The organism is Streptomyces sp. NPDC041122, from assembly GCF_055592445.1.
This window is the reverse complement of sequence record NZ_JBVIYQ010000005.1, coordinates 278,479-335,642: the sequence shown is the minus strand read 5'-3', so window position 1 is coordinate 335,642 and position 57,164 is coordinate 278,479. Positions and strand designations below refer to the sequence as shown.

Below are 57,164 nucleotides of genomic sequence, written 5' to 3'. Positions count from 1 at the left end.
GCGAGGTGGTTATGGTAGGGGCTCCACTGGACACCACCAGAGCCGACAGGGGAGGTGCGGCTGCGTCCGCGGATCGGGGAGGAGCGCTGCGGCGCTTTCTCGGATTGGCGGGTGAGCCGAAATCCGTGACCGACACCGCTGACCGCATCCGTGCCAACGACTCCGCTCAGACCGCGACCTTTGCCGCTGACGCGGAATCGCAGGCGTGGACTCCGCCCACCTGGGAGGAGATCGTCAGCACGCACAGCGGCCGCGTGTACCGCCTGGCGTACCGCCTGACCGGCAATCAGCACGACGCCGAGGACCTCACGCAAGAGGTCTTCGTCCGTGTCTTCCGGTCCCTCTCGACCTACACCCCCGGCACGTTCGAGGGCTGGCTGCACCGCATCACCACCAACCTCTTCCTGGACATGGTGCGCCGCAAGCAGCGCATCCGCTTCGACGCGCTCGGGGACGACGCCGCGGAGCGGCTGCCGAGCCGCGAGCCCTCGCCCCAGCAGGTGTTCAACGACACGCACTTCGACGCGGACGTCCAGCAGGCGCTCGACACCCTCGCGCCCGAGTTCCGCGCCGCCGTGGTCCTCTGCGACATCGAGGGCCTTTCGTACGAAGAGATCGCCGCAACACTCGGCGTCAAGCTCGGTACGGTCCGCAGCCGTATCCACCGGGGTCGCTCGCAGCTGCGCAAGGCGCTCAAGCACCGGTCTCCCGAGGCCCGCGCGGAGCGCCGCTCGCTGGCGGTGACCGGAGCCATGGCGCTGGGAGGAGGGGGTGCGACCGCGTGAGTGGATCACGGTCGAATCCTGCCGAACGGCACCGAGCCGAGGCCGAGCAGCATCTGGGAGACCGGCTCGCCGCCCTTGTGGACGGCGAGTTGGGCCATGACGCGCGCGAGCGCGTCCTCGCGCATCTGGCGACCTGCCCGATGTGCAAGACCGAGGCGGACGCGCAGCGTCGCCTGAAGAACGTCTTCGCGCAGGCGGCACCGCCGCCGCCCACCGAGAGTTTCCTCGCCCGCCTCCAAGGACTTCCCGGAGGCGGCTCCGACGCGTCGGGAGGACCCGGCGCGCCGGGCGACGGCGAGGGTTTCGCCACCGGGTCCACCGACTCCGCGGGACTGCCGCGGGGCGGGATCTTCGGGGTGCCCCCCGACCCCTTCGTCGAGTACGTGCCCGCGGGCGCCCACGCGGCGGTCCTGCCCAGTGACCGCCGGGGCTTCCGCATCCACGAGATGCCCCGGCCCGACGGCTCCCGGCCCGACGCGGACCGCTCGCTCTGGCGCGGGCGCCGCTTCGCGTTCGCCGCGGCGGGCGCGGTGTCGCTGGCCGCCATCGCCCTCGGCGGTGTCACGGTCGGCGCCCCCGGCGACTCGGGCGACACCCGCGCGGGCGGCTCGGGCAGCAATGTGACCCCGCAGCGCAGCCAGGGCTCCGGGAACGCCGCGACCCCCGACGCCTCGCGGCGCCGGGGCGGCGGCAGTCCGCTGTCGGTGCAGGGCCAGCGCCCGGGCGCGCTTGCGGCGCCCGTCGCGCCGACCGAGGTCACCGGGCCGCTGCTGCCCGGACCTCCCACCCAGCCGTTGCGTCCCCGTGGTTCCGTCTACGAGCTCACCGCCCCGATGGTGGCGGGTGCCGCGACCATCTCGCCCCTGATACGCCCGGTGCCGCCCGGCCGGCATGCCGCGGTGCTGCCCGGCATGGAGCTGCCGCAGACGGACGAGTCCGTCGTGGCGGGAGAGGCGAATCCGGTGCGGACCACCGCGACGGCTCAGGGCGCGGGGCCGCTGAGGGGCACGTCGCGGATGCGCTGAAGCGACGGTGCCCTGCGCTTTTCGTCGGGGACCTGGTTGAATCCTCGGTGGGCCGTGCCCGCCGGGGATTTCTGGTGGGTACGGGGTTGAGCAAGCAAACGGCGTCCGCCGCGGGCCAGTTGTGGGGAGAACATGGACGAGGGGAAGCCCACGAAGGCGAACTGGTGGAGCCGCCCCCGGTCGGAGGCGGAGGCGTCGCACGCCGGCTCGAACGCGTCTGAGGGCGGGACGCCACAGCCGACCTCCCCGCCGCCCGGTTCCGCCGGCCCCGACGCCGAGACCTCAGCGGCCCCTGCCCCGCAGGCCCCGCAGGCCCCGCAGGCCCCGCAGGCCCCGCAGGCCCCGGAGGTGCCGCCGGGGGCTTCGGCCGACCCGGACCCCGCCGCGGGCCACGCCCCGACCGGGCTGGGTCCCGCCTCGCCGACGCCCTCGGAGCCCGTGAGGTCGGGCGCCGACCCGGCACCGGCGTCTCCGGCCCCCGCGCCCATGGCCGACCCCGGCACCGCCGCGGCGCAGCCCTCCGCCCCCGTCGACCCCCGCGGCGACGCGGTGCCCGGGGGGTTCATACCGCCCGCCGGCTCCCCGTACGGGGCGTCGGCCGACGGCGTGGCCGCTCCGATTCCCGCCCAGGGCGCGACGGGTCAGGTCCCGATGGCACCGCAGGTGCCGGAAGCGCCGGCTCAGGGAGGCCCCGTGGACGCCCCGGGAGCCGTACCCACGGCCGCCACGGACCGCCCCCGCCCCCTGCACGACCCCGACCCCTACAGCACCCCGCCCTACGGCGAACCGGGCCCCTGGGCGCCCGCGCCCCCCGTGCAGCACCCCGCGGCGACCCCGGCGCACGGCACCTCCCTGCCGACACCCCCGCAGGGGACCCCGACACCCGGCGCCCCCGCGCCGCACGTTCCGGCCCAGCCACCCGCCCCCTACGACGCCCCTCACCCGGCGCCCCCGCACGGCGGCACCCCGGCGCACGGCACCCCGCCCCACGGCACCCCGGCACCGGGGACCCCGACCACCCCGTACGACACCGCCCCTCAGCCTCAGCAGCCCCACGCCCAGCCTCAGCCCCATGCCCACCCCGGCCCAGGGGCTCGGCAGCCGTACGACCCGTGGAACGCGCCCCTGCAGCAGATCGGGTCGCTGCCCCCGGAGGCGCCGGAGAAACGGCGCAGGCGCGGGCGGCGGATGCTGGTCGTCGGGGCCGTCGTGCTCGCCCTCGTGTCCAGCTTGGTCGGCGGCGCCATCGGTTCGTACCTGGAGCGCAACGGCAGTGACGACGTCCAGCTGCGGCAGCCGGACGCCGAGTCCGCGCAGCGGCCCAAGGGCAGCGTCGCCGGCATCGCCTCCGCCTCCCTGCCCGGCGTCGTGACCCTGCACGTCAGCGGCGACTCCGCGCAGGGCACCGGCACCGGGTTCGTCCTCGACGCCAAGGGCCACATCCTCACCAACAACCACGTCGTCGAGCCCGCGGGCACCGGCGGCCATGTGTCGGTGACCTTCAGCGGCGGCGAGACCGCCGAGGCGGAGGTCGTCGGCCGCGACTCCGGCTACGACCTCGCGGTCGTCAAGGTGTCCCACGTGCACGGGCTGAAGCCGCTGCCCCTCGGCAACTCCGAGAGCGTCCAGGTCGGCGACCCCGTCGTGGCCATCGGCGCCCCCTTCGACCTGGCGAACACCGTCACCTCCGGGATCATCAGCGCCAAGGAGCGGCCCATCACCGCGGGCGGCGAGAAGGGCGACGGCAGCGACATCTCGTACGTCGACGCCCTGCAGACCGACGCGCCGATCAACCCGGGCAACTCCGGTGGGCCCCTCGTCGACTCCAAGGCGCGCGTCATCGGCATCAACAGCGCCATACGCTCCGCGGACGAGGGCTCCGCCCCGACCGGCGGTCAGGCGGGCTCCATCGGCCTCGGCTTCGCCATCCCCATCAACCAGGGCAAGCGCGTCGCCGAAGAGCTGATCAACTTCGGCCGGGCGACGCACCCCGTGATCGGCGTCACCCTCGACACCGAGTTCAACGGGGACGGCGCCCGCATCGCGGACAAGGGCAGGAGCGGCGGCCCTTCGGTCAACAAGAACGGCCCCGGCGACCGGGCAGGCCTGGCGCCGGGCGACGTCATCACCGAGGTCGACGGCCACGCCGTGCACTCCAGCGACGAACTCATCGTCAAGGTCCGCGCGCACCGCCCGAAGGACCGGCTGCGGCTCACCGTCGAGCGGGGCGGCGACGACCGCGGGGTGACCCTGGTGCTCGGCTCGGCCGACGGGAACTGAGCGGTTCGGGTAAAGGACTGGCCAGGTCTGATCCGGGTTGTCGTGCAGCGGCTACCGGACGGACACGGGCGGCGGGTACCGTGGTCCCGGTCCGGACCACGCAAAACCTGCTGGGCACCACTTTCCGGACACGCACGGACGACGACGCCCAGACGACGACGCACGGACGACCTGCTGCGGGCTGAGGACATCGCAAGGAGCTCAAGGTGTTCAATGACATTGGCGCACTCGAGATAGTGGCGCTGGTCGTCCTCGCCGTGCTCATCTTCGGTCCGGACAAACTGCCGAAGGTCATCCAGGACATCTCCCGCACGATCCGCAAGATCCGCGAGTTCTCCGACAGCGCGAAGGCGGACATCCGCGACGAGCTGGGCCCGGAGTTCAAGGACTTCGAGTTCGAGGACCTGAACCCCAAGAAGTTCATCCGCAAGCAGCTCGACAACGAAGAACTCGGGCTCAAGGAGATCCGCAACGGCTTCGACCTCAAGAAGGAGATGAGCGAGGTCGCGGACGCCGTGCACGGCCGCGAGAGCGACTCCTCCGACACCGGTTCCGACGCCTCGGCCGCCTCGTCCGGCGGAGCCCGGATCGACATGCGGAAGAAGACGGCCGAGCCCGGAAAGCCGGCCGCGGGAGACCCCCCGCCCTTCGACGCGGACGCCACCTGAGGCCTCGCCTGAACTGCTCCCGCCAACAGGTGTGGCTATCCTGCCTTGTTGTCCGGGGTGAGGACGCCCGAGGGGGGCGGGCCGCTCCGGACACTCGAGAGCGAGGAGGCGGCCGGGTACATGGAGACGACGAGTGCGGTGGGCGCGAAGGCGTCGACCGGGGACGGCACCGCACAAGCGGTGCCCTCCGCCCGACGCACGGTCGACGGCTACCTGCTGGCGCCCTTCCCCTGGTACGGCCTGGACGAGGCCTTCACGGGGCAGCGCTGGCTGATGCAGGTCGGCGCGACGTCGGACGGAGCCGTGGAGCACGGTTCGATCGGACACGGTGACGAGCCGTCCGTCCGCGCCGAGGGCAGCCTCGGCAACAGCGACAAGGAGCGCTTCGCGGTCGTGGTGACCGTGGCCGCCAACCCCGTACGGCGCAGCGCCGACGGCACGGGCCTGCTGGAGGCCACCTCGGTCTCCTCGGCGGCCTGGCTCGCCGGGGTCGGCCTGCTGTCCTTCACCTGGCCCGGCCAGATGGACCACACCCTGCGCGACGACTGGCTCGACCAGCAGACGGAGACGGCCTGGGTCCTCGCCGACGACCTGGAGGGCTCCGACTGGTCCTCGCTGTCGCTGCCGGTGGACGGGGAGCCGACCCCGTTCCACTACCGCGAGTCCGAGTACGGCTGGGTCCTCGCCGGCTCCACGAAGGAGGGCGTGCACCTGGGCGCGTACGGGCGCGGCATGAGCGCGTACGGTCTGGGCTTCTCGGTCATCCAGGACATCGGCGCGTACGCCTAGGGCGGCGGGCCGGACGGGTGAGGGGGCGCCGTCGGAGTGACGGCGCCCCCTCCCCTTGGTGTTCCCCGCGCCCCTACGGGGCGTCCCCTGGGCGGCCTCAGCCCCGGATCAGAACTTGTTGCGGGGTGTGATGCCCAGTGTCATGCCTGCCAGGCCCCGCTGGCGGCCGCCCAGCTTGCCCGCGATGGCGCGCAGCGCCGCGCCCGCGGGGGAGTCCGGGTCGCTCAGGACGACCGGCTTGCCCTCGTCGCCGCCCTCGCGCAGCCGGACGTCGATCGGGATGGAGCCGAGGACCGGCACCGTCGCGCCCGTCGTCCTGGTGAGCCCCTCGGCGACCTTCTGGCCGCCGCCGGTGCCGAACACGTCGACCATCTCGTCGCAGTGCGGGCAGGGCAGGCCCGACATGTTCTCGACGACGCCGACGATCTTCTGGTGGGTCTGCACCGCGATGGAGCCGGCCCGCTCGGCGACCTCGGCGGCCGCCTGCTGAGGCGTCGTCACGACGAGGATCTCGGCGTTCGGCACCAGCTGGGCGACGGAGATCGCGATGTCGCCGGTGCCCGGCGGCAGGTCGAGCAGGAGCACGTCCAGGTCGCCCCAGAAGACGTCCGCGAGGAACTGCTGGAGCGCGCGGTGCAGCATCGGGCCGCGCCACACCACCGGGGCGTTGCCCGGGGTGAACATGCCGATGGAGATGACCTTCACGCCGTGCGCCGACGGCGGCATGATCATGTTCTCGACCTGGGTGGGCCGGCCGTCGGCCCCCAGCATGCGCGGCACGGAGTGGCCGTAGATGTCGGCGTCGACGACGCCGACCTTGAGACCGTCGGCGGCCATCGCGGCCGCGAGGTTCACCGTCACCGAGGACTTGCCGACGCCGCCCTTGCCGGACGCCACGGCGTAGACGCGGGTGAGCGAGCCGGGTTTGGCGAAGGGCACCTCCCGCTCGGCGGTGCCGCCGCGCAGCGCGGAGGCCAGCTCCTTGCGCTGCTCGTCGCTCATCACGTCGAGGGTGACGTCGACCCGCGTGACGCCCTCGACGGCGGCGACCGCGTCGGTCACGTTCTTGGTGATGGTCTCGCGCATCGGGCAGCCGGAGACCGTCAGGTACACGGTGACCGCTACCGCCCCGTCAGCGGCGATATCCACCGATTTGACCATCCCCAACTCGGTGATGGGTCGCTGGATCTCGGGGTCGTTCACCGTCGCCAGTGCTTCACGCACCGCGTCTTCCGTAGCCATACGACCGATAGTACGGCGCGGTAACCCCGGCACGGAAAGGTCTGTCAGCGGTCGCCTACATCACTCCCGCGCGAGCCCTCCCGCGGGAATACCACGCGCTGCTCCTCCAACTCCTTGACCAGGTCCTGGAGCTCGGAGCGGATCCAGTCGCGGGTCGCCACCTCGCCGAGGCCCATGCGCAGCGAGGCGATCTCGCGGGTGAGGTACTCGGTGTCCGCGATCGACCGCTCGTTCTGCTTGCGGTCCTGTTCCAGGTTGACGCGGTCGCGGTCGTCCTGGCGGTTCTGCGCGAGGAGGATCAGCGGAGCGGCGTACGACGCCTGCAGCGACAGCATCAGGGTGAGGAAGATGAACGGGTACTGGTCGAAGCGCAGGTGGTCGGGTGCCGCGATGTTCCACACCACCCACATGACGATGACGACCGTCATCCAGACGATGAACCGGCCCGTCCCCAGGAACCGCGCGATGCGCTCCGAGAGCCGCCCGAACGCCTCCGGGTCGTACTCGGGCAGCAGCCGGGGGCGCGGGGTCCTCGGCTGGTCGAGGCGGAAGCGCGGGCTGCGGGGCTCGGCGCGGTTGTCGCGCTCACGGTCGGCCATGGCCCGCTCCCTCCTCCTCCAGATGGAACTCCGTCTCGCGCCAGTCGTCGGGCAGCATGTGGTCCAGTACGTCGTCGACGGTGACCGCCCCGAGCAGCGCGCCGCCCTCGTCGACGACGGGCGCCGCCACCATGTCGTACGTCGCGAAGAACCCGGCGACGGCGGGCAGCGTCGCGTCCGGCGCGAGCGGCTGCAGGTCGTCGTCGAGGATCGAGCCGACCAGCGTGTACGGGGGGTCGCGCAGCAGCCGCTGGAAGTGCACGGTGCCCAGGTACTTGCCGGTCGGCGTCTCGTCCGGCGGGCGGCACACGTACACCTGCGCGGCGAGCGCGGGGGAGAGGTCCTCCATGCGCACCCGCGCGAGCGCGTCGGCGACGGTCGCGTCCGGCCGCAGCACGATCGGCTCGGTCGTCATCAGACCGCCGGCCGTGCGCTCCTCGTAGGCCATCAGCCGCCGCACGTCGGCCGCGTCGTCCGGCTTCATCAGGGTGAGCAGGCGTTCCTTGTCCTCCTCGGGCAGCTCGGCGAGGAGGTCGGCGGCGTCGTCGGGGTCCATGGCCTCCAGGACGTCGGCGGCGCGTTCCTCCTTGAGCTTGCCGAGGATCTCGATCTGGTCGTCCTCGGGCAGCTCCTCCAGGACGTCGGCGAGCCGGTCGTCGTCGAGGGCGGCGGCCACCTCGGTGCGCCGCTTGGGGGAGAGGTGGTGCAGGACGTTGGCGAGGTCGGCGGGGCGCAGCTGCTCGAAGGTGGCGAGCAGGCTCTCGGCGCCCTGGCCGTGCTCCTCCAGGGAGAAGCCGTCGACGGCGGACCAGTCGACGGTCAGGGTCTCGCCCTTGCGCCGGAAGGTGCCGCCACGCCCCTTGCGCACGAAGACCCGGTCGATCTCCCAGTCGCGGCGGGCGGGCAGCTGCTGGACCGACACGTCGAGGACGGTGACCTCCTCGCCGGACCCGACCAGGTGCACCCGCCGGTCCAGCATCTCGCCGAGCACGAGGCGCTCGGTGGGCCGCTGCTCGAAGCGCCGTACGTTGAGCACGCCGGTGGTGATGACCTGGCCCGACTCGATGCCGGTGACCCGGGTCATCGGCAGGAAGATCCGGCGTCGGGTGGAGAGCTCGACGACGAGGCCGAGCAGCCGGGGCGGCCGTCTGCCCACCCGGAGCATCGCCACCAGGTCGCGCACCCGGCCCACCTGATCGCCGTTCGGGTCGAAGACGGCGGTGCCGGAGAGGTGCGAGACGAAGACCCTGGGGGCGCCTGCCGCCATGCGTGCGCCTCCTTCGGGTCGGGGGGTTCATCCCGTTTGGTCCGCCAATACGGGTCAATACGGGCTTCAGGCTAGCCCGTCCCGGTCGGATACGCCCCGGCGGAGGGTCCGGACGGACTGCCTCCGATCGGTCCGGCCGATCCGGGTACGCTGCCGTACTGCCGTAGCCGTAGGCCGTCCGCACGAGAGGCAGCGCCACCTGTGACCGCACTTCCCCTGGCCAGCCGCGCCCGCAGGGCGGCGTTCGTGAGCGCGATGTGCGCGGGCCTGGTCGCGGCGGCCACCGGCCTGACGGCGTGCAGCGGTGAGGACCCGGACGCGGGGACGAACGGCGTGGGGAAGCTCTCCCCGGCGAAGATCCAGGCCAAGGCGGACTCGGCGGCGCAGAAGGCGTCGGCCGTGCGGCTCTCCGGCACGGTGGTGAGCAAGAACCACACGTACACCCTCGACATGCGCCTCAAGGGCGAGGGCGGCACGGGTTCGGTCACCTCCAAGGGGCAGACCTTCCAGCTGCTGCGGGTCGGCGAGGAGCTCTACCTCAAGGCCGGGTCGGAGTTCTGGACGCACGACGGCGGCAAGGGTGACGGCATGTCCGCGGACGGGACGGCGGCGGCCAAGCTGGACGACAAGTACGTGAAGGTGCCCCAGGGCGACCCCGCCTACCAGCAGCTGAGCGGCTTCACGGACAAGGGCGAGCTCCTGGCCGGCATGCTCGCGCTGCACGGTGAGCTCGCCAAGGGCGACCGCGGCGAGACGGGCTCCGTACGCTCCATCAAGATCACCGGCGACGAGGGCGCGGGCGGCACCCTGTCCGTCTCCCTGGAGGGCAAGCCCTACCCGCTCCGCCTGGAGCGCGGCGGCCACGCGGGCACGCTGAAGCTCACGGACTGGAACCGGGACTTCCCCCTGCGGGAGCCGGGCAAGGACGAGATGGTCGATTACGGCAAGCAGTTGCCGACGTCCTGACCGGAGCCGAGACCGGATGAGGCGAGCCCCGAAGGGGCAGCCTCAGGGGCGCGGGGAACTGCGCGAGCAACCACGACGCACCCGCAGAAGCGCCCCCCGAAACCTCAGCGCCGCTTCCGCTTGAAAAGCAGCCGAGGAAGCCCCCCGGGCAGCGGCTCCCGCGTCGTCGCCCCCGAGGGCAGCGGCACGGCCGCAAGCGACCCCGACGGCAGCGACGTCACCGCCGCACGCGGAGTGAGCCGCACGACCCGGCACTGCTCGGCCCACCGCACGGTGACCCGCTCCGCGTCCGGCGCGTTCAACCGCTTGCCCTTCAGCTCGGCGACAGCCGCCTCCCACTCCTCGGAGCCCGGCGCCAGCTCGCTCACCCGCGCCGTCCAGGCGACGAGCCGGCCGCCCTTGTCCTTGCTGCGGACGGTCACCTCGGCGGTGCCGCCGTCGACGAGTCCGGGCAGCGGCTGCTCGCCGGGCCCGTCCCCGACGAGGTGCGCGGCGCCCTCGTACCAGACGTGCCACAGCGCCCGCGCGGGCGAGCCCTCACCCTGGACCCAGATGAGCCCGGACTTCTTGGTGGCCTCCTCGACGAGGGCGCGGCCGAGCAGCGGATCGGCGGGCGTGGCGGCAGCCTCAGCAGTCATGGCGGCAGCCTACCGAGTGGCATGCGGCGGCCGACGGGCCGTCACAGCCAGCCGTTGCGCTTCAGGGTCCGGTGGATCGCGAGGCAGACGCCGCCGATGAGGGCGAGCACCATCCCGTAGCCGTACCGCCAGTGCAGTTCGGGCATGTGGTCGAAGTTCATGCCGTAGACGCCGCAGACGGCCGTCGGCACGGCGATGATGGCCGCCCACGAGGTGATCTTGCGCATGTCCTCGTTCTGCGCGACGGCGGCCTGCGCGAGGTTGGCCTGGAGGATCGAGTTGAGCAGTTCGTCGAAGCCGATGACCTGCTCCTGGACGCGCGTGAGGTGGTCGGCGACGTCACGGAAGTACTTCTGGATGTCGGGGTCGACGAGCCGCATCGGCCGCTCGCTGAGCAGCAGCATCGGGCGGAGCAGCGGCGACACGGCCCGCTTGAACTCCAGGACCTCGCGCTTGAGCTGGTAGATCCGCCCGGCGTCGACGCCGCGCGAGGTGCCCTTGCCCTTGCTCGGCGCGGAGAAGACCTCGCTCTCCACGTCGTCGATGTCGTCCTGCATGGCGTCGGCGACCGCGATGTAGCCGTCGACCACGTGGTCGGCGATGGTGTGCAGCACCGCGGAGGGGCCCTTGGCGAGCAGCTCGGGGTCCTCCTGGAGGCGGCGGCGCAGGGCGCGCAGCGAGCCGTGGCCGCCGTGCCGCACGGTGATGAAGAAGTCGGGACCGGTGAAGCACATCACCTCGCCGGTCTCCACGACCTCGCTGGTGGCGGTGAGTTCGGTGTGCTCGACGTAGTGGATGGTCTTGAAGACGGTGAACAGTGTGTCGTCGTAGCGCTCCAGCTTGGGGCGCTGGTGGGCGTGGACGGCGTCCTCGACGGCGAGCGGGTGCAGCCCGAACTCGGCGGCGATACCGGCGAATTCGGCCTCGGTCGGCTCGTGCAGTCCGATCCAGGCGAAGCCGCCGCGGCGGCGCACCTCCAGCATCGCCTCGTGCGGGGAGAGGGCGTCGGCGCACGCCAGTCGGCTGCCGTCGCGGTAGACGGCGCAGTCGACGACGGCGGACGCGGCGTCACGGGTGGCGTCGTAGGTGTCGTACGACGCGGGGGAGGAAGGGTAGGAGGTGCCGTCCTTGCGCAGCGAGGGACGGACGGCGGCACGAAGGTCGCGGATCATCGACATGGGCAGGCTCCTTCGAAGGAGGCCGCCTGCGACGGTTGGAACTGCCCGGAATGGGGACGTCCTACTGCGGAATGTTTGGCACGTCCACAAAGCGGGGAGCACCGCACCGTCGCGGTGGCAGCTTCGCTACTGACACAGATCAGGAAACTCAGACAGATCAGGTGGGAACGAAGTGCTCTTCCGTCGCACACGGCACGAACGGTGCGCGCGGTGCGTGTGTGTACGTGCGCAGCCAGAGGGCTGCGTGCGTCACCGGGCGGAAGAGCGGGTGGTACTGCACGGTCGACTTCGGTCCATTGCAGCCCCACCTCCTCCGGCCGGTCCCCCGTAAGGGAAGTCCCATGCGCCCCTCACGCCAGTGGCGCGAAGTCAGTGTCTGTCTGCAGGGCTTGAAAGCGACGCTTCTGCGTGCTGCCCTGAGCCAGCGGCCAACACTATCAGCCGACAGAAGTGTCAAGCCCCCGCTTTGCCCTCAGCTGACGAGTTCTATGCTCGCGGCATGTCTGATGTTCTTGCGCTGGTCGAGACCCGTCTCCGTACTGGCCTGGGGGAACCCGACGCGCGCGCCGCGGTGACCTTCCTCGGCACCGACCGGGTCGAAGTGCTGCGGTTCACGGGCGGGGACGACGGCGGCCTCGTGCGCTACGCCACGCTCGGCATGTCCGCCCAGCCGATGGCCGACCCGACCGCCGCGCTGGCCGACCCGGTGAAGGGTCCGCGCGCCGAACTGGTGCTCTCGGTCCGCGGGGGACTCGCCGACACCGACAAGGCGCTGCGGCCCCTCGCGGTACTGGCCGCCTCGCCTCAGGTCGAGGGTCTGGTCGTGGTGCCCGGCGCCTCGCTGGACGTGGGCGAACCGCTGTGGCCCGGAGCGCCGTTCACCTCGGTGCTCGTGGCGGAGCCCGGCGGCCTGGTCGAGGACCTCGAACTCGACGCGCCCATGGAGCCCGTACGGTTCCTGCCGCTGCTCCCCATGACGCCGAACGAGGCGGCGTGGAAGCGGGTGCACGGCGCCGCCGCCCTCCAGGAGCGCTGGCTGAACAGCGGAACGGACCTGCGCGATCCGCTGCGCAAGTCCGTGTCCCTGGACTGAAGTCCGGCCGCCGGAGCCTCAGTTGGCGAAGACCGTGACGCCGTCCTCGGTGGCGTGCCGCGGCTCCAGCTCCTCGGCCTCGTGGGTGAGGGCGTTCCTGCGCACCCACACCACGCCCGCGCCGAGCACCGCCGTGATCGCCGCGACCACGAACGGGACGTGGATGTTGCTCCACTCCTCGATCTTCGGCGCGAAGAACGGCGCGGCGGCGGCCGCGAACCAGCGGACGAAGTTGTAGCCGGCGCTGGCCACCGGGCGCGGCGCGTCGGAGACGCCGAGGGCGAGCTCGGTGTACACGGTGTTGTTCACGCCGATGAAGGCGCCGGACAGCACGGTGCAGACGATGGCGGTGGTGTGGTCGCCGTATCCGAGCACCAGCACGTCGACGGCGAGCAGCACGAGCGAGCCGCCGAGCACCTTGAGCGAGCCGAACCGGGCCTGCAGCCGCGGCGCGACGAGCACCGAGAAGACGGCGAGCAGCACACCCCAGGCGAAGAACACCGCGCCCGACTTGTACGGGGACATGTTCAGCACGAACGGCGTGAAGGCCAGCACCGTGAAGAACGTGTAGTTGTAGAAGAACGCGGAGGCCGCCGCGGAGGCGAGCCCGCCGTGGCCGAGCGCCTTGACCGGGTCGAGCAGCGAGGTCTTCCGCGCGGGCTTCGGCTGCTCCTTGAGGAACGCCGTGATGCACAGGAAGCCGATCGCCATCAGCGCGGCGGTGCCGAAGAACGGATAGCGCCAGCTGGCGTCGCCGAGCAGCGCGCCGACCAGCGGGCCGCAGGCCATGCCGAGGCCGAGCGCCGACTCGTACAGCAGGATCGCGGCCGCGCTGCCGCCGGCCGCGGCGCCGACGATGACGGCGAGCGCGGTCGAGACGAAGAGCGCGTTGCCGAGCCCCCAGCCGGCCCGGAACCCGACGAGCTCACCGACCGAGCCCGAGGTGCCGGAGAGGCCCGCGAAGACCACCACGAGCGCGAGGCCGAGCAGCAGGGTCTTCTTGCCGCCGATGCGGCTGGAGACGAAGCCGGTGACCAGCATCGCGACCGCGGTGATCAGGAAGTACGAGGTGAAGAGGAGGGAGACCTGGCTGGCGCTCGCGTCCAGGCCCTTGGCGATGGAGGGCAGGATCGGGTCGACGAGTCCGATGCCCATGAAGGCCACCACGGACGCGCCGGCCGTGGCCCACACGGCCTTCGGCTGCCGCAGGAGGCTGGCCGCCCCGGCGTCGAATGGGTCCCCTTCGGCGGGGCCCCCTGTGCTGCTGTTCATACAGCCGCTCCTTCACTGCTGCCACAGGGATCGTTGAAGATCGTTGATGTATACATATATTAAGTTAGCAAGGCTAAATGATGCAAGCTACACGCAGTTTTGCCTGGTGACAGCGCCACCGGACGGGTGATCGTCCTTGACGGGGCGGCGGCCGGGGAGGACCGTTGGGCGCTATGAGGGGCGAACCCAGTTGCCCGAAGTGTGGTGGCCGGGTCAGGGCTCCCGGTCTCTTTGCCGACTCCTGGCAGTGTGACGTGCACGGCACCGTGCACCCGCTGCAGCCCGTGATCCCGCCCAGCGTCGAGGCCCTCCAGGTCGTGGTGCACCGCGCACAGGTGCCGGTGTGGATGCCGTGGCCCCTGCCGGTCGGCTGGCTGTTCACGGGGGTGGCCTGCGCCGGCGACGACCGCAGCGGTGGCCGCGCGACGGCCGTGGCCTGCTCGGGGCCCGCGCCGCTCGGCGGCGTCGGTGAGCTCGTGCTCGTCGCCGAGGAGCTGGGCGTCGGCCTCGGCGCGCGGTACGCGGGCATCGACGGCCCCGACCCCGGCCCGCACATGAGCGTCGAGAAGCCACCGGAGGCCAAGGTGCTGGCCGCCGGCCGGCCGACCCCGATGTGGCACGTGTCCGGGGCGCCGGACGACCGCGCCGTCTTCGCGGGCGAGGCGCGCGGCCTGTGGCTGTGGGCCATCGCGTGGCCGGAGCAGTCGGGCCTGCTGATGTACGACGAGCTGGTGCTCACGGATCTGCGGGACGCGGGCGCGGAGGTGGACCTGCTGCCGTGCGGGGCGCTGTCGCCGCGGTTGCTCATGTCGTGAGGCGGGTGTGGGTCGGACCCGCGCGGGCGGCGCCCCGTGGTGAGCCGCGCGTGAGCGATGCCTCGTCGCGGGCGGGCGGAGGGGCGCCCCGGTCCCGTTATCCTTGAGCGTCCCCGTATCCGCCCGTCAGAGCACTGGAGCCAGCGTCGTGCGCATCGATCTGCACACCCACTCCACCGCCTCCGACGGCACGGACACCCCGGCCGAGCTGGTCCGCAACGCGGCGGCCGCCGGACTCGACGTCGTCGCGCTGACCGACCACGACACCACCCGCGGGCACGCGGAGGCGAAGCGGGCGCTGGCCGAGCTGCCGACCGGGCTGACCCTGGTGACCGGCGCCGAGCTCTCCTTCAAGCTCGACGGCATGGGCCTGCACATGCTCGCCTACCTCTTCGACCCCGACGAGCCCGAGCTCGCCCGCGAGTGCGAACTGGTCCGCGACGACCGGGTGCCGCGCGCCAAGGCGATGATCGGCAAGCTCCAGGAGCTCGGCGTGGGCGTGACCTGGGAGCAGGTCGCGCGGATCGCGGGCGACGGCTCGGTCGGCCGCCCGCACATCGCGGAGGCCCTCGTCGAACTCGGCGTCGTGCCCACCGTCTCCGACGCCTTCACGCCCGAGTGGCTCGCCGACGGTGGCCGCGCGTTCGCCGACAAGCACGAGCTCGACCCGTTCGAGGCGATCCGTCTGGTCAAGGCGGCCGGCGGCGTCACCGTCTTCGCGCACCCCGGTGCCGAGAAGCGCGGCAAGATCGTCTCCGAGACCGTGATCGCGGAGCTCGCCGCGGCGGGGCTCGACGGCATCGAGGTCGACCACATGGACCACACGCCCGAGACCCGCACCCGGCTGCGCGCCCTCGCGGGCGATCTCGGCCTCCTCGTCACCGGCTCCAGCGACTACCACGGCAGCCGCAAGACGTGTGTCCTCGGCGAGTACACCACCGACCCCGAGATCTACGGCGAGATCACGCGCCGGGCCACGGGAGCGTTCCCGGTGCCCGGGGCGGGCGGACCCTCCGCCGCCTGACGCTCGCGGCTCCACACCTGCGCGCCCTGGCGCCGCGCGAGCCCCTTCCCCCGCCGCACGGCGTGCGCGGAGCGGCTTCCCCGCACGCCGTCACGTGCCGAGCCACCCCGCACGCACGTGCGGAGCCCCACCGCATTCACCGCATCCACCGCGTTCCGTGGCGGCGGCCGCCGCGCCCTGTGCCCGGTGGCGGCCGGCGCGGATCCTTCGTACGACTCTCTGCAAGGCCATCACTGTGTTCGACGTCGCCGTCTTCGGCTCCCTCTTCCTCACCCTGTTCGTGATCATGGATCCCCCCGGGATCACCCCGATCTTCCTCGGCCTGACCGCGGGCCGGCCCGCCAAGGTGCAGCAGCGGATGGCCTTCCAGGCCGTGTGCGTCGCCTTCGGCGTGATCTCGGTCTTCGGCCTCGTGGGCCACCAGATCCTCGACTACCTGCACGTCTCGGTGCCCGCGCTGATGATCGCGGGCGGGCTGCTGCTGCTCCTCATCGCGCTCGACCTGCTCACCGGCAAGACGGACGAGCCGAAGCAGACCAAGGACGTCAACGTCGCCCTGGTGCCGCTCGGCATGCCGCTGCTCGCCGGGCCCGGCGCGATCGTGTCGGTCATCCTGGCCGTGCAGGACGCCGACAGTGTCGGTACGCAGATCTCCGTCTGGGCGGCGATCGTGGCCATGCACGTGGTGCTGTGGCTGGTCATGCGGTACTCGCTGCTGATCATCCGGGTCATCAAGGACGGCGGTGTGGTGCTGGTGACGCGGCTCGCCGGCATGATGCTGTCCGCCATCGCGGTGCAGCAGATCATCAACGGCGTGACGCAGGTGATCCAGGGCGCCTGACCACCCGCGCGTCGATGGGGCGCCCGGTCCCCGGACGCACGAAGGGCCCCCGTGGGGAATCCGACCGGATTCTCCACGGGGGCCCTGCGACGTCTGCGTTATGAGGCCGAGGTGTCGGCCGGGCGGATGTAGATGCGCTGGCCGATCGCTGCGGCCTGCTGCACGATCCGGTTGACGGAGGCGGCGTCCACGACGGTGCTGTCCACGGCCGAGCCGTCGACATCGTCGAGTCGCATGATTTCGAAGCGCAAGGGCTTCTCCCTTCGTCTGGTCATCCTCCTGAAGGAGAACTGCTGGGTGGGAACCGTTGTGTTCCTGATGGGTACAACGAGTTGTCCCGTGCAAACATTCCCTACGCTAAGGAAATTTTTCGAGAACCTAATTACCTACGGGTAGCGAGAGCAGTTGTGTCCGCTGCGTGACCGGCGGGAGACTGGTGTCGATGAACCACGCCGATCTCAGCGCAGTCGACCCCGATGCCGTCGACCCGGGCCCCGCCGCACCCGGCGAGGCCGACATCAGCGCGCAGCTGGAGCGCACCAACGCCCTCCTCGTACGGGTGCTCGCGGAAGTGGCGAAGACACCTTCCACACACGCGATCTTCGTCGACGCCGGATATCTGTACGCGGCGGCGGGCCGGCTCGCCGCCGGTACCGAGGACCGGCGGGCCTTCGACCTCGACGCGGAGGGCCTCATCGACGCGCTCATCGACAAGGCCAGGACGATCTTCGCGGACAGCCGGCTGCTGCGGGTCTACTGGTACGACGGGGCGAGGCGCCGCATCCACACGACCGAGCAGCAGTCGATCGCCGAGCTGCCCGACGTCAAGGTCAGGCTCGGCAACCTCAACGCCAACAACCAGCAGAAGGGCGTCGACTCGCTGATCCGCAGCGACCTGGAGTCACTGGCGCGGTACCGCGCCATCAGCGACGCGGCGCTGATCGGCGGCGACGAGGACCTGGTCTCCGCGGTCGAGGCGGCGCAGGGGTACGGGGCGCGGGTGCACCTGTGGGGCATCGAGGCGCCCGACGGCCGCAACCAGGCGGAGGCGCTGCTGTGGGAGGTCGACAGCCAGCGCACGTTCGACCTCGACTTCTGCAAGCCGTACGTCACACGGCGCGCGATCGTGGCGTACGAGCCGGGCGGGGGCGCCGCCGCGCACCGGCCCACGCGGGAGGAGGTGCGCTTCGTCGGGGCGCAGATCGCCGCTAAGTGGCTGGCGTCGCGGGGCCGCGAGGCGCTGGTGGGCCTGCTGCCGGGCCACCCCTACCTGCCGGGTTCGGTGGACCAGGATCTGCTGGTGGAGGCGGAGGGGCTGCTGCAGTACTCCCTGCGCGGGCAGGCGGATCTGCGCAGGGCGCTGCGGGACGGCTTCTGGGAGCACGTGCAGGCGCAGTGCTGACGGGGTGCCGCGAGCTCAGTGGCGGTCCCAGAAGCCGGTCAGGGCCGCCGCCGTCCGCGTGGGGCGGTCGGTGTTGGGGGAGTGCTCGGCGCCGTGGATGACGGTGCGGTGGGCGTGCAGACGCTCCGCCATGTCGTCGAGGAGCGGCAGGGGCCAGGTGTCGTCGCGCTCGCCCGAGACGACGTGCTTGGGCAGCGGCAGGGCGGCGAGCTCGGCGACGCGGTCGGGTTCGGCGGAGAGCTGTCTGCCGGTGGCGATGAGCTGGGCGGGACTGTGCAGCAGCCAGCGGCGACGCAGGGCGGCTTCGTGCGCGTCGTCCGCCGACGCGCCGGCGGACGCGTCCTGAACGTCTTCGCGTTGCGGCTCCCGCGGCTCCTGCGGGTCCTGTGAGGCCTGGGCTTCCTGCGAGTCCTGTGCGTCCTGTGGGGGCGGCGGCACCATGGCCTGCATGGCCTGCCACACCTCGTCCATCGTCAGGGTGGCGAGGGCGTCCGCGAGCATCTTGGCGCGGGCCCGCTGTTCCGGGACGACGGCGGCGGGCCCCGACGACATGAGTGTGAGGGTGGCGAAGGGGCGCGGGTCGAGGAGTACGGCGGCGCGGGCGATCTGGCCGCCGAGGGAGTGCCCGAGCAGATGGAGCGGCGCCGGGTCGTCGAGCGCGGCGGCCTGCGCCAGCACGTCGAGGGCCAACTCGCCCTGCGCGTAAGGAGATTCATCGTGGCGGGGCCCCGGGGTCTCGTACTGCCCACGCCCGTCCACGGCCACCGCGCGATACCCGGCGCAGGCCAGCGGTTCGAGGAGGGCGATGAAGTCCTCCTTGCTCCCGGTGAACCCGGGAAGAAGGAGAACGGTCCCTCGCCGCGCGACGCCTTCTCCCGGCACCGCGTCGAGGACGGCGAAGTCACCACGGGGCGTGCGGAGGGGGCGCGCGGTGGCGCAGGAGGGCGGAAGAAAGGTCGGGGGCCTGCTCATGAGCTGAGGCTAACGGGTGGCCGGCGAGGGGCACCGCCGGGGCGTCACCGAGGCGGCGGTCGTCCCTTCCGTACGGCTCGCCGGTCAGGGCCTCGGTGCCGGGGCGCTGAGCCACGAGCAGCCCGGAGTCGCGGCGATGCGCCCGGCACGGCGAGGTCCCGATACGCGAAGGCCCGCCCCGGGTGTGGGGCGGGCCTTCGCGCAGGGGGTGGAGGGCTGCGGGTCAGCTCTCCGTCGCTTCTGCCGGTTCCGCCTTCTTGCGGGTGCGGCGGCGCGGTGCCACGACCGGCGCCCCGGCCTCGGCCGCGTCCACCGGAGCGGCGGCGGCCTTGCGGGTGCGGCGGCGGGGCTTGGCCTCGTCCGTCGCCTGGGCCGGGATCTCCGCCTCGACGGCCTCGGCTGCCTCAACCGTCTTGGCCGCGGTCTTGCGGGTGCGGCGCTTGGGCTTTTCGGCTTCGGCGTCGGGCGCGGTGACCTCGGGGGTGGTGGCCTCGGCGACGGTCTCCGCGGTCTTGCGGGTGCGGCGGCGCGGCTTGGTGGCCGGGGCCTCTGCCTCGGCTTCCGGGGCGGGTGCCTCGGCCGTCTTGGCCGTGGTCTTGCGGGTGCGGCGCTTGGGCTTTTCGGCTTCGGCGTCGGGCGCGGTGACCTCGGGGGTGGTGGCCTCGGTGACGGTCTCCGCGGTCTTGCGGGTGCGGCGGCGCGGCTTGGTGGCCGGGGCCTCTGCCTCGGCTTCCGGGGCGGGTGCCTCAACCGTCTTGGCTGCGGTCTTGCGGGTGCGGCGCTTGGGCTTTTCGGCCTCGGCGTCGGGCGCGGTGACCTCGGGGGTGGTGGCCTCGGTGACCGTCTCCGCCGCCTTGCGGGTGCGGCGGCGCGGCTTCGTGACCGGGGCCTCCGCCTCGGCCTCGGCCTCCGGAGCGGGTGCCTCGGTGGCCTCCGCGGCCGGAACCTCGGCGACCGTCTCGGCGGTCTTGCGGGTGCGGCGGCGCGGCTTCGACACCGGCGCCTCCGCCTCGACGACGGGCGCGGGCGCCTCGACGACGGGCGCGGACGCCGCGGCCTCGACGGTCGTCGTGGCCTCGGCCGTGGCCAGGGCCTCCGACCCCGCACCGGCACGGGTGCGCCGACGGCGGCGCGGTGTGCGCGGCTCGGTCGCCTCGGCGGCGGCCGGAGCGGTGGCCTCGGCCACCGGAGCGGCGCTCTCCGTCACCGCGGCGGCCGGAGCCGTCGCCGTGGCGTCGAGCGGGCTGCCGGCGCGCGTACGACGGCGGCGGCGCGGCGTACGGGCGGGGCGCTCGCGCTCGGCGGTCGCGGGGCCTGAGCCCGCGCGGTCCGAACGGTCGGAGCGGTCGGAGCGGTCCGAACGGTTGCGGTCACGGTCCTGGCCGCGACCACCGGAGCGACCGCCACGGCCGCGCCCACCGGTCTCGCCGAGGTCCTCGACCTCCTCCGCGCCCAGACCCGCACGGGTCCGCTCGGCACGCGGCAGCACACCCTTGGTGCCCGCCGGGATGTCCAGCTCCTCGTAGAGGTGCGGGGAGCTGGAGTACGTCTCGACCGGGTCGTTGAAGCCCAGGTCCAGCGCCTTGTTGATCAGCTGCCAGCGCGGGATGTCGTCCCAGTCGACCAGCGTGATCGCGATGCCCTTGGCGCCCGCGCGGCCGGTGCGGCCGATGCGGTGCAGATAGGTCTTCTCGTCCTCGGGGGACTGGTAGTTGATGACGTGCGTCACACCACCGACGTCGATGCCGCGCGCGGCCACGTCCGTGCAGACCAGCACGTCCACCTTGCCGTTGCGGAACGCCCGGAGCGCCTGCTCGCGCGCGCCCTGGCCGAGGTCGCCGTGGACCGCGCCCGAGGCGAAGCCCCGGCGCTCCAGCTGCTCGGCGATGTCGGCGGCCGTCCGCTTCGTACGGCAGAAGATCATCGCGAGTCCGCGGCCCTCGGCCTGCAGGATGCGCGCGACCATCTCGGGCTTGTCCATGTTGTGCGCGCGGAACACGTGCTGCTTGGTGTTCGCGACGGTCTGGCCCTCGTCGTCCGGCGCGGTGGCGCGGATGTGCGTGGGCTGCGACATGTAGCGGCGGGCGAGACCGATCACGGCGCCCGGCATGGTCGCCGAGAACAGCATCGTCTGGCGCTTCACCGGAAGCATGTTGATGATCTTCTCGACGTCGGGCAGGAAGCCCAGGTCGAGCATCTCGTCGGCCTCGTCGAGGACCAGGCACTTGACGTGCTTGAGGTCCAGCTTGCGCTGGCCCGCCAGGTCGAGGAGGCGGCCGGGGGTGCCCACCACGATGTCGATGCCCTTCCTGAGGGCCTCCACCTGCGGTTCGTAGGCACGGCCGCCGTATATGGCGAGGACGCGGACGTTGCGCGCCTTGCCGGCGGTCAGGAGGTCGTTCGTCACCTGCTGGCAGAGCTCACGGGTGGGAACGACGATGAGGGCCTGCGGCGCCTCGGTCAGCTGTTCGGGCTTGGCGCGGCCGGCCTCGACGTCGGCGGGGACGATCACGCGCTCCAGGAGCGGGAGGCCGAAGCCCAGCGTCTTGCCGGTGCCGGTCTTGGCCTGGCCGATGACGTCCGAGCCCGAAAGGGCGACGGGGAGCGTCATCTCCTGGATGGGAAAGGGATTGATGATGCCGACGGCTTCAAGGGCCTCGGCCGTCTCGGAAAGGATCCCGAGCTCTCGGAAAGTCGTAGTCAGGGCTATGCCTCTTCTGTGAGACGCGGCGTGAGGCGAACGCATGGGGGTCGTGACCGTGCCACTACCGCCGGCTGCTTGGGGGGCGGGCCGGGGGCGCGGGACCACTGCCTGCGCTCGAGCGCTCTTACCGCTGAGGTTCCCTCCTCGTGCCGTACGCAGCTGCGCGTACCGCCCGGAGGGCTGTCGGGTCGGAGCCGATCGGGCCACCGACCGGGCATCCTCATTCGTACGGCCCGACGAATATTCGGCGGGTGCATTACCACTCTACCCCGGAATCTCGCATGCGTGTCCGGCGAATACGTCACATGGTCGTCGTCACAGTCACTGACCAGGGCCTTACGCACTCCGGCAAGCGGGCTATTGTGCGCTTCATGGAGACGCCTGACACCCCTGCCGAATCCGCCCCCGAGCCCGCCGCCGAATCCGCCCCCGAACCCACCTCGGTCGCCGACCAGGACTGGGCGAAGGCCGCCGCCGCGCCCGAGTACCGGGCCGCGGTGGTCGACCTGCTCGGCGCGCTCGCCTACGGGGAGCTCGCGGCGTTCGAGCGCCTCGCGGAGGACGCGAAGCTGGCGCCGACGCTCGGCGACAAGGCGGAGCTGGCGAAGATGGCGTCGGCGGAGTTCCACCACTTCGAGCAGTTGCGGGACCGGCTCTCGGCGATCGGCGCGGAGCCGACCGCGGCGATGGAGCCGTTCGTCGCCGCGCTCGACGGCTTCCACCGGCAGACCGCGCCGTCCGACTGGCTGGAGGGCCTGGTCAAGGCGTACGTCGGCGACTCGATCGCCAGCGACTTCTACCGTGAGGTCGCGGCCCGCCTCGACGGCGACACCCGCGCGCTGGTGCTCGCGGTGCTCGACGACACGGGGCACGCGAGCTTCGCCGTGGAGAAGGTGCGGGCCGCGATCGACGCGGACCCGCGTGTGGGCGGGCGGCTCGCGCTCTGGGCGCGGCGGCTGATGGGGGAGGCGCTCTCCCAGTCGCAGCGGGTGGTCGCCGACCGGGACGCGCTGTCGACCATGCTGGTCGGGGGGGTGGCCGACGGGTTCGACCTCGCCGAGGTCGGGCGGATGTTCTCCCGGATCACCGAGGCGCACACCAAGCGGATGGCCGCGTTGGGCCTTGCGGCCTAGCTGGACGGTGGGGTTCGTTCTCGGGTGCGGGTGGGGTGTGGTTGCTCGCGCCGTTCCCCGCGCCCCTTAAGGGGTTCGTCTTTGGGTGCGGGCTTGTTGTGGTTGCTCGCGCCGTTCCCCGCGCCCCTTACGGGGCCCCGGGCCGCCCCCCGTGGGGCCCTCAGGCCCCGTGAGGGGGTGGGGTCAGGCCGTCGCCGAGTGGCGGAGTCTGGTGCCGGTGGGGCGGATCAGGAGCGACAGGAGAGCCGCCGAGACGGCCACCGCTCCTGTGAGTGTCGCGGTCGTGTGGCCGGAGCCGAGCGCCATGTGTGTGATGAAGGCGCCGATGAGCGCGCCGACGGGGCCCGTCGACAGGACGAGGCTGCGCGCGGGCAGCCGGTGCCCGAGCCGGTGCGCGGTGGCCCAGGCCAGGGCGAGGCCGAGCAGTGCGGAGCCGAGTGCTTCCAGAATCACGGTGATGCCCTCCCTTGCGGCCAGGTGCAAATCGGTCGTAGCCGGTCTACCCCCGGCGGCCGGAATGCAACCCTCCATGATCGGCGGGTCTCGCTCGCGGACGGGCAACACACGGGAAGGGCCCGGTGGTTGGAACCACCGGGCCCTTCTTCGTCCGCACGATGCGGCAGGAGCGTCCTACCGGGCGCTGAAGCCCACCTTGCGCGCGGTCGGCTCACCGAGCTCGACATACGCGAGGCGGTCGGCAGGGACCAGGACCTTGCGGCCGTGGTCGTCCACGAGGCTCAGCAGCGGCGACTTGCCGGTCAGCGCCTCGGACACCGCGTTCTCGACTTCCTCGGCGCTCTGGCCGCTCTCCAGCACGATCTCGCGGGGCGCGTACTGCACGCCGATCTTGACCTCCACGGCTTTTGTCCCTCCGACGGTCAGTCTGTGCGCGGCCGTCCGCGCCGTACCCAGCACACATTAGCCCGGTGAGGGGACGGCGAACGCCGCGGCCGTGCACGCCGGTAGCGAACACGGGACGGGAACAACATCGCGGGCGGTCAGTGGCCTTCCGTGCCGTGCAGCGGGAAGCCGGCGATGCCGCGCCAGGCGAGCGAGGTGATCAGCTCCACCGCCTTGTCGCGCGGGACCGTGCTGCCGCTGGCCAGCCAGTACCGGGCGACCACCTGGGAGTACCCGCCGAGGCCCACGGCGAGGAGCATCGCCTCGTCCCTGGGCAGGCCGGTGTCCTCGGCGATGACCTCGCAGATCGCCTCCGCGCACTGCAGCGTGACGCGGTCGACCCGCTCGCGCACCGCGGACTCGTTCGTCAGGTCCGACTCGAAGACCAGCCGGAAGGCACCGCCCTCGTTCTCGACGTACGCGAAGTAGGCGTCCATCGTCGCGGCGACGCGCAGCTTGTTGTCCGTGGTGGACGCCAGCGCCGTGCGCACCGACTGCAGCAGTGACTCGCAGTGCTGGTCGAGCAGGGCCAGGTAGAGGTCGAGCTTGCCCGGGAAGTGCTGGTAGAGCACCGGCTTGCTGACGCCGGCGCGCTCGGCGATGTCGTCCATCGCCGCCGCGTGGTAGCCCTGGGCGACGAAAACTTCCTGTGCCGCCCCGAGGAGCTGGTTGCGTCGGGCACGGCGCGGCAGGCGTGTGCCCCGCGGGCGTGCCGCCTCTGTCTGCTCGATGGCTGTCACGCCGCCTCCCAAATCGTCCGATGTGCGGTGAGCGCCGCGCCGCCATCGTACTTTTCGGTAACTGTGATGTGCGCGGTGCGAGCGCAGAATTTCACGGACTGGACGACCGCAGAAGGGCTGCCCGGCGGTGCGTAGCAGGGCAAACACGGTCAGGTCCGCGTCCGGGCGGCCGGCGGCCGCCCGGACGTTCAGCGGTAGTCGTCCTCGTCCAGGCTGACGACGCGGGCCTGTTCGGCCAGATCGGCCTCGTTGGCGGAGTCCGCGTCGATCTCCTCCATGGGGTCGTCGCGGCTGGGGGTGAGGTCGGCTTGCTGCTCGGCCGCGTCCGCCTCCGGCGCCTCGACGTCGGCCGTGGTCTCGGTTTCCGTCGTCTCGAAGGTGTCGGGATCGGTCGGGTCGACACTCATGTGCTGGCTCTCTTCCCTCGCGGTACGTGGAGGACCGTGGTGGACCTGGGGGTCCGAGTGCCCGCTTCGCCCTCTTTCCATGACTGTTCCCTGACGGTTTCCGTCAGCTGTTTCGAGCGTAGAAGAGACCCGGACGAGGCGCTACGCGGTCTGTGGGCGTTCTGTGACGCCGAACACGTGAACTACCGCGTGATCGTCTCGTAACATTGCCGCATGTCTGCGACCGACTTGCCGAACCTGCTGGCCACCGCCGCCGCCCCCAAGCCGGGTGCCGTGGCGGTCGCGGAGGGGGAGCGGCTCGACTCGGTCGGTCTGCCCGGGCTCAGCCTGACCGTGCGCTCCCGGCCCCCGGTCCGCCCCGGACTGCCGCCCGCGCTGTACGTGCACGGGCTCGGCGGATCCTCGCAGAACTGGTCGGCCCTGATGCCGCGGCTGGCGGACGTCGTCGACTGCGAGGCCATCGATCTGCCGGGGTTCGGGGACTCCCCGCCGCCGGACGACGGGGACTACTCCATCACCGGGCACGCCCGCGCGGTCATCCGCTATCTCGACGCGCGCGGCCGCGGGCCCGTCCACCTCTTCGGGAACTCGCTGGGCGGCGCGATCACGACGCGCGTCGCCGCGGTCCGGCCCGACCTCGTCCGTACGCTGACGCTGGTCTCGCCGGCCCTGCCCGAGCTGCGCGTGCAGCGCACGGCGGTGCCGACCGCGCTGCTCGCGGTGCCGGGCGTCACCGGGCTCTTCACCCGGCTCACCAGGGAGTGGACGGCCGAGCAGCGGGTGCGCGGGGTGCTCGGGCTCTGTTACGGGGATCCGGGCAGAGTGACGCCGGAGGGGTACGGCGCGGCGGTGCGGGAGATGGAGCGCAGGCTCCAGCTCCCTTATTTCTGGGACGCGATGACCCGTACGGCGCGCGGCATCGTGAACGCGTACACGCTCGGCGGCCAGCACGGGCTGTGGCGGCAGGCCGAGCGGGTGCTCGCGCCGACCCTGCTCGTGTACGGCGGGCGCGACCTGCTCGTCTCCTTCCGCATGGCGCGCAGGGCGGCGGCCGCGTTCCGCGACTCGCGGCTGTTGACGCTGCCGGACGCCGGACACGTGGCGATGATGGAGTACCCCGAGAGCGTGGCCACGGCCTTCCGTGAACTCCTCGTGGACACGGGCGAGTTGGATGGCGCGGCGGTCGGGGGCGGCGGCGGTGCGGTGGGCGCGCCGGGCGGCTCGCGCACGGGTTCGGGGAGCTGAGGCGGCGCGTGGGACGTCACAGCCGACGCGGTCCGGCGGACCAGATGGACACCTCAGACACGACGAGTAACTCGCGCACCCCGCGGTCCCGCACCGAGGGCACGCCGTCCGACCCCGCCCCCGGTACGGCCTCCGCGCCGTCGCGGGCGCCCGCACCCGGCACGGGCCGGCGCAGGCGCGCGGCGGAGGCGAAGGGCGAAGCGGCACAGGACGCGCCGGCGAACGGGACGCCCGGGCGTGGGACACCCGCGCGTGGGACGGCCACGCGGGGGGCGTCGTCGCACGAGACGCCCGCACACGGGACGCCCGCGTATGAGACGCCCGCGCACGGCACCCCGGCGCACGGTGTCGGGACCCCGGCGCCAGGGGCTCCGGCCCAAGGAATGCCCGCCCGCGGCACGTCTGCCCACGGGACGCCTCCGCACGGGACACCGGCCCACGGCACCCCCGCGCACGGCACGCCCGCCCAGGGAACCCCTCCGCACGGCACTCCTCCCCACGGCGTCCCCGCCCAGGGAACCCCTCCCCACGGCACCCCGAACCACGGCCTCTCGGACCACGGGCTCCCGAACCACGGCACCCCCCACGTCCGTGGCGGGCACCCCGAGCAGCGGGAGCCCGGCGGCGGATGGGGGGACGTCGGCGGGGCCGGGTCCGGTACCCGGCGCGGGCGCGACGTTCCCGGCCCCCGGCAGGACTACGTCGCCGCCTTCCCCGACGAGCTCCCCGAAGGATTCGTGCCCGCGGTCGAGGCGGGCGAAGGGCCTCCCGCGCCCCGTGACCCGTACGCCTCCGTCACCGACTGGGACGACGCGGACGGGCTGCACCCCGACGACCGGGGCGGCGACGGGCCGGACACCGGCGACGGCAAGCGGCGCCGCGGTCGGGCCCTGGCCGTCGTCGCGGTCGCCGCCGTGACCACCGTGGTCGCGGTCGTCGTGGCGGCCCAGTTCGCCGGCGGGTCCAAGGGCTCGGCGGCGGGGACGAAGGCGGCCCCCGGCGGCGCCCGCGACACCGAGGACCCCGCCTCCCGCTCGGACCGCAGGCCGACGCCGGCCAAGGCGCCGGAGACGTACGACGACAAGATGCGCAAGAAGTTCCCGATGGACCCCAAGCTCAAGGCGTCCGGCGACTTCGAGGCGATGTCCGGGTTCGACAAGGCGCCCGGCAAGGGGCAGCTGTTCCGCTACCGCGTCGACGTCGAGAAGGGGCTCGGGCTCGACGGCGAGCTCTTCGCGCAGGCCGTCCAGAAGACCCTGAACGACGACCGCAGCTGGGCGCACGCCCATGCCCGCACCTTCGAGCGGATCTCGTCCGGCAAGCCCGACTTCGTCGTCACGCTGGCGAGCCCCGGGACCACCGGGACCTGGTGCGCCAAGTCCGGCCTGGACACCACCCAGGACAACGTGTCGTGCGACTCCGCGGCGACGGACCGCGTGATGATCAACGCCTATCGGTGGGCGCAGGGCGCCAGGACCTACGGCGACGCGGTCAAGAAGGAGTTCGGCAGCGCGATCCTGCCGTACCGGCAGATGCTCATCAACCACGAGGTCGGGCACCGGCTCGGCCACAACCACACGGACTGCGCCAAGAGCGGCGACCTCGCGCCCGTCATGCAGCAGCAGACGAAGTTCCTGGAGCACGACGGCATCACATGCAAGGCCAACCCCTGGGTGTTCCCGAAGAGTTGAGGTCGCGGGGCCGCCCGGGGGCTGATTCCGCTTTGACATCTGTCGGAAGTTCGTTCATATTTCTCCGCATGTCGAACCCTCACGCCCCGTCGAGCGCAGCCATCGAGCTCGCGCTGTTCGGCGTGACCGCGCTCTGCGTGGCCGACATCCACTGTTGCTGACGCCCGCCCCGGCGAGTGCGTCGCTCTCTCCCGGCTGGGCCGGCTCCCGCCGCCCCGTAGCCGACCGACGGTCCCTCCGCAGCCCCTGACGGCCGCGCCCGACCGCACCCGGTCGGCCGGTGGCGACGGCCGTCGTCAGGCCCGGTCGTTCCCCGCCGCTTCACGCGTCGGCCCTTCGCGTCGCCTCCGGGGCGAGCTCTGCTCGGTCTGTCTCGATTTCACCTGATCCGCCGCCCCGCGCGGCGACCCCCGAGAGGTCTTCTTCCGATGCGCCAACCGTCCGTCATAGCCCGCCGCGTGGCAGCGGCATCCGTCAGCCTGGTCCTGGCCGGGGGCGTCGCCGCCTGCGCGGGCCCGAAGGACAACGACGCCGGGAGCGGCGGCGACGGCAAGCCCGCCAAGGGCGGCACCCTCACCGTCCTCAACCGCGACCCGCAGACCGACTTCGACCCCGCGCGGCTCTACACCTCCGGCGGCGGCAACGTGCCGAGCCTCGTCTTCCGCACGCTGACCACCCGCAACCGCGAGAACGGCGCGAAGGGCGCGGAGGTCGTGCCGGACCTCGCCACGGACCTCGGCAAGCCGAGCAAGAACGCCACGGTGTGGACGTACACCCTGAAGAAGGGGCTCAAGTACGAGGACGGCACGCCGATCACCTCCGCCGACGTGAAGTACGGCATCGAGCGCTCCTTCGCCGCCGAACTCAGCGGTGGCGCACCCTACTTGAGGGACTGGCTCGTCGGGGGCGACAAGTACCAGGGGCCGTACAAGGACAAGAGCGGCAAGGGGCTGGAGTCGATCGAGACGCCCGACGCGCGCACCATCGTCTTCCATCTGAACAAGCCCGAGGGCGAGTTCCCCTACCTGGCGACCCAGACGCAGTTCACGCCGGTGCCCAAGAGCAAGGACAAGGGCACCAAGTACGAGGAGCACCCGGTCTCTTCCGGCCCCTACAAGGTCGTCGAGAACGTCAACGACGGGGAGCGGGTGCGGCTGGAGCGCAACCCGCACTGGTCCGCGGCGACCGACCCCGAGCGCAAGGCCTACCCGGACGTCATCGACGTACGGTCCGGGCTCGACTCGTCCGTCATCAACCAGCGGCTCTCCGCGGGCCAGGGCGCGGACGCCGCCGCCGTCACCACCGACACCAACCTCGGCCCGGCCGAACTCGCCAAGGTCAGCGGCGACAAGAACCTCGCCTCGCACGTCGGCACCGGACACTTCGGCTACACCAACTACCTCGCCTTCAACCCGAAGGTGAAGCCCTTCGACGACCCGAAGGTGCGCCAGGCCGTCTCGTACGCCGTGGACCGCTCCTCGGTCGTCAACGCCGCGGGCGGCTCCTCGCTCGCCGAGCCCGCCACCACGTACCTGCCGAACCAGAAGTCCTTCGGATACACGAAGTACGACCACTTCCCGGCGGGCCCCAACGGCGACCCGAAGAAGGCCAGGGAGCTCCTGAAGGAGGCCGGGCACAAGGACGGGCTGACCATCACGCTCACCCACTCCAACGCCAAGGACTTCGAGACCAGCCCCGAGATCGCCACCGCGATCCAGGACGCCCTGAAGAAGGCCGGAATCACCGTCAAGCTGCGCGGACTGGAGGACAACGACTACAAGGACAAGGTGCACAGCGCAAAGGACGAGCCCGGTCTCTTCCTCGCCCACTGGGGTGCCGACTGGCCCTCCGGCGGCCCCTTCCTCGCCCCGATCTTCGACGGCCGGCAGATCGTGAAGGACGGCGCCAACTTCAACACCGGCTTCCTGGACGACACGTCGGTCAACCACGAGATCGACGAGATCAACAAGCTGACCGACCTGAAGGCCGCCGCCGCGCGCTGGGGCGCCCTCGACAAGAAGATCGGTGAGCGGGCGCTGACCGTGCCGCTCTTCCACCCGGTCTACAAGCGCCTGTACGGCAAGGACATCAAGAACGTCGTCATCAGCGACTGGACCGGTGTCCTCGACGTCTCCCAGGTCGCGGTGAAGTAGTCGTGACGACCTTCTGGCGGCGGTTGCGCGAACAGCGCGCCGCCCTCGTCGCGGCGGGCGTCGTCGCGCTGCTCGTCCTGGTGGCGCTCGCCGCGCCGCTGCTCACCGCCCTGGAAGGGCAGGACCCCACCACGTACCACCCGGATCTCATCGACTCGGCGCGCGGCGGCGTGCCGGTCGGGTCGTTCGGCGGGATCGGCGGCGAGCACTGGCTCGGCGTCGAGCCGCAGACCGGCCGCGACCTCTTCGCCCGCCTCGTCTACGGGGCGCGGGTCTCGCTCGGCGTCGCGCTCGCCGCGACCGTCGTGCAGGTGGTCCTCGGCGTCGTCATCGGGGTCGCCGCGGGCATCGGCAACCGCTGGGTGGACCTGCTGCTCAGCCGCGCCACCGACGTCATGGTGGCGCTGCCGCTGGTGGTGCTCGCGCTCGCGCTGATGGCGATCGTGCCCAGCGGCTTCCCGCGCCCCGTGCTCGTCGCCCTCGTCATCGGGCTCGTCGCCTGGGGAAACATGGCCAAGATCGTGCGCGCGCAGACCGTCACGCTCAAGGAACTCGACCACGTGGCCGCGGCGCGGCTCAGCGGCTGGGGCGCCGTGCGGATCGCCCGGCGCGAGCTGCTGCCCGCGCTCGCCGCGCCCGTCATCACCTACGCCGCGCTGCTCGTGCCGGTGAACATCACGGTCGAGGCCGCGCTGTCCTTCCTCGGCGTCGGCGTGAAGCCGCCGACCGCCTCGTGGGGACAGATGCTCACGTCCGCGGACGTCTGGTACCAGGCGGCGCCGCAGTACCTGCTGTACCCGGCGGTCGCGCTGTTCGTGACCGTACTCGCGCTCACCGTGCTCGGTGACGGGGTGCGCACCGCGCTCGACCCGCGCGCCGCCTCGCGGCTGCGGATCGGCGCGGGCCGCAGGCAGGAGGCCAAGGCGTGACCGGATTCCTGCTGCGGCGCCTCATCGGCGCCGTCCTCACCCTGTTCGTCATCTCGGTGGTCATCTACGCGGTGTTCTACGCCGCGCCGGGCGACGTCGCCCAGATCACCTGCGGCCCGCGCTGCTCGCCCGCCCAAGTGCAGCAGGTCGCCGAGCAGTTGCGTCTCGACGACCCCCTGTACGTCCGCTACTGGGACTTCCTCCAGGGCCTCGTCGTCGGCCAGGACTACTCGACGGGCACGGGAGTGGAGCACTGCGACGCGCCCTGCCTCGGCCTCTCCTACCAGAGCGACCAGCAGGTCACCACGCTGATCATGACGAAGCTGCCGGTCACCGCGTCCCTCGCGCTCGGCGCGATGGTGCTGTGGCTGATCCTCGGCGTGGGCACCGGCGTGCTCGCCGCCTGGCGGCGCGGCCGGCTCAGCGAGCGGGTCCTGACCGCCGTCACGCTCGCGGGCACCGCGACACCCGTCTTCGTGATCGGCCTGCTGCTGATGATCGTGGTCTGCGGCCAGCTCCAGTGGCTGCCCTTCCCGCAGTACGTGCCCTTCGCGGACGACCCGACGCAGTGGGCGTGGAACCTGCTCCTGCCCTGGCTCTCGCTCGCGCTGATCGAGGCCGCCAAGTACGCGCGCCTGACCCGTTCCTCGATGCTGGAGACGCTCGCCGAGGACCATGTGCGGACCTTCCGCGCGTACGGCGTGGGGGAGCGCTCCATCATCGGCAGGCACGCGCTGCGGGGTGCCGCGGCCCCCGTCATCGCGCTGACCGCCAACGACTTCGGGTCCATGTTCGGGGGCGCCGTGCTCAGCGAGACGCTGTTCGGCCTTCCGGGGATCGGCCGTGAACTCGTGCACGCGGTCAAGGTCGTCGACCTGCCGGTGGTGGTCGGGCTCGTCATGGTCACCGGCTTCTTCGTGGTGCTCGCCAATGCCGTCGCGGACGTCCTGTACGCGGTGGCCGACCGACGGGTGGTGCTGTCGTGAGTCTCGTCCAAGTCGACGACCTGAGCGTGGAGTTCGGGTCGGGCGTGCGCGCCGTCGACGGGCTCTCCTTCTCGCTGGCGGCGGGCGGCGCGCTAGCCCTGGTCGGCGAGTCGGGGTCCGGCAAGTCGACCGTGGCGTCCGCGCTGCTCGGGCTGCACCGGGGCACCGGCGCGCGGGTCACCGGGTCGGTCCTCGTCGACGGCGTCGATGTGCAGGGGGCGACGGACGCCGAACTGCGGCGGCTGCGCGGCGGGAAGGCCGCGATGGTCTTCCAGGACCCGCTCTCCTCCCTCGACCCGTACTACGCGGTCGGCGACCAGATCGCCGAGGTGTACCGGGTGCACACCGGGGCGTCCCGGCGGGCGGCACGCGCGCGTGCGGTGGAGGTGCTCGACCGGGTCGGCATCCCCGACGCCGCGCGCCGGTCGCGGTCGCGCCCGCACGAGTTCAGCGGCGGCATGCGGCAACGCACCCTGATCGCCATGGCGTTGGCCTGCGAGCCCGCGCTGCTCGTCGCCGACGAACCGACCACCGCGCTCGACGTCACCGTGCAGGCCCAGATCCTCGACATGCTGCACACGCTGCGCCAGGAGACCGGCATGGGGCTGCTCCTGGTCACCCACGACGTGGGCGTCGCCGCGGAGAGCGTCGAGGAGGTCCTGGTCATGCGGGGCGGGCGCGCGGTGGAGCGCGGGGCGGTACGCGAGGTCCTGGGGGCGCCGCGGGAGGCGTACACGCGGGAACTGCTCGGGGCCGTGCCGCGGGTGGACTCGCCGCTCGCGCGGCGCGCGGGGGAGGGGCGCGGTCCCTCCGGCGAGGAGGGCGAGCTCGCCGGGACGGAGCACGCGGAAGGCGAGGTGGTGCTCGAAGCCGTCGGCCTGCGGCGGGAGTTCGGGCGCGGCCGGCACGCGGTCACCGCCGTCGACGACATCTCGCTCACGGTCCGCCGCGGGGAGACCCTCGGCATCGTGGGCGAGAGCGGCAGCGGCAAGACCACGCTCGGCCGGATGCTGGTCGGCCTCCTGGAGCCGACCGCGGGGGTGCTCCGCCACGGGGGTGTGGAGCACCCCGGCGGCCGGGTGGCCCCCGGGGTGCAGATGGTGTTCCAGGACCCCGTCTCCTCGCTCAACCCGCGCCGCTCGATCGGCGAGTCCATCGCGGACCCGCTGCGGGCGCGGGGCGAGAGCGACCCCTTCGTACGGGAGCGGGTGCGGGAACTCCTGGCGCGCGTCGGGCTCGACCCGGCGCACTACGGCCGCTACCCGCACGAGTTCAGCGGCGGACAGCGCCAGCGCGTCGGCATCGCGCGGGCGCTCGCCGCCGAGCCCCGGCTCATCGTCTGCGACGAGCCGGTGTCGGCCCTCGACGTGACGACGCAGGCGCAAGTGACCACGCTGCTCGCCGAGTTGCAGCGGGAGCTCGGACTCGCGCTGGTCTTCGTCGCGCACGATCTCGCGGTGGTCCGTCAGGTCAGCGACCGGGTCGCCGTGATGCGACGGGGCCGGATCGTCGAGCAGGGCACCGTGGCGGAGGTCTACGGGGCGCCCCGGGACCCGTACACCGAACGGCTGCTCGCCGCCGTCCCCGCGCTCGACCCGGAGGTGGCGGCGGCGCGCAGGGAGGCGCGGCGCGAGCTGGTGGGGTCCGTCCGGCCCCGCGAGGAACCGGCGGGGGTCTGACCTTCGGTCCGCGGGCGGGGTGCCGGCCGGCACCCCGCTGGCCGCAGCCTGACTCTCCGTAGCGAAACTGGGCTTCCGGGCCGCCATAGCGCGACAGAACGCTACCGGCGCGGGAAAGTTACTGCCGTTCACCCCTTTTGGTGGTGCGACGGACAACCGTCCGTCGCACCACCCGCATGACCGCATACGTTCGTCCCGCTGCGAGCCGCCGGCCCAACGGCGGCTCCCCAGACGGGAGATCGGGGGTGCGCTCGTGCGCGTCGGACTGCTTACGGAGGGTGGCTATCCGTATGTGAGCGGTGAGGCCAGGCTCTGGTGCGACCGGCTGGTGCGCGGGCTCGGGCAGCACGAGTTCGACGTCTACGCCCTCAGCCGCAGCGAGCGCCAGGAGGCTCAGGGCTGGGTCGAACTGCCGCCCCAGGTCGGCCGGGTGCGCACCGCTCCGCTGTGGAACGCCGACGACGAGGCGCTCCGTGCCGCGGGACCGCGCGGCGGGCGCGGACGGCGGGCCCGGCGCCGGTTCGCCGAGTGCTTCGGGGAGCTGGCCGACGTGGTGTGCCGGGGTGGCGGCGGCGCCCGGGACGACGGGGCGGACGGCACCCGCGAGGGCGGGGAGGACGGCACCCGCGACGGCCGGTCGGGGGGCCGGCACGGCGCGGTGGCGGACCGTTTCAGCAACGCTCTGTACGGGCTCGCCGAGCTGGCCCGCGACGAGGGCGGACTGGTGGGCGCGCTGCGCTCCGAATCCGCCGTCCGCGCCCTGGAGCGCGCCTGCCGCGCGCCCGGCGCACTCCACCCCGCCCGCGCCGCGCGCGTGCCCGATCTGCTCACCGCCGCGGGCCTGATGGAGCGGGCGCTGCGGCCGCTCTCCCTGGACTGGTACGACGCCGACGGCCTCGGCGCCGTCGACCTGTGCCACGCCACCTCCGGCGGGCCCGCGGCGCTGCCCGGGCTGCTGGCCGGGCACTTCGCGGGGGTCCCGCTGCTCGTGACCGAGTACGGCGTACAGCTGCGGGCCCACCACCTCGCCACCGGCGACACGGACCTGAGCGCGCCCGCCCGGGCGCTGCTCGCCTCCTTCCACGGGCTGCTCGCGGCCGAGGTGTACCGCGGGGCGACCCTCATCACCCCCGGCAACACCCACGCCCGGCGCTGGCAGGAGCGGTGCGGCGCCGATCGCGCCAAGCTGCGCACGGTCCACCCCGGCATGGCGGCCGACCGCTTCACGGAGATCGGCGAGGGCGGCTACGACGACTTCGCGGCCGACCCCGACACGCTGCTGTGGGTCGGCCGCATCGAGCCCGCCAAGGACCTGATCTCGCTGCTGCACGCCTTCGCGGAGATCCGCGCTGAGGTGCCGGGGGCGCGGCTGCGGATCGTCGGGGCGCCGGCCGAGGAACCCGAGGCGCGGGCGTATCTCGCGCACTGCCGGGCCCTCGCCGCGCAGCTCTTCCCCGACGAGGCGGCGGGCGCGCACGCCGTCGGCGACAACCCCGTCTCCTTCGAGGAGATCGGCGGCCCGGACGTGCCCGAACTCGCCGACGCGTACGCCTGCGGCGGCATCGTCGTCCTCTCCAGCGTCGTCGAGGGCTTTCCGATCAGCCTGGTCGAGGCCATGTTCTGCGGACGCGCGACCGTCTCGACGGACGTCGGCGCGGTGGTGGAGGTCATCGGCGGTACGGGGCTCGTGGTGCCGCCGCGCAATCCGCGGGCGCTCGCGGAGGCGTGCGTGGCGTTGCTGCGCGACCCCGGCCGGCGTGCGCGCCTGGGGGCGGCGGCGCGGGCGCGGGCCCTCGAACTCTTCACGGTAGAGCAGAACGTGACGGCATTTCGAAGCATTTACCTGGAGATCGTCTCGCACTGCCCGGTGCGGAGGGACGCGGTCGACGGGACGGGCGAACCGGTGCCGTTCGCCCACCCCGCGGAGGCCTGCCTGCCCGGACGGTGGGCGGTCGCGGTGGGCCCCGGGGCGGCCGACCCGGAGCCGGGGGCGGAGGCCCCCTGCGTACCGAGCTGGGCGGCGCCGGAGGGGTCGGAGAGAAGGGAGGGGGCGGCGGTATGAAGCGACACGAGGAAACCACCGGCGCGGTGGACGCGCCGCGCGCTCCGCGGGGTGCGGACGGCTGGGACGCACGCTCTGAGGAACTCCTCGCGGACCGGGCGGCCGGCCCCCCGCACCCCGGCGACCCCCGCCCCCCGCACCCCGCCACCCCGCACCCCAAGCCCCGCCGCCGCGGCGCCGTCGACCCCGTCAAGGCCCTCATGCACCGGCACCGTGAACTCTGTGAGCGGGCCGTCGATCCGTTGGAGATCGCGGCGGGGCTGGAGGCCCACGGCGTCACCGACCGCGCGGCCGCACGGTTCCGGCACCGGGACGTGTTCGCACTGGCCGAGGAGATGTACGCGCGCGTGCCCCGCGACGGCGCGGACGACGGCACGCTCCCGGACCCCGACCCGCACCGGGGTGTCCGTACCGACATACCCGGCGCGCCCGCCGGCTGGGCCCTCGTCGCGCTGCTGCCCGGCGCCGTCTGCGCGGCGGGCGTGGCCGGGCTGGCCCTCGCCGGGGGCACCGCGCGGCTCGTGGCCGGCCTGGTCGCCGCGCTCGCCGTGGCCGTGGCCCTCCACGTCGCCCTGCGGCACGGACCGCTGCGCGCCGCGGGGCACGCCGTGCCCGCCACCCGCGCGTGGACGTGCTGGCTCCTCGCGTACGCCCTGCTCGGCGACGGTGTGCTGCGCGGCGTCGTCGCGGGCGGACCGGACGGGCCCGGTGACCTCTGGGACCCGGCGCTCGCCCCGCTGCTCGGCCTCGCCCTCGCCGTGGCGCCCGCCGCCTGGTGCGCCCGCCTCTTCGCCGTACGGGCCGGGGCCCGCCTCACCGCAAGCCGCGGCCTCGACGAATTCGCCTCCTCCGTAAGGCCGTTGCTCCTCGGCGTGGTCGCGCTGTTCCTGGCGGCGCTCGGGGCGCTGCTCGCCGCCTGCGACGCGCTGGCCGGACCGGCCGCCGACCGGGCGGGCCTCGCCGCCCACCCCGCCGGCGGCCCGCCCGCACTCCTCGGCGCCGCCGCCCTCGGCGCGCTCCTGCTGCTCGCCCGCCTCCTCGGCGCGTACGGCTTCACGCGCGCCCCCGCCCTGCTCCTGGGCGCCGCCGGTGCCTGCGAAGCCACCGCCCTGGCCCTGGTCCTCGCGGGCCGGCTGCCCACCTGCGACCCGCTGGCCGTGCCCGTCACCGCCGCCGTCGACGCCTGGGGCCCCGGCGTCGTACCGGCCGCCGCGTGCGGCGCCGCCGCCCTCGCCCTCCTGGTCCACGCGGCCAGGACCCTGACCCTCGCCTCGGCCCACGCCGGTCCCCGTGACGCGCCGTGACACCGAAAGCGGCCCGACCACTCTCCCGCGGGGCCGACACCGCGGGCCTCATCCCCGTGCACCACGGCACCATCCCGAAGGAGAAAGACAGATGACCACCCGCAGCCGTCTCCGCCGCCGAGCGGCCACCCCGGGAGGCCCCCGATGAGGGTGCTGCTGATCGGAGCCAACGGATACCTCGGCCGGTTCGTCGCCGACCGGCTGCTCGCCGACCCGGCCGTGCAGCTCACCGCCCTGGGCCGCGGCGACGACTCGGACGTACGGTTCGACCTCGCCAGCGGCAGCCCCGGCGCGCTGACCCGCTTCCTCGACGCCGTCCACCCGGGCGTCGTCGTCAACTGCGCGGGCGCCACCCGCGGCGGTGCCCGCGAACTGACCCGGCACAACACCGTCGCCGTCGCCACCATCTGCGAGGCGCTGCGCCGCAGCAGCTGCGGGGCCCGCCTCGTGCAGCTCGGCTGCGGCGCCGAGTACGGGCCGAGCCAGCCGGGGTCCTCGACCGCCGAGGACGCGGTGCCGCGCCCCGGCGGGCCCTACGGCGTGAGCAAGCTGGCCGCCACCGAGCTGGTGCTCGGCTCCGGGCTCGACGCCGTCGTCCTGCGGGTCTTCTCGCCCGCCGGGCCCGGCACCCCCGCCGGATCCCCGCTCGGCCGGCTCGCCGAGGCCATGCGGCGCGCGATGCAGGCCGGGGACGGCGAGCTCAAGCTCGGTGGGCTCGGAGTGCAGCGCGACTTCGTCGACGTACGCGACGTGGCGCGCGCCGTGCACGCCGCCTCGCTCTCCGCCGCCCAGGGGATCGTCAACATCGGCGCAGGACGCGCGGTGCGGCTGCGCGACGCGGCCGCCGTGCTGGCCCGCGTCGCGGGGTACGGCGGCGCGCTGCACGAACTCGACCAGGTGCCCGTGCGCGCGGCCATCGGTCACCCGCGCGGCGAGGACGGGCACGGCGCCCCGGCCGCCGCGTACCCCTACCCCGACGGCTGCGGCAGCTGGCAGCAGGCCGACGTCCGCACCGCGCGCGACCGGCTCGGCTGGCGGCCCCGCATCAACCTGGAGGAGTCGCTCGCCGACATCTGGATGGAGGCCGCATGCCGCATCTGACCAGGTCCACGACGGGCGCCGCGAGCACCGAGGTACGCGTCGGCTTCGGCGTCCCCGGCTTCGCCCACCCGCTCGTCGCCCCCGTCGAGTGGTCCGAGCTCACCCGCCCCGGCACCCCTTTGAAGTGGGTCGTCCTGAATGTCGCCGACGGTCCGGGCGAGCGGCCCGACCCGCACTGCCTGGAGGCGGCGGGCCGGCTGCGCAACGCCGGCGTCCGGGTCCTCGGCCACCTCGACACGACGTACGGCGCCCGCTCCTTCGGGGAGCTGGTCTCCGACGCGCACCGCTACCACGACTGGTACCGGGTCGACGGCTTCCTCCTGGACCGCTGCCCCACCGAACGGGCCGCGCTGCCGGAGGTGCGCAGGACGGTGGCGACGCTGCGCGCGCTCGTCGACGACGCGCACATCGTGCTCGGCCACGGCACCCATCCGTACCCCGGATACGCCGAGTCGGGCGACCAGTTGGTGACCTTCGCCGGGGCGTGGAGCGACTACCGCTGGTCCCAGGTGGCCGAGTGGACCGCCGACTATCCGCCCGAGCGCTTCTGCCACCTGGTGCACGGCATGCCGCGCGGCCACCTCGACGAGGCGCTGCGCATCGCCCGCTGGCAGGGCGCGTCGACGATCTACTTCACCGACCGCGGGGAGGGCGGCGGCCACGGCGATCCCTGGGAGTCGCTGCCCGGCTACTGGGACGAGATCGTCTCGCGGGTCGGGACGGGTATCTCGGAATGAAAAAGGGCGTGGCAGTGTTACAGGCAGAACAACCGTTCCGAACAACCGACCAACGGAGCCCCCGTGTCGCTGCCACCCCTGGTCGAGCCCGCCGCAGAGCTCACCGTCGACGAGGTCCGCAGGTACTCCCGCCACCTGATCATCCCCGACGTCGGGATGGACGGGCAGAAGCGGCTGAAGAACGCCAAGGTGCTGTGTGTCGGCGCCGGCGGCCTCGGGTCCCCGGCCCTGATGTACCTGGCCGCGGCCGGTGTCGGCACGCTCGGCATCGTCGAGTTCGACGAGGTCGACGAGTCCAATCTGCAGCGCCAGATCATCCACAGCCAGGCCGACATCGGCCGCTCCAAGGCGGAGTCCGCGAAGGACTCGGTCCTCGGCATCAACCCGTACGTGAACGTGATCCTCCACGAAGAGCGGCTCGAGGCCGACAACGTGATGGACATCTTCGCCCAGTACGACCTGATCGTCGACGGCACGGACAACTTCGCCACCCGTTACCTGGTCAACGACGCGTGCGTGCTCCTCAACAAGCCGTACGTGTGGGGATCCATCTACCGCTTCGACGGCCAGGCGTCCGTCTTCTGGAGCGAGCACGGCCCGTGCTACCGCTGCCTCTACCCGGAGCCCCCGCCCCCCGGCATGGTCCCGTCCTGCGCCGAGGGCGGCGTGCTCGGCGTGCTGTGCGCGTCGATCGGCTCCATCCAGGTCACCGAGGCGATCAAGGTCCTCACGGGCACGGGTGAGCCGCTGGTCGGCCGCCTGATGATCTACGACGCCCTGGAGATGCAGTACCGCCAGGTCAAGGTCCGCAAGGACCCCGACTGCGCGGTCTGCGGCGAGAACGCCACCGTCACCGAGCTCATCGACTACGAGGCCTTCTGCGGCGTCGTCTCCGAGGAGGCCCAGGAGGCGGCGGCCGGTTCGACGATCACTCCCAAGCAGCTCAAGGAGTGGATCGACGGCGACGAGAAGATCGAGATCATCGACGTCCGCGAGCCGAACGAGTACGAGATCGTCTCGATCCCCGGCGCCAAGCTGATCCCGAAGAACGAGTTCCTCATGGGCACCGCCCTCCAGGACCTCCCGCAGGACAAGAAGATCGTCTTGCATTGCAAGACGGGTGTCCGGTCCGCGGAAGTCCTGGCCGTGCTGAAGTCGGCGGGCTTTGCCGACGCGGTGCACGTGGGCGGCGGCGTGATCGGCTGGGTCAACCAGATCGAGCCCGACAAGCCGGTCTACTAGGCGTAGGGCCTGAACGGTCCATAAGGGGGCCCGCACCAATGTGGTGCGGGCCCCCTTTTTCGCCTCAAGGGCGCGTCCTCAAACGCCGGACGGGCCGACACGGCTCACGAGGAGCAGACCTTGCCGTCCTTCGGGGGCGTGCCCTCCAGCAGATACGTGTTGATCGCGCCGTCCACGCAGTCGCTGCCGTTGCCGTACGCCCCGTGGCCCTCGCCCTTCCAGGTCAGGTGGACGCCGACGTCCTTGCCGAGCTCGTCCGCCATCTTGCGGGCGCCCTCGTACGGGGTGGCCGGGTCGCCGGTGTTGCCGACGACGAGGATCGGGGCGGCGCCGGGCGCGCTCACCTCGGGGGAGTCGGAAAGCCCGGGGACCGGCCACTCGTGGCACCAGCCCGCCGTGTCCCAGCCGAGGAACTCCCCGAAGACCGGCGAGATCTCCCGGAACCGGCCCAGCCGCTTCTTCGCCTCCTCCGGCGTGGTCCGCTCCTTCGCGTCCCGGCAGGAGATCGCCCGCTGCGAGTGGCTCTGCGTGCTGTAGTGCCCGGACGCGTCGCGTTCGTTGTAGGCGTCGGCGAGCTGGAGCAGCGGCGAACCGTCGCCCTTGTCCGCCGCCTCCAGCGCGCGGGTCAGCGTGGGCCAGGTCTGTTTGCTGTACAGCGTGATGAGGATGCCGGTGCTCGCCAGGGACTCGGTCAGCCTGCGGTCGCCCGAGGCGCGCATCGGCTCGGCGTCCAGGCGCCGGAAGAGCTTCGCTATTTTCGCCGTGCCCGCCTTCGGGTCCTGGCCGCGGGAGCGGAAGTAGTTGTCGAGGGCGCGCTGGAAGCCCTTCGCCTGGTTCTCCGCGTGGCCGGTCGAGTCCGCGCTCGGGTCGACGACCGCGTCGAACGTGAGACGGCCGACCCGGCGGGGGAACAAGTGGGCGTACGTCCCGCCGAGTTCGGTGCCGTACGAGATCCCGAAGTAGTGCAGCTTGGCGTCGCCGAGGACCTGGCGCATGACGTCCATGTCGCGGGCCGCCTCGACCGTCGAGACGTGCCCGATGAGCTTCTTCGCGTCCCGCGCGCAGCCCGCGCCGAAGTCCGCCGCGTCCTTGAAGTACGCCCGCTCCTCGGCCGCCGTGTCCGGCGTGAGGTCGACCTTCTTCTCGGCGGCCTGTGTCGCGCGGTCGTCCCGGCAGTGCACGCCGCCGCTCGCCGCTACCCCGCGCGGGTCGAAGCTGACCAGGTCGTACCGCTCGCGCAGCTTGGTGTACGAGTCGGCGAAGGAGGGCAGCCCGGAGACGCCGGAGCCGCCCGGGCCGCCGAAGTTGAAGAGGAGGGAGCCGATGCGGTCGCCCTTGCCGGTGCTCCTGGCGCGGATCAGGGCGATCCCGATCGTCTCGCCGTCCGGCTTCGCGTAGTCCAGCGGGACCTTGAGCGTGGAGCACTGCCACTGGGCGCCCGGCGCGCTGCCGCCCTCGGGCGCCTTGCAGCCCTTCCAGTCCAGCTTCTGGGCGGTCAGCGACTCCGGCAGGGTCGAGGAGGGGTCGGGCTTCGGGCGAGGGGCGCCCGACGAGGGGCCCTTGTCGTCGCTCCCGTCGTCGGACGAGCTGCAGCCGGCGGCCAGCCCCGCCACGAGCACTGCTGCGGCGGCCAGGGCCGTGGACCGTACGAAACGCTGCATGGACGCGCTTCCCCCCTCGGAAAGACAGTCCGGCCATAGTAGGCGGGGCCACCGACAACGGCCCGGGGGCCCGCCGGGGAGCCGGCGGGCGGCAGGCCTCCGGGGCCGGCTCCGGTCAGGAGCAGACCGTGTCCGCCTTCGGGACCGTCCCCGCCAGCAGGTAGCCGTCGACGGCGTCGCGCACGCAGGCGTCCTTGCTGTCGTACGCGCCGTGCCCCTGGCCCTTGTACGTCATCTCGACGCCGACGCCCTTGCCGAGCGCCTGCGCCATCTTGTGCGCCCCCTCGTACGGCGTGGCCGGGTCGCCGGTGTTGCCGATGACGACGATGGGCGGCGCGCCCTCGGCGCTCACGTCGGGGTGGTCGGCCTGGCCGTCGACGGCCCAGTCGGTGCAGCTGACCATGCCCCACGCCAGGTAGTCGCCGAACAGCGGCGACGCCTTGCGGAACTCGGGGAGCTTCTCCGCCACGTACCGCGGGGTGTAACGCGCCTTGTCGTCCGCACAGTTGATCGAGACGTTGGCCGACTGGATGTTGCTGTACTGACCGTCCTCGTTGCGCCCGTTCATGGAGTCGGACAGGGCCATGAGGATCTTGCCGTCGCCGTCGTAGGCCTCGTCGAGGCCCTGGGTGAGGTAGGGCCAGAAGTCCTTGGAGTACAGGGCCTGCGCGATGCCGTTGGTGGCGGCGGTCTGCGTCAGTTCACGGGGCGGCAGGCCGCGGATCGGCTTGCGGTCCAGGTCCTTCAGAAGCTTCGCGATCTTCTCCTTGACCTGCTGTTCGGTGTCTCCGACGGGGCAGTCGTCCGCCTGTGACGTGCAGTCCTTCGCGAAGTTGTCGAGCGCCAGCTGGAAGCCCCGGGCCTGGCCGAGCGAGCCTTGTTCGGCGTTCTCGGTGGGGTCGACGACCGCGTCGAACACGGCACGCCCCACCCTCTTGGGGAACAAGTGTGCGTAGACGCCGCCGAGTTCGGTGCCGTACGAGATCCCGAAGTAGTGCAGCTTGTCGTCGCCCAGGACCTGGCGCATCAGATCCATGTCGCGGGCCGCGTCGGTGGTGCGCACGTGCGGGAGGGTCGAACCGGCGTTCTTCTCGCAGCCGCCGTTGAAGGACTTCACGTTCTCGACGAGCTTCTTCTTCTCGCTCTCGTCGTCGGGCGTGGCGTCCTGCTGGAAGTACGTGTCGAGCTGCTCGTCGTCCTCACAGCGGATGCCCGCGCTGCGGCCGACGCCGCGCGGGTCGAAGCTCACCAGGTCGTAGCGGGTGCGCAGCTTGGCGTAGTCCTCGCCGAAGGCGGGCAGCGTGGTGACGCCCGAGCCGCCGGGGCCGCCGAAGTTGAAGACGAGGGAGCCGATGCGCTTGTTCTTGTCGCCGCTCGTGGCCGCCTTGATCAGCGCGATGTCGATGGTGTCGCCCTTCGGCTTCGACCAGTCGAGGGGGGCCTTCATGGTGGCGCACTGCCACTCGGCGCCGCCCGGCAGCGGGGACGGGGCGCCGCCACCGCCCTCGGCGGCGTCGGGCGCGGGGCAGTCCTTCCAGCTCAGCTTCTGGTTCGGCAGATCCTCGTCCTTGGCGTCGCTGCTGCCGCAGGCCGAGAGCGTGGCGGACAGGAGCAGGGCGGCGGCGGCCAGCGCGGTGACGCGTGGCTGGGACTGTGTGGGCATGTCCCCATCCTGCGGGGGCTCCTGACGGGGCGCTCGGGGCGCGGGCCGTGTGGGTGAGGATCCGGCCACGGAATCCGGCGTCGCGGGGCGGAGTCCGGCGTCGCGTACGGGGGCGTGCCGGACTCCGGTGCGGGCCGGGGCCGGGCGCACCTGAGCCCTCGCGGCCCGGCGCCTCAGCCCTCGGCGAGCTGACGGGCCGCCGCCGTCCCCGTCGCCACGCACGCGGCGACGCCCACGCCCTCGTAAGCGGCCCCGCACAGCGCGATCCCCGGCAGGTCGCCGACCGCCTCGCGGACCCGGGCGATGCGCTCGATGTGGCCGACGCCGTACTGCGGAAGACCGCGTTCCCACCGGCGGACGCGGGCCGCGACCGGCTCCCCGATGGGACCGAGGGCCTCGTGCAGCTCCCGGACCGAGGTGCGGATCAGATGGCGGTCCGGCGGGGCGAGCCGGTGCTCCTCGGCGACCCGGCCGATCGAGGTGCGCAGCAGGAAGAGGCCGGGCGCGGCCTCGCCCTGCCAGCGCCACTTGTTGCTGAGGAACGTGGCGGCCTTGATGGCGCGCCCGTCAACGGCCGGCACCAGGAAGCCGTTGCCCCCGGGCAGCGCGTCCCCGTGCCCGGCGTTGCCCTGCCCGCGGACGAGGGCCTCCGTGCGCGGGAACGCCATGGTCACCACGGCCGTACTGGCGTGCTGGATCGCCCCCAGGTCGGCGTCCGCGAGCGGCGCGTGCGGGCGCAGCAGCTCCGCGGCCTCGTACGCGGGCACGGCGAGCACCACCGCGTCCGCCTCCAGGAGGAGCGGGCCGTCACCGGTGACGGCGAGCACCCGCCACCGCCCCGCGCGGGTGCGCTGCAGTTCACGCGCGCGCGTGCCGGTCAGGATCCGGGCGCCGCTCGCCGCGGCCACGGCGTGCGGAAGGCGGCCGTTGCCGCCGCGCAGGCTGCGTACGGGAGCGGGGACGGGGCGCGGGCCGACGGGCTTCGGGCCGCCCGCGCGCGGGGCGCCGGTCCGGGCCTGCGTCCGCAGCTCCCGCAGCGCGGCGAGCAGCGGCTCACCCCGCTCGGCGACCGCCGCCACGCGCGGGAGCACGGCCCGCAGCGAGAGCCGGTCGGGCCGGCCCGCGTAGACCCCGCCGAGCAGCGGCTCCACGAGCCGGTCCACGGCCTCCTGACCCAGCCGCCGGCCGAGGTACTCGGCGACGGACACGTCGCCGGCCGGCGGCTCGGCGGGCAGCGTCTCGTCGAGGCGCAGCCGGGCCGTCGCCTCGTCCGAGAGCAGCCCGGTGCCGGCCAGCGCCTCGGGGTCGGCGGGGATGCCCATGACGTGGCCGGGCGGCAGCGGGCGCAGCGCGCCGTGCGACCACAGGGTGGTGGGCGCCGGGGCCGGGTCGCACAGGTCGTCGCCGAGGCCGACGTCCTCGGCGAGCCGCACGGCCTCGGGGCGCAGCGCCATCAGGGACTCGGCGCCCTCGTCGACGGGGACGCCCGCGAGGGTGCCGGTGCAGAGCTTGCCGCCGACGGCGGGGGCGCCCTCCAGGACGGTGACCTCCGCGTCGGCGCGCAGCCGCAGGGCCGCCGTCAGTCCGCTGATGCCGCCGCCGACGACGATCACTGAACGCGTCATGCCGCGCTCCCTTCGGTCGGTGCCGGAGAGCCCGGCGCGAGCAGCTCCCGCAGCTCGTCCTGGTGGGGGAAGCTCCCCGGCTCGTACGCGCACCAGGGATCGGCGGCGAGGACCCGCCCCGTCGCCCCGTACGCGCGCGAACGGGAGCCGCCGCACACGGTGTTGAACTCGCAGCGGCCGCAGGCCCCGCCGAGCAGCGCCGGGTCGCGCAGCGTGGTGAAGAGCGCGGAGCCCCGGTAGATGTCGACGAGCGGATGGTGTCCGACGTTGCCGGCCGACAGCGGCAGGAAGCCGCTGGGGTGGACCTCTCCGGTGTGCGAGACGAAGACGAAGCCGCGCCCGGAGCCGACGTCCATGGGCGGCCTGCGCACCGCGCGCCGCTCCCCGTCGTGCAGGCCGAGCGCACGCGCGCGTGCCGTGAGCCGCGCGTACAGGGGGCCGGTCACCGGGGTCTCGCCGTGCCGTTCCAGGATGGTCCGCTGGAGCATCACGCGGCGGAAGTGGTGTCCCTCCGTGGTCTTGGTGGCGAGGACCGCGCCCGTGTCGTACAGGAAGTGCAGGACGTCCTCGACCTCGGCGGGGGTGAGCGCGGCGAGCCGTTCGCCGCGGCCCGTCGGCACCAGCACGAAGCCGCTCCACAGCATCGCGCCCTCGCGGCGCACCAGGGCCGCGATGTCCGCGAGGTCCTCCAGGCTGTCGCGCGTGACGGTGGTGTTGATCTGCACCTTCAGGCCGAGCTCGCGGGCGGTCCGCCAGCCGTCGAGGGTCCACCCGAAGACGCCGTCCACGCCGCGGGACGCGTCGTGCCGCGCGGCCGTGGAGCCGTCGACGCTCAGCGAGAGGGCGACGGCGCCCGCGTCGCGCACCGCCGTGAGGTTCGCCCGGTCCAGCGTCGGCGTGCCCGAGGGGGAGACGGCGACGCGGAGCCCGCGGGAGGTGCCGTACGCGACGAGGTCGGTGAGGTCGGCGCGCTGGAACGGGTCGCCGCCCGTGATGACGAAGAGCGGGCTCGGCCGCCCGAAGGCCGCGATCTGGTCCATCAGGCGCCGGGCGGCGGCGCCGTCCAGCTCGCCGGGGTCCCGCGCGGGCTGCGCCTGCGCCCGGCAGTGCACACAGGCCAGTGGGCACGCGCGCGTGGCCTCCCAGATGACGATGAAGGGGCGCTCGCCGACGTCGTGCCGTGGGCGCCTGACGACGCGGCTCACGACACCCGCTCCCAGCCCCGCTCCGGCTCCCGGTTCGCGAGCTGCCCCGGCTCGCGCCTGCGGTAGACCACGTACGGCCTGAAGAGGTACTTGAAGGGCGCGCTGACGATGTGGGCGAGACGGGAGAAGGGGATCAGCGCGATCAGCGCGAAGCCGAAGACGACGTGCAGCTTGAAGGCGAGGGGTGCGGCGCCCATCAGCGCGTAGTCGGGTTGGAGCGTGAACAGGCCGCGGAACCAGACGGAGACGCCCTCGCGGTAGTTGTAGTCGACCGCTCCGGTGGAGTTGAGGACGGTCGCGGCCAGGCCGAGCAGCAGCGCGCCCAGCAGCACCGTGTACATCAGGTGGTCGCTGCGCAGGGTGGCCTTCCGTACGGCGGGCACGGTCAGCCGCCGGTACACCAGGACGCCGATCCCGCCGGCCGCCGCGAGGCCCGCGACGGCGCCCGTGGAGACGGCAAGCAGGTGGTACGCGTGGTCGCTGATGCCCACCGCGTCGGTCCAGTCGTCCGGGATCAGCAGCCCCACCACGTGGCCGAGCACCACGAACGCCATCCCGAAGTGGAACAGCGGCGAGCCGATGCGCAGCAGCCGCGACTCCCGGAGCTGGGAGGAGTGCGTGGTGAGGCCGAACCGGTCGTATCTGGCCCGCCAGGCGAGCCCCGCGACCAGGAGGGTGACGGCGAGATAGGGCATGACGCCCCACAGGATGAGGTCCATTACGCCGGGGTCCTTTCCCTTCCGGAGCGGGCGGGGAGCGTGGGCCAGGGGAGTTCCACGCCGGGCCCGAAGGGTTCCAGGCCGACGGTCTCGCGGGGCGGCCCGGAGCGGGCCAGCGCCTTGGCCTCGGCGCGCGTGCGGGGGGAGGGCCCGGGCAGCGTTCCGCAGACGGCTTCGAGCACGCGCGCGTACGGGGTGCCGGCGTCGGTGACGGCGAGCCGCAGCAGTTCGAGCCCGGCCCGGTGCTCCTCCAGGAGGGCGGTGCCCGCAGCCTCCTCGCGGGCGGCGAACTCCAGCATCACCGGCAGGAAGTCGGGCAGTTCCGCGGAGGTGAACTCCAGGCCGTGCTCCCGGTACACGCGCTTGACGCGCACCAGGGAGAGCCCGCGGTTGCGGGTGTCGCCGTCCGACCACCAGGTCAGGTACAGACAGCGGCGGTTGCGGGTGTCGAAGACGTCCGTGTAGTGCGCGGCGAGGTCCAGGGGACGGCGCACGCGCGCGTGGGCGACGAATTCCCGCAGCAGGGGGTGGTCGCAGACTTCGTGGAGGTGGTCCAGGTCGGCGTACAGCCGCTCGTCCGGGTACTGCAGGAGCCGTCCGGCGACGAGGCGGACGACGGCGTCGGGGCTCATGCGCTCCTCCGGGTGGGGCTGAGATTGAGCAGGACGCGCGGTTCGCGGGCGGCGGGTGCCGCCTCGCCCACCGGGCAGCCGTCGTCGAGGGGATGGGCGCCGGCGAGGGCGTCCGCGTCGGCCCGCGCGGCGGTCGGGATCACGTACCGGTCCTCGTACTTGGCGACGGCGAGCAGCCGGAACATGTCCCGGAGCTCCTCGCCGGTGAGCCCGACGGCGCCCGCGACGGACTCCTCCGGGGTCTGTCCGAGGTTGAGGGCCCGCATGTAGGAACGCATCGCCGCCATCCGCCGCAGCACCGCGTCGACGGCGAACGCGTCGCCCGCGGTGAGCAGTTCGGCCAGGTACTCGACGGGGATGCGCAGCGAGTCGATCGCTCCGAAGAGGTTGCCCGCGTCCTCCCCGTCGCGGCCCGCGGCGGCGACCGCCTCGACGACGGGGGAGAGCGGCGGCACGTACCAGACCATCGGCATCGTGCGGTACTCCGGATGCAGCGGCAGCGCCACCTGGTACGTCCTGATCAGGTCGTAGACGGGGGAGCGGCGGGCCGCGGCGAGCCACTCGTCGGTGATGCCGGACGCGCGGGCGGCGGCCGCGACCGCCGGGTCGTGCGGGTCGAGGAAGCACTCCAACTGCGCCGGGTAGAGGTCCTGTTCGTCCGCCACGGACGCGGCCTCGGTCACCTTGTCGGCGTCGTACAGCATCACCCCCAGGTAGCGCATGCGCCCGACACAGGTCTCCGAGCAGATGGTCGGCATCCCGGCCTCCACGCGCGGGAAGCAGAACGTGCACTTCTCCGCCTTGCCGGTGGCGTGGTTGAAGTAGACCTTCTTGTACGGGCAGCCGGTGACGCACATCCGCCAGCCGCGGCACTGGTCCTGGTCGACGAGGACGATGCCGTCCTCCTCGCGCTTGTACATCGCCCCCGAAGGGCACGACGAGACGCACGCGGGGTTGAGGCAGTGCTCGCAGACCCGCGGCAGATAGAACATGAAGCTCTGCTCGAACTCGAAGCGGATCTTCTCGCCGACCTCGTCGCGGATCTTCTCCACCAGGGGGTCCCTCGGCGCGTGTTCCGGGGCGCCGCCGAGGTTGTCGTCCCAGTTGGGGCCCCACTCGATGGTGCCGATCGGCTCGCCCGTCACCTGCGAGACCGGCTTGGCGACCGGCATGTCGTCGCCCGCCGGGGCGTCGGTGAGGTTCTTGTACTCGTACGTCCAGGGCTGGTAGTAGTCCGAGAGCTCCGGCAGTTCGGGGTTGGCGAAGATCTGGCCGAGCCGCTTGAGGCGCCCTCCGGCCCGCAGCCGCAGCCGGCCGGACCTGGTCCGCTCCCAGCCGCCCTGCCACCGCTCCTGGTCCTCCCAGCGGCGCGGATAGCCCTGTCCGGGCAGGGTCTCGACGTTGTTGAACCAGACGTACTCGGTGCCCTTGCGGTTCGTCCACGCCTGCTTGCAGGTGACCGAACACGTGTGGCAGCCGATGCACTTGTCGAGGTTCATAACCATGGCGATCTGGGCCATGACGCGCATGATCAGTACTCCACATCCTGCGAGCGGCGACGGATGACCGTCACCTCGTCGCGCTGGTTGCCGGTCGGCCCCAGGTAGTTGAAGGCCCAGGTCAACTGCGCGTAGCCGCCCACGAGATGGGTGGGCTTGAGCATGATCCGGGTGAGCGAGTTGTGGATGCCGCCGCGCCGGCCGGTCCGCTCCGTCTTCGGGACGCCGACGGTCCGCTCCTGGGCGTGGTTCATGTAGACCGTCCCCGGCGGCATCTTGTGGGAGACGATCGCGCGGGCCGTGACGACGCCGTTGCGGTTCACGGCCTCGATCCACTCGTTGTCGCGCACACCGATGGCCTCGGCGTCCTGCGGGGACATCCAGACCGTCTGTCCGCCGCGGCCGAGCGTCATCATGTGGAGGTTGTCCTGGTACTGGGAGTGGATCGCCCACTTGTTGTGCGGGGTCAGGAAGCGCACGGCCACCTCCCGGCCGCCGTCCTCACCCGTCCGGGAGCCCAACTCGGGCTCTCCGTAGAGGCGGTGCATGTTCAGCGGGGGCTTGTAGACGGGCAGCGCCTCGCCGACCTCGTGGATCCAGTCGTGGTCGAGGAAGAAGTGCTGGCGCCCGGTGAGCGTGTGCCAGGGCTTGAGGTGCTCGGTGTTGACGGTGAACGCCGTGTAGCGGCGGCCGCCGGACTCGCTGCCCGACCACTCCGGGGAGGTGATGACCGGCACCGGCCGCGCCTGGGTGTCCGCGAACGTGATCCGCTTCCCCTCGGCCTCCGCGGCCAGGTGCGCCATCTCCGTCCCGACGCGCTTCTCCAGCGTCGCGAAGCCCTGGGTGGCCAGCCGGCCGTTGGAGGTCCCGGAGAGCGACAGGATCGCCTCACAGGCCCGCTGGGCGGTGTCCAGGCGCGGCCTGCCGTCGGCCGTGCCGCCGCGCACCGTGCCGTTCTTCGCCTTCAGGTACGCGACCTCCTCGGCGACGTCGAACGTGACCGCCTTCGTGGTGACCCCGAGCCGGTCGACCAGGGGGCCGAGTGCGGCGAACTTCTCGCCGACCGCCCCGTAGTCGCGCTCCACGACGGTCAGGTCGTACATCGTGCGCCCCGGCACCGGATCGCACTCGCCCTTGGACCAGTCGAGCGCGACGCCGCCGGGCTGGGCCATCTCGCCGCCCGGGGTGTCGTGCTGCAGCGCGGTGGCGACGAGGTCGCGGCGCACGCCCAGGTGCTCGCCCGCCAGCTCGCCGAAGCGGCGCGCGAGCGCCAGGAACGCGTCGTAGTCGGTGCGCGCCTGCCACGGCGGGTCCACGGCCGGCGTGAAGGCGTGCAGGAAGGGGTGCATGTCGGTGGAGGACAGGTCGTGCTTCTCGTACCAGGTGGCGGCCGGCAGGACGACGTCGGAGAGCAGCGTCGTGGACGTCATCCGGAAGTCCAGGCAGAGCAGCAGGTCGAGCTTGCCCTCGACGTCCTCGGGCCGCCACCGCACATCGCGCGGCACGCAACGCGGCCCGTCCTCGGGCAGGTTGGAGTGCGTGCCGAGCAGGTGCTTCAGGAAGTACTCGTTGCCCTTGGAGGACGAGCCGAGCAGATTGGCCCGCCATACGTTGAGCACGCGCGGCCAGTTGCCGGGAGCGTCGGGGTCCTCGCCGGCGAAGCCCAGCGTGCCCTCCTCCAGCTCCTTGACGGCGCTCGCCACCGGGTCGTCGGCCGCGCCCAGGTCCAGCGGGTTGCGGTCGAAGGTCGGATACGAGGGCATCCAGCCCATGCGCGCGGAGGCGGCCAGGCAGTCGGCGCCCGACATGCCCTCGAAGCGCCCCTCGCCCAGCGGTGACGCGAGGGATTCGGCGGGCAGGCTGTCGTAGCGCCACTGGTCGGTGTGGAGGTAGAACCAGCCCGCGCCGATCATGTGGCGCGGCGGGCGCCCCCAGTCCGACGCGCTCGCGAGCGTCGCCCAGCCGGTCACCGGCCGGCACTTCTCCTGGCCCACGTAGTGGCCCCAGCCGCCGCCGTTGCGCCCCTGGCAGCCGGTGAGCGTCAGCAGCGCGAGGAAGGCCCGGTAGGTGGTCTCCGCGTGGAACCAGTGGTTGGTCCCCGCGCCCATGAGGATCATGCAGCGCCCCTGGGAGGCCTCGGCCGTCTCGGCGAACTCCCGCGCGACGCGCGCGGCCTGCGCGGCCGGCACGGAGGTGAGGGTCTCCTGCCAGGCCGGGGTGCCCGGCTGGGAGGCGTCCTCGTAGGAGGCGGGCCACTCGCCGGGCAGCCCCGCGCGCGGGACGCCGTACTGGGCGAGCATCAGGTCGTAGACGGTGGTGACGAGCCGGTCGCCGAGGCGCCGGACGGGCACGCCCCGGCGTACGACACCGTTGTCACCCTCGCTCGCGGCGGCATCCTGAGCGCCATGACCGCCCTCGAAGCGGGGCAGCACGATCTCCGCGGTGTCCTCGCCGTACAGGGTGAGCCGGGGCACGGTGTCCCCGAGCTCGAGGTTCCAGTCGGGGGTCTTCGAGGTGCCCCAGCGGTGGCCGAGCGTGCCGTTCGGGACGGTCGGCTCGCCCGTCGCGTCGTCGATCAGGACGGTCTTCCAGCGGGCGTTCTCGGCCGCTTTCCGCTCGTCGTCGAGGTCGGCCGCGGTGAGGAACTTGTGCGGGACGAGTCCGTGCTCGGTCTCGTTGAGAGTGACGAGGAAAGGCAGGTCCGTGTAGCGGCGCACGTAATCCAGGAAGAACGGGGTCTGCCGTTCGACGAAGAATTCACGGAGAATGACGTGCCCCATCGCGAGGGCGAGCGCGCCGTCCGTTCCGGGGTGCGGATGCATCCACTCGTCGGCGAATTTCGTGTTGTCCGCGAAATCCGGCGAGACGGTGACGACTTTCTGTCCTCGATACCGCGCCTCCGTCATCCAGTGCGCGTCGGGCGTTCGCGTCACCGGCACATTGGAGCCCCACATCATCAAATAGGCGGCGTCCCACCAGTCGCCCGACTCCGGTACGTCGGTCTGGTCGCCGAAGACCTGTGGGGAGGCGACGGGGAGATCCGCGTACCAGTCGTAGAAGGAGAGCATCGGGGCGCCGATGAGGGAATGGAAACGGGCGCCCGCCGCGTGCGACGCCATCGACATCGCGGGAATGGGGGAGAAACCGGCGACCCGGTCGGGGCCGTGCTCCTTGATGGTGTGGACGTGCGCCGCCGCGACGATCTCGACGGCCTCGTCCCAGCTCGCCCGCACCAGGCCGCCCTTGCCGCGGGCGCGCTGGTAGCGCCGGCGGCGCTCGGGGTCGCCCTGGATGTCCGCCCAGGCGAGGACCGGGTCCTTCAGCCGCGCCTTCGCCTCCCGGTACATCTCCAGGAGCACGCCGCGCACATGCGGATACCGCACGCGCGTCGGTGAATACGTGTACCAGGAGAAGGAGGCGCCGCGCGGGCATCCGCGGGGTTCGTATTCGGGACGGTCGGGTCCCACGGAGGGATAGTCCGTGGCCTGCGTCTCCCAGGTGATGATGCCGTCCTTGACGTACACCTTCCAGCGGCACGAGCCGGTGCAATTCACGCCGTGCGTGGAATGCACGACCTTGTCGTGGCTCCAGCGATCGCGGTAGAAGGCTTCCCCGTCCCGGCCGCCGGTGCGTCGCACGTGGTGCAGATCCGCGGAAGTCTCCGCGGTCCGGGTGAAGAAACTCCCGGCCTTCACGAGCGTCTCAGCGATGTCTTTCCTCTGCTGCAACGTCATATCTCCCGGCCGTCCCGAAGAAAGGGCCCCACCACATGTGCGGCCTACAACGACCCTAAGCCTGGCGGCGGTTGGGACCCCGGGGTCCAAGGTCCCGTCAAGGGGTGACTTACAGCAGGAATTGTCCGGGCCCTGATGCTGCGAGGCTGAAAGCACCGGGCAGCGGGCCGAGGTGCTGAGAGGCTGAACGCATGGGCAGGAAGAGACGGGGCGGACTCCACACGTGGCTGCCGAACCAGCACGGCGCGTGGGCGATGCTCGCGGTGCCGTTCACGGCGGGCGTGTTCCTCGGCGACGGCCCCGGCACCGGACCGCGCTGGGCCCATCTGCCGCTGTTCGTCGCCTGGTTGACGGGGTACGTCGCCGCCTTCCACGCCCAGCAGTGGCTCCGGCTGCGCCGCCTCTCCCGCAACCCGCGCGCCCCGCGCCGCCATGTGCGGCCCGCCCTGGTGTCGGCGGCGGTGTGCGCGGTCTGCGGGGTGCCGCTCCTGTTCACGTACCCCTGGCTGCTGCTCGCGGCCTGCTGCGCCGCGCCCTTCGTGGCCGTGAACACGCTCTACGCGTGGCGCAACAAGGAGCGGGCCCTGCTCAACGGCCTGGCGGCGGTGGTCCCCGCCTGCGGCATGCTCCTCGTCACGCTGCGGCTGGGCGGCGGATCCCTCGCCGACGGCTGGCGCCCGGCCCTCGCCTGCCTGCTGTTCTTCGCGGGCACGGTGCCGTACGTGAAGACGATGATCCGGGAGCGCGACTCCCGCGCGTACCACCGGGCGTCGGTGACGTACCACGTGCTCGCGGTGCCCGCGGCGTACGCGCTGAACCCGTGGCTCGCGCTCCTCTTCGCCGGCTACCTGGCCCGCGCGGCGCTGCTGCCCGGCAGGGGCGTGCGGGTGCCGGTGGTCGGGGCGGTGGAGGTGATGGGCGCCGTGCTGCTCCTGGCGGGGCTGCTGCTGGTGTTCTGACGGCGCCGGAGCAGGCCCTTCGGCGCAAGGGCCGGATCAGAGCAGGCCCTTCAGCGCCGGGCCCTGATCAGAGCAGGCCCTTCCGCGTCAGGTGGTTGAAGAACAGCCACCCCGGAAGCACCGGCAGCCAGAGCGTGAGCAGCCGGAAGAGCAGCACGGCGGGCGCCGCCACGTCCTTGGGCACCCCCACCGCGATCAGACCGAAGGTCAGCGTCGCCTCGACCGCGCCCACACCGCCCGGTGTCGGCGCCGCCGAGCCCAGCGCGTTGCCCGCGAGGAAGACGACGGCGACGCTCGCCAGGCTCAGCGACGTCATCTCCTCGTTGCCGAAGGCCCGTACCGAGGCGTCCAGGCAGAGCACGAACATCAGGGTGAGCAGCAGCATCCCGCCGATGCCGGTGAGCAGCTTCTGCGGGCGCTGCAGCACGTCCAGCATGCGCGGCACGACACCGGCGAAGAGCGAGCGCACGCGCGTGACGACGAATTTGCGCAGGAAAGGGATCGCGGTCACCACGAGGACGAGCACCGCGACCGACAGCAGACCGGCGATGACGGTGCGGGACGGCGTGAACGAGGGGGTCTTCTCCGTCCCCGTCAGATAGCCGAAGATCAGCAGCAGCAGGATGTGCGAGCCGAGCCCGAAGAGCTGCGAGGCGCCGACGCTCGCCACCGCGAGCCCCGACCGCACCCCGGAGCGCTGCAGGAACCGGGTGTTCAGCGCGACGCCGCCGACCGCCGCGGGCGCCACGATCTTCACGAACGACCCGGCGACCTGCGCCGCCACCGCCCGCAGGAACGGCACCCGCTCCGGCACGAAGCCGAGCAGGCTCATCGCGGCGGCGAAGTAGCTCAGCGCGGAGAAGCCCACCGCGGCCGCCACCCAGCCCCACTGCGCCTCCTGGAAGAGCGTGCCGAACTCGACGTGGGTGAGCTGCGACAGCAGGAAGTACGCGCCGATGGCACCGGCGATGAAACTGATCAGCGTGCGCGGCCTGATGCGCTCCAGCTGCGCCGGCTCGACCGGCGCCGCCGGGCGGATGAGCAGCACCTGATGGCGGATCTGGGTGAGCAGGTCCTCCTCGCGGGCCTGGTCCAGGGCGTCGTCTATGGCCTGCTTCTCGGCCTGCCGCTCCTGCTTGGCCGCCTGCTTCTCCTGCTTCTGCGACGGCTTCGGTGCGGGCTCGTCCTCCGGCAGCTCCGCGCGCGCGGTCTGCTTGGACCTGCGGGAGGCATCCAGGACGGCCTCACGCTCGCGCTGGGAGCGTTCCCGGGCCAGCCTGCGCAGGGTGGAGCGGGTGGACCGGGTGAGGGCGATGGGCTGCAACAGCGGCAGACAGTCGGCCACCGCGTCCGGCCCGAGGATCTCGACGGCGGCGGCCACCGCGCGCTCGGCGCCCACCCGCAGGCCGAGGGCGGTCAGCAGCTGCGCGATGTCCATGCGCAGGACCAGGTCGCCCGCGGCGATCTCGCCACCGCGCAGGTCCGTGAGGATCACATTGCCGGAACGATCCACCAGGACGGCGTCGCCCGTGAGCCTGCGGTGCGCGATCCGCCGCGACTGCAGGGCCTGCACCTGACGCCAGGTGTCGCGCAGCAGCTCATCGGTGACGGCGTCGTCCGGCAGCGAGTCCAGGGTGCGGCCGCCGGTGTGCTCGTAGACGAGGATCACGGCGTCCGGGCCGAGCTCGGACGTGGCGATCAGCTTGGGCGCGTTCGCCCCGGCCGCGATGGCCGCGTACGCGAGGAGCGCCTCCTGCTCGAGCGCCTGCCGCAGCGACTGCAGACTGCGCCGCTGGGTGATGCCCCGCAGGGTGAGCCGGCGCCAGACGCGGTAGAAGAAGCCCTGCGCCTGTTGCTCGCGGTCGATGACCGTGACGTCCAGCGGCGGGCCGTCCTCCAGGGTGACGAAATAGCGGCGGCCGCGGTCGCCGTGCTCGCTGTCCGGGGACTCCTCGCGGGCGGCGCTCACCGGGTGGAAGCCGACGTGCCGCAGGCCGGCGAGGAGCGTCTGGCCGGTCGGTCGTACGTTCGGCGAGCCGACGGCGTAGAGCGTGCCGTACGCCACCGCCCAGCCGATCAGCACCGTCAGGATGATCGAGAACGGCGTCGTGTAGCCGGTCACCAGCATGGTGAACGCGTCGAGCAGCAGCACCACGAAGAGGACCAGGCGCCAGCGCGGTCTGCGGGACATCCCGACGGCCGTCATGTAGGCGATGACGGGCGCGAGGTAGCCGTGCACCGGATCGGTGAAGGCGTGCACGTCCGCGGGGGACGGCTTGGTCAGCGCGTCCTGGATGGAGTCGGGGGCACCCTTGGCGACCCACAGGTCGGTGGCGAGCGTCACGCCATGGGCGAGGACGGCGGCCAGCACGCCGTCGGCGATGCGCAGCCCGTCCCGTTTGATCAGCCGTTCGATCGCGAACGCCACCGGGACGAGCAGCACCCCGATGCTGGCGATCAGACCCGCCACCTTGATCAGCAGGTCGGGGGCCTGCTCGGTGCCCTTGTCGATGTCCTGTTCGAGCCCGGACGTGGTGCCGTGGGCGAACGCGGCGATGGCGAGCAGCACCGCGATGGCGAGCACGCCGACGAGGAGCCGCATGAGGTCGGAGGGACGGTGCACGCGCGCGGCGAGGAGCGGTTCGTCGCGCGCGACGCGGTCGGTGTGCGACTCGCCCTCGTCGGCGCAGCCGGGCTCGTCCGCCCGCTCGGTCCGCTCGATCCGCTCGGTCTTCTCGGGCTCGGTCTTGTCGGTCTCGTCGGTCTTCAGGGTGTTCTCACCGGTGTCCGGGTGCGACTCGGACGCAGAGGTGCCCGCCTTGTCATCGGGATGCACGCCCTGCCGCTCCGTCGTCTCTTCTTGATCTCGTATCACCTGTCACCGCCCGCACGATGGTGGCATGTCCGGCCCGCGGAGGGGGGCATCAGGGGGCAACGCAAGGACGCGAAGTGGTCACGAAACGACACTTTGTGCCCTGTCACGGGGCCCGCGGCACGCTCCGTGCGGGGCTCGTCACCCTGTCGGTGGCGTACGGCAGGATGGTCCGGATGAGCGAGGAAAGCCAGGCGCTGCCGGAGTACGCGGAGCGGGTTCTCGAGGTCGCGGAGCTGATCCCGCCGGGTCGGGTGATGACGTACGGGGACGTCGCCGAGTGGCTCGAGGAAGGCGGCCCGCGACAGGTCGGACGCGTGATGGCCCTCTACGGAGGGGGCGTCCCGTGGTGGCGTGTGGTGCGCTCGGACGGCGTCCTGCTGCCGGGCCACGAACTGCGGGCCCTGGAGCGCTACCGGGAGGAGGGCACACCCCTGCGGCAGGCCTCGCGCGCCGCCCAGGGGCACGTCCCGAAGCTCGACATGCGGCGGGCGCGGTGGGACGGCGAGGGCGCGCACGCGCGCGCCGAGGCGGGCTCGGCGGGCGGCGGCGCGGCGGGCGGCGTGGCGGCGGGCGGCCCGGGGGCGGACGACACCACGGACGACGTCGCGGGTGACGCTCGCCCGCAGGCTCCGGAGGCTCACACCTGACAGCTTCCGGCATCGGGCGGCCCGGCGGGGGACCGGTGGCCCGTACGGGGGAAGCCACGCGTCCTCCTCGCCCACT

The 57,164-nt window shown here is 72.7% G+C and carries 48 protein-coding genes; 26 read left to right on the top strand and 22 right to left on the bottom strand.

Annotation, left to right across the window (positions count from 1 at the left end; all coding sequences use genetic code 11):
* Positions 1-11: 11 nt before the first annotated feature.
* The 5 genes from sigE (at position 12) to ACZ6B8_RS20340 (ending at position 5,547) form a co-directional block, all read left to right on the top strand.
* Complete coding sequence (gene sigE / locus ACZ6B8_RS20360) at positions 12-785, top strand: RNA polymerase sigma factor SigE (protein WP_471079048.1); 774 nt, start codon at positions 12-14, stop codon at positions 783-785.
* Between the two features lie 77 nt (positions 786-862).
* A complete protein-coding gene (locus ACZ6B8_RS20355; protein ID WP_471608184.1) occupies positions 863-1,810 on the top strand; it encodes a zf-HC2 domain-containing protein in 948 nt (315 codons plus the stop codon).
* Between the two features lie 132 nt (positions 1,811-1,942).
* Complete coding sequence (locus tag ACZ6B8_RS20350; protein ID WP_471608075.1) at positions 1,943-4,090, top strand: S1C family serine protease; 2,148 nt, start codon at positions 1,943-1,945, stop codon at positions 4,088-4,090.
* A 206-nt stretch (positions 4,091-4,296) separates the two neighbouring features.
* Positions 4,297-4,758 (top strand): sec-independent translocase, encoded by a 462-nt coding sequence (locus tag ACZ6B8_RS20345; RefSeq protein ID WP_471079054.1) that lies wholly within the window; start codon positions 4,297-4,299, stop codon positions 4,756-4,758.
* Between the two features lie 120 nt (positions 4,759-4,878).
* Positions 4,879-5,547, top strand: coding sequence for a hypothetical protein (locus ACZ6B8_RS20340; protein ID WP_471608074.1), 669 nt, complete (start codon positions 4,879-4,881; stop codon positions 5,545-5,547).
* Positions 5,548-5,655: 108 nt separating this feature from the next.
* Here the strand turns inward: ACZ6B8_RS20340 and ACZ6B8_RS20335 are convergent, their stop codons facing one another.
* Genes ACZ6B8_RS20335 through ACZ6B8_RS20325 form a run of 3 tightly spaced genes read right to left on the bottom strand, consistent with a single transcriptional unit; the run spans position 5,656 to position 8,655 of the window.
* A complete protein-coding gene (locus ACZ6B8_RS20335; RefSeq protein ID WP_471079060.1) occupies positions 5,656-6,789 on the bottom strand; it encodes an Mrp/NBP35 family ATP-binding protein in 1,134 nt (377 codons plus the stop codon).
* Between the two features lie 44 nt (positions 6,790-6,833).
* Positions 6,834-7,388, bottom strand: a complete 555-nt coding sequence (locus tag ACZ6B8_RS20330; RefSeq protein WP_471079063.1) for a DUF1003 domain-containing protein — start codon at positions 7,386-7,388, stop codon at positions 6,834-6,836.
* Entirely contained in the window at positions 7,375-8,655 is a 1,281-nt protein-coding gene (locus ACZ6B8_RS20325) for a magnesium transporter MgtE N-terminal domain-containing protein (RefSeq protein WP_471079066.1), read from the bottom strand. The genes ACZ6B8_RS20330 and ACZ6B8_RS20325 overlap by 14 nt, the downstream gene beginning before the upstream one ends.
* Positions 8,656-8,856: 201 nt before the next feature.
* Here ACZ6B8_RS20325 and ACZ6B8_RS20320 point away from each other — a divergent pair, with 201 nt between their 5' ends.
* Complete coding sequence (locus tag ACZ6B8_RS20320) at positions 8,857-9,621, top strand: hypothetical protein (protein ID WP_471608073.1); 765 nt, start codon at positions 8,857-8,859, stop codon at positions 9,619-9,621.
* Positions 9,622-9,725: 104 nt separating this feature from the next.
* Here the strand turns inward: ACZ6B8_RS20320 and ACZ6B8_RS20315 are convergent, their stop codons facing one another.
* Both ACZ6B8_RS20315 and ACZ6B8_RS20310 read right to left on the bottom strand, forming a co-directional pair.
* Entirely contained in the window at positions 9,726-10,259 is a 534-nt protein-coding gene (locus tag ACZ6B8_RS20315) for a hypothetical protein (protein WP_471608072.1), read from the bottom strand.
* A 41-nt stretch (positions 10,260-10,300) separates the two neighbouring features.
* Positions 10,301-11,437 (bottom strand): magnesium and cobalt transport protein CorA, encoded by a 1,137-nt coding sequence (locus ACZ6B8_RS20310; RefSeq protein ID WP_471079075.1) that lies wholly within the window; start codon positions 11,435-11,437, stop codon positions 10,301-10,303.
* Positions 11,438-11,936: 499 nt separating this feature from the next.
* Here ACZ6B8_RS20310 and ACZ6B8_RS20305 point away from each other — a divergent pair, with 499 nt between their 5' ends.
* The gene (locus ACZ6B8_RS20305; RefSeq protein ID WP_471608071.1) at positions 11,937-12,530 is read left to right on the top strand and encodes a suppressor of fused domain protein; all 594 of its coding nucleotides are present in this window, start codon (positions 11,937-11,939) and stop codon (positions 12,528-12,530) included.
* Between the two features lie 18 nt (positions 12,531-12,548).
* On the opposite strand, the gene ACZ6B8_RS20300 is transcribed toward ACZ6B8_RS20305, so the two are convergent.
* The gene (locus tag ACZ6B8_RS20300; RefSeq protein ID WP_471079081.1) at positions 12,549-13,802 is read right to left on the bottom strand and encodes an MFS transporter; all 1,254 of its coding nucleotides are present in this window, start codon (positions 13,800-13,802) and stop codon (positions 12,549-12,551) included.
* 173 nt (positions 13,803-13,975) lie between these two features.
* On the opposite strand from ACZ6B8_RS20300, the gene ACZ6B8_RS20295 reads away from it, so the two are divergent.
* The 3 genes from ACZ6B8_RS20295 to ACZ6B8_RS20285 all read left to right on the top strand — a co-directional run bounded on the left by ACZ6B8_RS20295 (position 13,976) and on the right by ACZ6B8_RS20285 (position 16,482).
* Positions 13,976-14,617 carry a DUF6758 family protein gene (locus tag ACZ6B8_RS20295; RefSeq protein WP_471079084.1) on the top strand — a complete coding sequence of 214 codons (642 nt, stop codon included), beginning with the start codon at positions 13,976-13,978 and terminating at the stop codon, positions 14,615-14,617.
* A gap of 148 nt (positions 14,618-14,765) precedes the next feature.
* Complete coding sequence (locus ACZ6B8_RS20290; RefSeq protein ID WP_471079087.1) at positions 14,766-15,641, top strand: PHP domain-containing protein; 876 nt, start codon at positions 14,766-14,768, stop codon at positions 15,639-15,641.
* A 235-nt stretch (positions 15,642-15,876) separates the two neighbouring features.
* Positions 15,877-16,482: a MarC family protein gene (locus ACZ6B8_RS20285; protein ID WP_355803127.1), complete on the top strand. Its 606-nt coding sequence runs from the start codon at positions 15,877-15,879 to the stop codon at positions 16,480-16,482.
* Positions 16,483-16,580: 98 nt separating this feature from the next.
* On the opposite strand, the gene ACZ6B8_RS20280 is transcribed toward ACZ6B8_RS20285, so the two are convergent.
* On the bottom strand, positions 16,581-16,733 hold the full coding sequence (locus ACZ6B8_RS20280) for a hypothetical protein (RefSeq protein WP_266659153.1): 153 nt from the start codon (positions 16,731-16,733) through the stop codon (positions 16,581-16,583).
* A gap of 191 nt (positions 16,734-16,924) precedes the next feature.
* On the opposite strand from ACZ6B8_RS20280, the gene ACZ6B8_RS20275 reads away from it, so the two are divergent.
* Positions 16,925-17,884, top strand: coding sequence for an NYN domain-containing protein (locus tag ACZ6B8_RS20275; protein WP_471608070.1), 960 nt, complete (start codon positions 16,925-16,927; stop codon positions 17,882-17,884).
* Positions 17,885-17,899: 15 nt separating this feature from the next.
* On the opposite strand, the gene ACZ6B8_RS20270 is transcribed toward ACZ6B8_RS20275, so the two are convergent.
* The gene (locus ACZ6B8_RS20270) at positions 17,900-18,856 is read right to left on the bottom strand and encodes an alpha/beta fold hydrolase (RefSeq protein WP_471608069.1); all 957 of its coding nucleotides are present in this window, start codon (positions 18,854-18,856) and stop codon (positions 17,900-17,902) included.
* A gap of 223 nt (positions 18,857-19,079) precedes the next feature.
* A complete protein-coding gene (locus ACZ6B8_RS20265; RefSeq protein WP_471608068.1) occupies positions 19,080-21,467 on the bottom strand; it encodes a DEAD/DEAH box helicase in 2,388 nt (795 codons plus the stop codon).
* A gap of 455 nt (positions 21,468-21,922) precedes the next feature.
* Between ACZ6B8_RS20265 and ACZ6B8_RS20260 the strand changes: the two genes are divergently transcribed.
* Positions 21,923-22,693 carry a ferritin-like fold-containing protein gene (locus ACZ6B8_RS20260; protein WP_471079932.1) on the top strand — a complete coding sequence of 257 codons (771 nt, stop codon included), beginning with the start codon at positions 21,923-21,925 and terminating at the stop codon, positions 22,691-22,693.
* A gap of 183 nt (positions 22,694-22,876) precedes the next feature.
* Here ACZ6B8_RS20260 and ACZ6B8_RS20255 read toward each other — a convergent pair whose 3' ends face one another.
* The 4 genes from ACZ6B8_RS20255 to ACZ6B8_RS20240 all read right to left on the bottom strand — a co-directional run bounded on the left by ACZ6B8_RS20255 (position 22,877) and on the right by ACZ6B8_RS20240 (position 24,740).
* Positions 22,877-23,146: a hypothetical protein gene (locus ACZ6B8_RS20255; RefSeq protein ID WP_471079101.1), complete on the bottom strand. Its 270-nt coding sequence runs from the start codon at positions 23,144-23,146 to the stop codon at positions 22,877-22,879.
* Positions 23,147-23,323: 177 nt separating this feature from the next.
* The gene (locus ACZ6B8_RS20250) at positions 23,324-23,551 is read right to left on the bottom strand and encodes a DUF3107 domain-containing protein (RefSeq protein ID WP_471608067.1); all 228 of its coding nucleotides are present in this window, start codon (positions 23,549-23,551) and stop codon (positions 23,324-23,326) included.
* A 140-nt stretch (positions 23,552-23,691) separates the two neighbouring features.
* Entirely contained in the window at positions 23,692-24,333 is a 642-nt protein-coding gene (locus ACZ6B8_RS20245; protein WP_355803109.1) for a TetR/AcrR family transcriptional regulator, read from the bottom strand.
* A gap of 188 nt (positions 24,334-24,521) precedes the next feature.
* Positions 24,522-24,740: a hypothetical protein gene (locus ACZ6B8_RS20240; protein WP_471608066.1), complete on the bottom strand. Its 219-nt coding sequence runs from the start codon at positions 24,738-24,740 to the stop codon at positions 24,522-24,524.
* A 213-nt stretch (positions 24,741-24,953) separates the two neighbouring features.
* On the opposite strand from ACZ6B8_RS20240, the gene ACZ6B8_RS20235 reads away from it, so the two are divergent.
* The 12 genes from ACZ6B8_RS20235 to moeZ all read left to right on the top strand — a co-directional run bounded on the left by ACZ6B8_RS20235 (position 24,954) and on the right by moeZ (position 39,869).
* A complete protein-coding gene (locus ACZ6B8_RS20235) occupies positions 24,954-25,985 on the top strand; it encodes an alpha/beta fold hydrolase (RefSeq protein ID WP_471079109.1) in 1,032 nt (343 codons plus the stop codon).
* A gap of 737 nt (positions 25,986-26,722) precedes the next feature.
* Positions 26,723-27,676, top strand: coding sequence for a DUF3152 domain-containing protein (locus ACZ6B8_RS20230; protein WP_471608065.1), 954 nt, complete (start codon positions 26,723-26,725; stop codon positions 27,674-27,676).
* A 68-nt stretch (positions 27,677-27,744) separates the two neighbouring features.
* Positions 27,745-27,837 (top strand): Ms4533A family Cys-rich leader peptide, encoded by a 93-nt coding sequence (locus ACZ6B8_RS20225; RefSeq protein ID WP_471079115.1) that lies wholly within the window; start codon positions 27,745-27,747, stop codon positions 27,835-27,837.
* A 267-nt stretch (positions 27,838-28,104) separates the two neighbouring features.
* The gene (locus ACZ6B8_RS20220; protein ID WP_471079118.1) at positions 28,105-29,829 is read left to right on the top strand and encodes an ABC transporter substrate-binding protein; all 1,725 of its coding nucleotides are present in this window, start codon (positions 28,105-28,107) and stop codon (positions 29,827-29,829) included.
* 2 nt (positions 29,830-29,831) lie between these two features.
* Positions 29,832-30,758, top strand: a complete 927-nt coding sequence (locus tag ACZ6B8_RS20215) for an ABC transporter permease (protein ID WP_471079121.1) — start codon at positions 29,832-29,834, stop codon at positions 30,756-30,758.
* Entirely contained in the window at positions 30,755-31,744 is a 990-nt protein-coding gene (locus ACZ6B8_RS20210; protein ID WP_471079124.1) for an ABC transporter permease, read from the top strand. The genes ACZ6B8_RS20215 and ACZ6B8_RS20210 overlap by 4 nt, the downstream gene beginning before the upstream one ends.
* Positions 31,741-33,423: a dipeptide ABC transporter ATP-binding protein gene (locus tag ACZ6B8_RS20205; protein ID WP_471608064.1), complete on the top strand. Its 1,683-nt coding sequence runs from the start codon at positions 31,741-31,743 to the stop codon at positions 33,421-33,423. Before ACZ6B8_RS20210 ends, ACZ6B8_RS20205 begins: the two co-directional genes overlap by 4 nt.
* Before the next feature lie 253 nt (positions 33,424-33,676).
* A complete protein-coding gene (locus ACZ6B8_RS20200; RefSeq protein WP_471608063.1) occupies positions 33,677-35,485 on the top strand; it encodes a DUF3492 domain-containing protein in 1,809 nt (602 codons plus the stop codon).
* On the top strand, positions 35,482-36,789 hold the full coding sequence (locus ACZ6B8_RS20195) for a hypothetical protein (RefSeq protein ID WP_471608062.1): 1,308 nt from the start codon (positions 35,482-35,484) through the stop codon (positions 36,787-36,789). Before ACZ6B8_RS20200 ends, ACZ6B8_RS20195 begins: the two co-directional genes overlap by 4 nt.
* 144 nt (positions 36,790-36,933) lie before the next feature.
* Positions 36,934-37,890, top strand: coding sequence for an NAD-dependent epimerase/dehydratase family protein (locus ACZ6B8_RS20190; RefSeq protein WP_471079137.1), 957 nt, complete (start codon positions 36,934-36,936; stop codon positions 37,888-37,890).
* Entirely contained in the window at positions 37,878-38,627 is a 750-nt protein-coding gene (locus ACZ6B8_RS20185) for a spherulation-specific family 4 protein (protein WP_471079140.1), read from the top strand. Before ACZ6B8_RS20190 ends, ACZ6B8_RS20185 begins: the two co-directional genes overlap by 13 nt.
* Before the next feature lie 63 nt (positions 38,628-38,690).
* On the top strand, positions 38,691-39,869 hold the full coding sequence (gene moeZ, locus ACZ6B8_RS20180; RefSeq protein ID WP_471079143.1) for an adenylyltransferase/sulfurtransferase MoeZ: 1,179 nt from the start codon (positions 38,691-38,693) through the stop codon (positions 39,867-39,869).
* A 104-nt stretch (positions 39,870-39,973) separates the two neighbouring features.
* Here moeZ and ACZ6B8_RS20175 read toward each other — a convergent pair whose 3' ends face one another.
* The 8 genes from ACZ6B8_RS20175 to ACZ6B8_RS20140 form a co-directional block, all read right to left on the bottom strand.
* Complete coding sequence (locus ACZ6B8_RS20175; RefSeq protein ID WP_471608061.1) at positions 39,974-41,530, bottom strand: alpha/beta hydrolase; 1,557 nt, start codon at positions 41,528-41,530, stop codon at positions 39,974-39,976.
* Positions 41,531-41,645: 115 nt separating this feature from the next.
* Positions 41,646-43,193: an alpha/beta hydrolase gene (locus ACZ6B8_RS20170; protein ID WP_471608060.1), complete on the bottom strand. Its 1,548-nt coding sequence runs from the start codon at positions 43,191-43,193 to the stop codon at positions 41,646-41,648.
* 173 nt (positions 43,194-43,366) lie between these two features.
* The gene (hemG, locus tag ACZ6B8_RS20165) at positions 43,367-44,818 is read right to left on the bottom strand and encodes a protoporphyrinogen oxidase (protein ID WP_471608059.1); all 1,452 of its coding nucleotides are present in this window, start codon (positions 44,816-44,818) and stop codon (positions 43,367-43,369) included.
* Complete coding sequence (locus tag ACZ6B8_RS20160; protein WP_471608058.1) at positions 44,815-46,023, bottom strand: TIGR04053 family radical SAM/SPASM domain-containing protein; 1,209 nt, start codon at positions 46,021-46,023, stop codon at positions 44,815-44,817. Before ACZ6B8_RS20160 ends, hemG begins: the two co-directional genes overlap by 4 nt.
* Positions 46,020-46,742 carry a respiratory nitrate reductase subunit gamma gene (gene narI, locus ACZ6B8_RS20155; RefSeq protein WP_471608057.1) on the bottom strand — a complete coding sequence of 241 codons (723 nt, stop codon included), beginning with the start codon at positions 46,740-46,742 and terminating at the stop codon, positions 46,020-46,022. The genes ACZ6B8_RS20160 and narI overlap by 4 nt, the downstream gene beginning before the upstream one ends.
* The gene (narJ, locus tag ACZ6B8_RS20150) at positions 46,742-47,374 is read right to left on the bottom strand and encodes a nitrate reductase molybdenum cofactor assembly chaperone (protein ID WP_471079162.1); all 633 of its coding nucleotides are present in this window, start codon (positions 47,372-47,374) and stop codon (positions 46,742-46,744) included. Before narJ ends, narI begins: the two co-directional genes overlap by 1 nt.
* Positions 47,371-48,903, bottom strand: a complete 1,533-nt coding sequence (gene narH, locus ACZ6B8_RS20145) for a nitrate reductase subunit beta (RefSeq protein ID WP_471608056.1) — start codon at positions 48,901-48,903, stop codon at positions 47,371-47,373. The genes narJ and narH overlap by 4 nt, the downstream gene beginning before the upstream one ends.
* A 2-nt stretch (positions 48,904-48,905) precedes the next feature.
* Complete coding sequence (locus ACZ6B8_RS20140) at positions 48,906-52,607, bottom strand: nitrate reductase subunit alpha (RefSeq protein ID WP_471608055.1); 3,702 nt, start codon at positions 52,605-52,607, stop codon at positions 48,906-48,908.
* 191 nt (positions 52,608-52,798) lie between these two features.
* Here ACZ6B8_RS20140 and ACZ6B8_RS20135 point away from each other — a divergent pair, with 191 nt between their 5' ends.
* Positions 52,799-53,566, top strand: coding sequence for a YwiC-like family protein (locus ACZ6B8_RS20135; protein ID WP_471608054.1), 768 nt, complete (start codon positions 52,799-52,801; stop codon positions 53,564-53,566).
* 67 nt (positions 53,567-53,633) lie between these two features.
* Here ACZ6B8_RS20135 and ACZ6B8_RS20130 read toward each other — a convergent pair whose 3' ends face one another.
* Entirely contained in the window at positions 53,634-56,441 is a 2,808-nt protein-coding gene (locus ACZ6B8_RS20130) for a lysylphosphatidylglycerol synthase domain-containing protein (RefSeq protein ID WP_471608053.1), read from the bottom strand.
* A 164-nt stretch (positions 56,442-56,605) separates the two neighbouring features.
* On the opposite strand from ACZ6B8_RS20130, the gene ACZ6B8_RS20125 reads away from it, so the two are divergent.
* Positions 56,606-57,088 (top strand): MGMT family protein, encoded by a 483-nt coding sequence (locus ACZ6B8_RS20125; RefSeq protein WP_471608183.1) that lies wholly within the window; start codon positions 56,606-56,608, stop codon positions 57,086-57,088.
* Positions 57,089-57,164 lie beyond the last annotated feature (76 nt).

Excerpts from the sequence above, each read along its gene's own strand:
- sigE (WP_471079048.1), top strand. The coding sequence starts at position 12 with ATGGTAGGGGCTCCACTGGACACCACCAGAGCCGACAGGGGAGGTGCG.
- ACZ6B8_RS20350 (WP_471608075.1), top strand. The coding sequence starts at position 1,943 with ATGGACGAGGGGAAGCCCACGAAGGCGAACTGGTGGAGCCGCCCCCGG.
- ACZ6B8_RS20340 (WP_471608074.1), top strand. The coding sequence starts at position 4,879 with ATGGAGACGACGAGTGCGGTGGGCGCGAAGGCGTCGACCGGGGACGGC.
- ACZ6B8_RS20335 (WP_471079060.1), bottom strand. The coding sequence starts at position 6,789 with ATGGCTACGGAAGACGCGGTGCGTGAAGCACTGGCGACGGTGAACGAC.
- ACZ6B8_RS20330 (WP_471079063.1), bottom strand. The coding sequence starts at position 7,388 with ATGGCCGACCGTGAGCGCGACAACCGCGCCGAGCCCCGCAGCCCGCGC.
- ACZ6B8_RS20325 (WP_471079066.1), bottom strand. The coding sequence starts at position 8,655 with ATGGCGGCAGGCGCCCCCAGGGTCTTCGTCTCGCACCTCTCCGGCACC.
- ACZ6B8_RS20315 (WP_471608072.1), bottom strand. The coding sequence starts at position 10,259 with ATGACTGCTGAGGCTGCCGCCACGCCCGCCGATCCGCTGCTCGGCCGC.
- ACZ6B8_RS20310 (WP_471079075.1), bottom strand. The coding sequence starts at position 11,437 with ATGTCGATGATCCGCGACCTTCGTGCCGCCGTCCGTCCCTCGCTGCGC.
- ACZ6B8_RS20305 (WP_471608071.1), top strand. The coding sequence starts at position 11,937 with ATGTCTGATGTTCTTGCGCTGGTCGAGACCCGTCTCCGTACTGGCCTG.
- ACZ6B8_RS20300 (WP_471079081.1), bottom strand. The coding sequence starts at position 13,802 with ATGAACAGCAGCACAGGGGGCCCCGCCGAAGGGGACCCATTCGACGCC.
- ACZ6B8_RS20295 (WP_471079084.1), top strand. The coding sequence starts at position 13,976 with ATGAGGGGCGAACCCAGTTGCCCGAAGTGTGGTGGCCGGGTCAGGGCT.
- ACZ6B8_RS20275 (WP_471608070.1), top strand. The coding sequence starts at position 16,925 with ATGAACCACGCCGATCTCAGCGCAGTCGACCCCGATGCCGTCGACCCG.
- ACZ6B8_RS20270 (WP_471608069.1), bottom strand. The coding sequence starts at position 18,856 with ATGAGCAGGCCCCCGACCTTTCTTCCGCCCTCCTGCGCCACCGCGCGC.
- ACZ6B8_RS20265 (WP_471608068.1), bottom strand. The coding sequence starts at position 21,467 with ATGACGCTCCCCGTCGCCCTTTCGGGCTCGGACGTCATCGGCCAGGCC.
- ACZ6B8_RS20240 (WP_471608066.1), bottom strand. The coding sequence starts at position 24,740 with ATGAGTGTCGACCCGACCGATCCCGACACCTTCGAGACGACGGAAACC.
- ACZ6B8_RS20235 (WP_471079109.1), top strand. The coding sequence starts at position 24,954 with ATGTCTGCGACCGACTTGCCGAACCTGCTGGCCACCGCCGCCGCCCCC.
- ACZ6B8_RS20225 (WP_471079115.1), top strand. The coding sequence starts at position 27,745 with ATGTCGAACCCTCACGCCCCGTCGAGCGCAGCCATCGAGCTCGCGCTG.
- ACZ6B8_RS20220 (WP_471079118.1), top strand. The coding sequence starts at position 28,105 with ATGCGCCAACCGTCCGTCATAGCCCGCCGCGTGGCAGCGGCATCCGTC.
- ACZ6B8_RS20195 (WP_471608062.1), top strand. The coding sequence starts at position 35,482 with ATGAAGCGACACGAGGAAACCACCGGCGCGGTGGACGCGCCGCGCGCT.
- ACZ6B8_RS20190 (WP_471079137.1), top strand. The coding sequence starts at position 36,934 with ATGAGGGTGCTGCTGATCGGAGCCAACGGATACCTCGGCCGGTTCGTC.
- ACZ6B8_RS20185 (WP_471079140.1), top strand. The coding sequence starts at position 37,878 with ATGCCGCATCTGACCAGGTCCACGACGGGCGCCGCGAGCACCGAGGTA.
- ACZ6B8_RS20175 (WP_471608061.1), bottom strand. The coding sequence starts at position 41,530 with ATGCAGCGTTTCGTACGGTCCACGGCCCTGGCCGCCGCAGCAGTGCTC.
- ACZ6B8_RS20170 (WP_471608060.1), bottom strand. The coding sequence starts at position 43,193 with ATGCCCACACAGTCCCAGCCACGCGTCACCGCGCTGGCCGCCGCCGCC.
- hemG (WP_471608059.1), bottom strand. The coding sequence starts at position 44,818 with ATGACGCGTTCAGTGATCGTCGTCGGCGGCGGCATCAGCGGACTGACG.
- narI (WP_471608057.1), bottom strand. The coding sequence starts at position 46,742 with ATGGACCTCATCCTGTGGGGCGTCATGCCCTATCTCGCCGTCACCCTC.
- narJ (WP_471079162.1), bottom strand. The coding sequence starts at position 47,374 with ATGAGCCCCGACGCCGTCGTCCGCCTCGTCGCCGGACGGCTCCTGCAG.
- narH (WP_471608056.1), bottom strand. The coding sequence starts at position 48,903 with ATGCGCGTCATGGCCCAGATCGCCATGGTTATGAACCTCGACAAGTGC.
- ACZ6B8_RS20140 (WP_471608055.1), bottom strand. The coding sequence starts at position 52,607 with ATGACGTTGCAGCAGAGGAAAGACATCGCTGAGACGCTCGTGAAGGCC.
- ACZ6B8_RS20135 (WP_471608054.1), top strand. The coding sequence starts at position 52,799 with ATGGGCAGGAAGAGACGGGGCGGACTCCACACGTGGCTGCCGAACCAG.
- ACZ6B8_RS20125 (WP_471608183.1), top strand. The coding sequence starts at position 56,606 with ATGGTCCGGATGAGCGAGGAAAGCCAGGCGCTGCCGGAGTACGCGGAG.